Origin of the sequence: Nonomuraea sp. NPDC050202 (assembly GCF_040656115.1) — a bacterium.
Taxonomy (GTDB): Bacteria; Actinomycetota; Actinomycetes; order Streptosporangiales; family Streptosporangiaceae; genus Nonomuraea.
In genome coordinates this window covers 1-56,696 of sequence record NZ_JBFALF010000049.1, presented here as the reverse complement: position 1 = coordinate 56,696, position 56,696 = coordinate 1, and the positions used below count along the sequence as shown (strand labels likewise).

Below are 56,696 nucleotides of genomic sequence, written 5' to 3'. Positions count from 1 at the left end.
TCGACGGTGTCGAACGGCAGGCCGGTCACGTCCACGACGGTGTCGGGGCGTTCGATGCCCTCGCGCATGAGGTCGACCAGGTTGGTGCCGCCGCCGAGGAACCTGGCGCCCGGCTCGGCGGCCACGCGCACGGCCTCCGCGACGTCGGCGGGCTTGACGTACGCGAACGGTCTCATCCCGAGACCTCCTTGATCGCGTCCACGATGCCGTTGTAGGCGCCGCAACGGCACAGGTTGCCGCTCATGCGCTCCCTGATCTCGGCCTCGTCCAGCCCTCGGGACCCGGTCACGGCGCTGGGCATGCCGGCCTCGTACTCGGCCAGCATGCCGATGGCCGAGCAGATCTGGCCCGGGGTGCAGTAGCCGCACTGGAACCCGTCGTGGCGCACGAAGGCCTCCTGCAGCGGATGCGCCACGCCCTCGATCGTGGTGATCTCCCTGCCGTCGTACTGGATGGCCAGGGCCAGGCAGGCGTTGATCCGCATGCCGTCGGCGAGCACTGTGCACGCGCCGCAGGCGCCCTGGTCGCAGCCCTTCTTGGGGCCGGTCACCCCGAGCCGCTCGCGCAGCGCGTCGAGCAGGCTCACCCACGGCTCGACGTCGAGGGACTCGACGGAGCCGTTCACCTTCATCCGTATCTCGGTCACTCGCATCCTCCCGGCTTTGCATCGGACGCTAACAGAACGGCGTTCCCTTAACAAGTGAACGGTGTTCTTTTAAATCGGCGCCAGTATGCTGATGGCGACATGACGCGGTCGGCATTCCTCCGGGCCAGGCGGCCCGAGCACAAGCAGCAGCGGCGCGAGGCCATCCTCGCCGCCGCCCGCGAGCTCGCCCGCACCTCCGGGGTACGCAACGTGAGCCTGGGCGCGGTGGCCGAGGCCGTCGGGCTGGCGAAGTCGAACATCGTGCGGTACTTCGGCACCCGCGAGGAGATCTACCTGGAGCTGCTCATCGAGGAGTGGCGGCAGTGGGCCGAGGCCGCCTCCCTCCGGCTGGGCGCGGCCGGCTCCACGACCGAGGCGGTGACCGTGCTGGCCGAGACGATCACCGACCGGCCGCTCTTCTGCGACCTGCTCAGCCACGCCTCCACCAGCCTGGAGCACAACGTGTCGGTCTCCGCGGCCCGCGCGTTCAAGCACGCGGTGCACGACCTGCTCGCCGAGATGGGCGCCGAGGTGGCCCGCGCGTCGGACCTGACCGAGCGCGAGGGCGGGGAGCTGGCGGCGGCCGCCAGCGGGCTGGCCGGCATGCTCTATCCGGCCTCGAACCCGCCGCCCGCGCTCGCCCAGGTCTACGCCGAGGATCCGGAGCTGGCCGCCTCCTGCCCGGTGCTGCTGCCCACGCTCGTCCGGGCGCTCTCGGCCCTGGCCGCCGGCCTGCCCACGCTCAGGGAAGAGTGAAAGTTTCACCCCTCTCCAGGCATTCCTGACCGCCAGGCGTCGGCTTTCTGTACATCGGGGCGGATTCCGCAGACCATGTGCCCGTACCTAACCGGTTAACAACCATCAGAAGGGCACCCCCCATGATCAAACGACTCGGGCTCGCGGCGGCGGCGCTCCTGTCGCTGCTCGTCTCGATGCTGATCGTCCCGGCTCCCGCGCACGCCGCGGTCGGGCTCCGGGTCAGCGGCACCAGGATCCTGGAGGCCAACGGGAACGCGTTCGTGATGCGCGGCGTCAGCCACGCGCACACCTGGTACACCAACCAGACGGGTTCCTTCGCCGACATCAAGGCGCTGCGCGCCAACACCGTGCGCGTGGTGCTGAGCGGCGGCCGGTGGACCCCGAACAGCGCCTCCGACGTGGCCAACGTCGTCTCCCTGTGCCGGCAGAACCGGTTAATATGCGTGCTCGAGAACCACGACACCACCGGGTACGGCGAGCAGAGCGGCGCGTACACGCTCGACCAGGCGGTCGACTACTGGAGCAGCGTCCGCAGCGCCCTGACCGGCACCGAGGACTTCATCATCGTCAACATCGGCAACGAGCCGTACGGCAACAACAACGTCTCCGCCTGGACCGCCGCGACCGTGAACGCGATCACCCGCATGCGCACGCTCGGCTTCCAGCACATGCTGATGGTGGACGCCCCGAACTGGGGCCAGGACTGGCAGTTCACCATGCGTGACAACGCCAGGACCGTCGCAGCCGCCGACACGCAGCAGAACACGGTCTTCTCCGTCCACATGTACGGCGTCTTCGACACCGCCGCCGAGATCACCGCCTACCTGGACGCCTTCCAGACGGCCGGCCTGCCGCTGGTGATCGGCGAGTTCGGGCACAACCACTCCGACGGCAACCCGGACGAGGACACCATCATGTCGCAGGCCGTGTCGCGCGGCCTCGGATACATCGGCTGGTCGTGGAGCGGCAACGGCGGCGGCGTCGAGTACCTCGACATGGTCACCAACTTCGACCCGGATGCGCTCACCTCCTGGGGGCAGCGCATCTTCAACGGCGCCAACGGCATCGCCGCCACCTCGCGCGAGGCCACCTTCTTCAGCGGCGGCGGCACCGACACCACCGCCCCCACCACGCCGGGCACCCCGTCGGCCTCCGCCGTCACCTCCACCGGCGCGACCCTGACCTGGACCGCCTCCACCGACGCCGGCGGCTCCGGGCTGGCGGGGTACGACGTCTACCGCGAGCAGGGCAGCACCGACCCGCTCCTCGGCTCGTCCACCACCAACTCCATCAACCTGACCGGCCTGACGCCCGCCACCCAGTACCAGGTGTACGTCCGGGCCCGCGACGGGGCGAGCAACCAGTCCACCGCCTCGGCCACCACCACCTTCACCACCACGTCCGGCGGCGGCAACGGCGGCTGCACGGCCACCGGGACCGTGCAGAGCCAGTGGAGCGGCGGGTACGTCGTCCAGCCGGTCACGGTCACCAACAGCGGCACGTCGGGCATCACCGGCTGGACCGTCACCTTCACCCTGCCGGCCGGGCACACGCTGGCCGGGTCGTGGAACGCCACGGTGACGACCAGCGGGCAGACGGTCACGGCCAGGAACGCCGGCTACAACGGCACCGTGGCAGCCGGAGGCAACACCAGCTTCGGCTTCCAGGTCAGCCGTCCGGGCGGCAACACCGCCACGGTCAGCTCGTACACGTGCGCCGCCTCCTGACGAGGCACGCCGAGGGCCGCCTCCACCTGCCGTGGGGGCGGCCCGCGTCTCACTGCTTGCCGTGGGTGGGGACCAGGTCGAGCTCCCGCATGCGGCGGGCGCCCCACTCCCCCAGGGCGCCCAGGGCCGCGTAGAGCGCGACGCCGGCGTCCGTCAGCTCGTACTCCACCCGGGGCGGCGTCTCGTCGAACACGGTCCGCCGGACGATCCCGTCGGCCTCCAGCTCGCGCAGTTGCTGGGCGAGCACCTTCTCGCTGATGCCGGGCAGGCTGCGGCGCAGCTCGCCGAAGCGGTGCAGCCGCTCGTCCAGCGCCCACAGGATCAGCGCCTTCCACTTGCCGTCGACGACGTCCATCGCGGCGTCCAGAGCGCAGATGTAGGGCGGGTTACGCACCGCCACATGATAGGTCAGGGTCAGCCGGCGACGGCTCGGCGCATCCGCCACAGCGAGGAGCGCAGGTGCCCGGCGAGGTCCCCGGGCACGCCCGCCTCCTCGGAGGCGGACAGGATGTTCTCCAGGCCGGTCGCCTGCATGGCGGGGTTGAACTCCTCGGGAACGAACGCGGTCACGTCGGCGCCGCCCACCATGAACGGGAGCATCTGCTCCATCCACGGCTGGAGCACCTCGCGCTTGAACGTCTCCACGTCGCCGCCCTCGCGGTGCACCAGGGTCACGGCATGGTCCGCCCCGGCGCTCATGCCGTACATGCCGCTGAGCGCCGCCATGTCGTACAGCGCCGCGAACCCGGGGTCCTCGCCCACCCAGTGCGGACGGCCGATGGGGCCGAGCACGGGCGCGACCCGGTCGAACAGGTCACGGGCGCCGCTGTAGAGGATGAAGGCGCCTGCCGTCCCCACCGTCGGGGGCACCGCCATGATGCCGCCGGACAGCAGACGCACCCCCTGCCCCTCCAGCCATCCGGCGAGCTCGCGCGCCTGCCGTACGGAGCCGCTGGTGAGGTTGACGAGGGTGCCGCCGGCCAGCTTCGGCACCGCCGGGGCGAGCGTCTCGCGGACGCTGGCGTCGTTCAGCAGGCACGCCACCGTGAGGTCGCCCGCCTCGATCGCCTCTTCCACGCTGGAGGCCTCCCGGGCGCCGCGCGCGACGAGCTCGCCCGCCTTCCCGGGGGTACGGTTCCAGACCGTCACGTCGCGGCCTGCTGCGAGGAGCGCGCTCGCCAGGGCGCGCCCCATGGCTCCCAGGCCGAGGATGCTGATGCGTTCATGCTGCGTATTCATGCGCACCACTGTTCACCGGGCGCGGTTTCGCGACAAGAACGCACTTCGAAGTGCGTGGTTACCCGGAGGTTAGGGATGAGGTGGGGGTGTCAGGACACGCCGGGCGGTGAGGTGGAGTCGCGGATCACGAGCTGGCACGGCAGGGTGTGCACCCCGGGCGTGGCCTTGCCGTCGATGGCCGCGAACAGGTGTTGTGCCGCCGTCCGGCCCAGCACCTCCAGGTTCATGTCCACGGTCGTCAGCGCGGGCCGCGTCTCCGTGGAGAGCACCTCCCAGTTGTCGTAGCCGACCACCGCGATGTCGTCGGGCACCCGCCGCCCGCGCTCGCGCACGGCCTCCACGAACCCGGCCGCGATCTGGTCGCTGCCGCAGAACACCGCGTCGATCTCCGGCTCGGCCATCAGCAACATCTCGGCCGCGTGCCGCCCCCACCGCTGCGACCACACCCCGGACAACGTCTGCCCCGCCTGCTGGACCCCGGCCTCGGCCAGCGCTCGCCGCAGCCCCTCCTCGCGGTCACGGGCCGCCTTGTAGTGGGCGGGTCCGGTGACGTGCGCGATCCGCCGCCGGCCCAGGGCGAGCAGGTGGTTGACGGCCATCGCCGCCGCCCCCACGTCGTCGGGCACGAACGACACGTCCGACGGGTCCTCGGACGGCCCGTACGCGTACACCACGGGCACCGGCAGGTCCTTGCTCACGGACGGGCGCGGGTTCGTGCTCTCCCCCACCACGATCAGCCCGTCCACGCGCCGCGACAGCAGGGCGCGCAGGTGGTGCTGCTCCCTGATCGCGTCCCCGCGCGCGTCGCACAGCAGCACCGCCATCTCCCCTGCGCCGAAGGCGTCCTCGGCCCCCAGCAGCACGGGGATGCCGAAACGGCCGACGCTGTCGGACGTCAGCAGCCCGACAGTCCTGGTCTGGCCCGAGAGCAGCCCTCTGGCCAGGGCGTTCGGCTGGAAGGAGAGCTCCGCCGCGGCGGCGAGCACGCGTTCGCGCGTGGCCGCCCGCACGTCCTGGCGCCCGTTGAGCGCCTTGGAGGCCGTGGCGATCGATACCCCCGCCAGCGAGGCCACGTCGTTGATGGTCGCCCGCTTACCCGCCATACTTCGAAACCCTTTTCGGTGAATTGTGAACCGCTTAGCACCTTAGCACCCATTGACATGGGCTCATGTTTCTTCTACGTTTCCGAAAACCTTTAAGTCCAGGAGCACATCATGAGACGAAGGCTGGCCGGGATCTCCCTCCTCGGTGTGTTAGCGCTCACAGCAGCGGCCTGCGGCAGTAGCGGCGGTGGCGGCGGCGGGACGCAGCCGGCGGACGGTCCCGTGACGATCACCATGTGGACCCGCGCGGCCACCCAGACGCAGAGCGAGCGCCTGGTCGCCGAGTACAACAAGACCCACAAGAACCAGGTCAAGCTCACCGTCATCCCGACGGACAACTACCAGCCCCGCATCGCCGCCGCCGCCGGCGCCAAGCAGCTACCCGACGTGTTCGCGGCAGACGTCATCTTCGTCCCGAACTACACCTCCCAGGGCCTGTTCATGGACATCACGGACAGGATCGCGGCCCTGCCGTACAAGGACAAGCTCGCCCCCTCCCACATGAAGCTCGGCACGCTGGACAACCGGCAGTACACGCTTCCCCACACGCTCGACCTTTCGGTCTGGTTCTGGAACAAGGACCTGTACGAGAAGGCCGGCCTCGACCCCGAGCAGGGCCCCAAGTCGCTCAAGGAGTTCGCCCAGCACGCCACCACCATCCAGGACAAGCTGGGCAAGGACGGCAAGGTGCACGGCACCTTCTTCGGCGGCAACTGCGGCGGCTGCTACGTCTTCACGTTCTGGCCGTCCGTCTGGGCCGCCGGCGCCCAGATCATGAACGCCGAGGGCACCACCTCGCTGAACGACCAGCCGGTCATGACCGAGGTGTTCAAGATCTGGCGCGAGCTGTACGAGAAGAAGGCCACCGGACCGACGGCCAAGGAGGAGCAGGGCCCGACCTGGACCGGCTTCTTCCCCAAGGGCGAGATCGGCGTGATGCCGATGCCGTCCACCACGCTCGGCCTGATGCCGAAGGAGATGAAGATCGGCGTCACCCCGATCGCCGGCCCCGACGGCGGCGAGTCCACGTTCGTGGGCGGCGACTCGGTCGGCATCTCCTCGACGTCCAAGAACGCCGACGCGGCCTGGGAGTTCGTCTCCTGGACGGTCTCCGACCAGGCCCAGGTCGAGGTGATGGCCAAGAACAAGGACGTGGTCGCGCGTACCGACCTGGCCAGCAACAAGTACTCGGCCGAGGACCCGCGCGTGGTGTTGATCAACTCGCTGGTGGCCAAGGGGCAGACGCCGTTCGCGCTGCGCTTCGGCCAGACCTACAACGACCCGCAGGGGCCGTGGCTGCGGCTGGCCAGGGAGGCGGTCTTCGGTGACGCCTCGAAGGTCCCGCAGCTCAACGCCGAGATCACGAAGTCGCTGCAGCAATGACGCTGACGGTCACACGTTCGAGGCGGGCGGCGCACTCGGCGCCGTCCGCCCGGTGGCGGAGCAGGAAGGTCCAGGGCTGGCTGTACGCGGCTCCGACGGCCGTCATCGTGGGCGTGCTGTTCATCGCCCCGCTGGTGCTGGTCGTCTGGATGTCGCTCAACCGCTGGCCCCTGCTCGGCCAGGCCACCTTCAACGCCCCCGCCAACTACCTCAAGATCGCCGACAACCCGCTCTTCGTCGACGCGGTCGTCTTCACGCTGAAGTACACGGCCATCACGACCGTCCTGCTGTCGGGGGTGGCCCTGGGCCTGGCGCTGCTCGTGCAGGAGCGCAGGCCGGGCGTCGCCTTCTTCAGGACCGCGTTCTTCCTGCCCGGCGCGGTCGGCTTCGCGGCGGCGGGCCTGCTGTTCTACGGGATGCTGAACAACGACTTCGGCCCCATCGACCCGATGTTGCGGGCCCTGGGCGTCACCAGCGAGCCGGTCAAGTGGATCGGCACCCCGAACATGGCGCTGTTCTCCACGATCACGCTGGTCATCTGGCGTTTCGCCGGGTTCAACATGCTCATCCTGCTGACCGGCCTGCAGGCCATCCCGACCGAGGTGTACGAGGCCGCCAGGAGCGACGGCGCGAACCGCTGGCAGATCTTCACCAAGATCACGCTTCCGCTGCTGCGCCCGACGCTGGCGCTGATGCTGATCCTCAGCGTCACGGGCTCGCTGCTGGCCTTCGACCAGTTCTTCGTCTTCACCAACGGCGGCCCGGACAACAGCACGGTCTCGATGGTCATGGTCGTCTACCGGGACGCGTTCTTCCGCTTCGACCTCGGCGGCGCCGCGGCCCTGTCGGTCGTGCTGCTCGTGGCCCTGGTCGGGCTCAACACGCTGATGATGCGGAGGCTCCGGTGAGCCGTTACCTCACCCTGTCGGCCCTGGCGGTGCTGTTCCTGTTCCCGCTGGTCTGGAGCGGGTACGCGTCGCTGGAGGAGCCGTCGAACTACCTGGAGATGGCCCGCTTCGGCGAGGGCATCGACACCTACGCCACCAACAGCGTGCTGGTGTCGGTCATGACCGTGGGCGGCACGCTGATCGTCTCGGCGCTCGGCGGCTACGGCTTCGCCCGCTTCGACTTCCCCGGCAAGAACGTGCTGTTCCTGGCCACGCTGGCGATCCTCATGGTGCCGTACGCGACGATCCTGATCCCGCTCTACGTCCTGCTCGGCTACCTCGGCCTGCAGAACTCGCTGGTCGGGCTCTCGCTGGTGTTCGTGATGTTCCAGCTCCCGTTCGCGCTGTTCATGATGCGCAACGCGTTCGAGGCGCTGCCGCGCGAGCTGGAGGAGGCCGCGCTGGTGGACGGCTGTGGCACGTTCCGGGCCTTCTCCAGGATCCTGCTGCACGCCGTGCGGCCCGCGCTGATCACGGTCGGCCTGTTCGCGTTCCTGGCCTCGTGGAACGACTTCTTCGCGCCCCTCATCCTGCTCAACGACGGCTCGTCCTTCACGCTGCCGGTGGCCGTGGTCAGCATGACGCAGCACACGTTCGGCGCGATCGACTACGGCATGCTCCAGGCCGGAGTCATGGTCATGGCCATCCCCTGTCTCATCCTCTTCATCGTTCTGCAGCGCCACTACGTGCGCGGATTCATGTCAGGAGCTCTGCGTGGCTAATCCCGTCCTGCCCTCATCGGGTGTCCTGTCCCCCCTCGGCCTCGACTCCGTACACGTGCTGCCCGGCTTCTGGGGCGACCGGGTCGTGCTCAACAACGAGGTGACGATCGCCCACTGCCAGGAATGGCAGGAGCGCGAAGGCTGGATCGGCAACTTCCGCGGCGAGCGGCCCCGCAGGGGACGGGAGTTCAGCGACTCGGAGATCTACAAGCTGCTGGAGGCCATGGCCTGGGCCGACCATCCCGGGCTGCCCGCGCTGGCCGAGGTCGTGGCGCAGGCCCAGGAGGGCGACGGTTACCTCAACACCCGCTGGTCGGGCAGCCGGTACACCGACTTCGAGTGGGGTCACGAGCTCTACTGCTACGGCCACCTCATCCAGGCCGGGGTCGCGCGCCTGCGCATGCACGGCGAGGACCAGCTCACCCGGGTCGTCACCAGGGCCGCAGACCACGTGTGCCGGCGCTTCATGGACACCGACGAGACCTGCGGCCATCCCGTGATCGAGATGGCGCTGGTCGAGCTGTACCGGGCCACCGGCACCGAGCGGTACCTGGAGATGGCCCGCCGCTTCGTCGAGCGCCGCGGCCTGCCCGCGCTCGCCGACATCCCGTTCGGCCGCGGTTACTACCAGGACGACGTGCCCGTCCGGCAGGCGCAGGTGTTCCGCGGGCACGTCGTACGCGCGCTCTACCTGGCCTCGGGCGTGGTGGACGTGGCGGTCGAGACCGGGGACCAGGAGCTGCTCAAGGCGGTCGAGTCGCAGTGGGAGCGGACGGTCGCCCGGCGTACGCATCTGACCGGCGGCATGGGCTCGAGGCATGCCGACGAGTCGTACGGCGAGGACTACGAGCTGCCGCCCGACCGCGCCTACAACGAGACGTGCGCGAGCATCGCCTCCATCATGCTGGCGCACCGGCTGCTGCTGGCCACCGGCGACGCGCGCTACGCCGACCTGGCCGAGCGGACCATGTACAACATGCTCGCCACGGGCGTGGCGCTGGACGGCAAGTCGTTCTTCTACGTCAACCCGCTGCAGGTGCGGGTGCCGGCGACGCCGCTCGACGGCGTCAACCACGCGGCCGAGGGCGGGCTGCGCTCGCCCTGGTTCGATGTGTCCTGCTGCCCGAACAACATCGCCCGCACGCTGGCCTCGCTGCCCGCCTACGTGGCCGCGGCGAAGGACGGCGGGGTGCTGATCCACCACCTCACCCCGGCGGAGATCCGCTCGGGGCGGCTGGCGCTGCGGGTGGAGACCGGTTACCCGTGGCAGGGCTCGGTCAGCGTGCGGGTGCTGGAGGACGGCGAGGGCCGCATCGGGCTGCGCGTCCCGGCCTGGGCCACCGACGCCACGCTCGCGCACGTCCCCGTCTCCGCCCCGGACGCGCCGCTGCCCGAGGGCCCGGTCATCCGGCCGGTGAGCCCCGGCTACGCCTACGTCGAGGGGCCGTGGCGGGCCGGTGACGAGATCCGGCTGGAGCTGCCGATGCGGCCCAGGTGGACCGTCCCCGACCGGCGGATCGACGCGCTGCGGGGCAGCGCGGCCGTGGAGCGGGGGCCGCTGGTCTACTGCGCGGAGTCGGTGGCCGACGAGCCGCCGCTCGGCGGCGTGACGGCGCGCGTCGATCCGCCGGTGGAGCACGAGACGGACGGCGTGGTGGAGCTGGAGGTGGGCGCGCGGCTGGCGTCGGGCGGCAACGGTTCCTGGCCGTACGCCGCCGCGCGAGCGCCCGAGGAGGGCGCCGACGTGCGGCTGCGGCTGGTGCCGTACCACCGGTGGGGCAACCGGGGCCCCGCGACCATGCGTGTCTGGCTACCGACGATCTAGGAGATGCACGTGCGCAAACCGTTGGTGTGCTTAGCCGTGTTAGCGCTCACAGCCTCGCTGGGCGCAGCGCCTTCGTACGCGGACGAGGCCCTGGGCATGCCGGTCTTCACCGGGGCCGACCCGGTGCCGGCCGAGCCCGTGGGCTACCACCCGCGCAAGATGATGGAGCAGATCTACGACAAGGAGAAGGGCGGCGACTCGTACTGGATCGACCGCATGCTCGCCCGTCCCGGTGACGACCCGGCGGGGCCGTGGCTGATGACGCGCGGGCGGGCGCTGTTCATGAAGGAGCACGACCCGTCGGTGCTCGGTTTCGGCGGGTACGTGGCGTACTGGGAGAGCATCGACAACCGCGACGCCTACGAGATCTCGCTCGGCTCCCCGCTCGCCGAGAACGTCGCCGAGCGCCTGCAGATGCCCAGCCACTGGACCGGCCAGTACAGCGGCGACGGGCTCGCCGTCGGGGTCAAGAAGTTCATCACCCACGAGAACGTGGCCGTGACGACCCTGGAGATCACCAACACCGGCGCTGAGCCGCGTACCGTGCCCGTCACGGTCACCTCGCCCTACGCCAGGAAAGCCGACGGCGACCGGGAGCTGACCGGCGCGGTGTGGGCCAGGAACAAGCTGACCACGATCTTCCCCCGGCTCAGCGGCGACGGCCTGAAGGTGTCGGACGGCACGCTGAAGGGCTCGCTGACCGTGGAGCCCGGCAAGACCGTGCGGACCAAGGTGCAGATGGGCTTCGTCACCGACGAGCTGCCGAGGTCGCGCGCGGAGTACGACGGCTACAAGGGCCGCTCGCCGCAGCAGGCGCTGCGCCGCCAACTCCAGGACTACAACGCCTGGTGGGCCGAGAACCTGCCCTACATCGACGTGCCCGACGAGAACATCAAGAAGTTCGTCTACTACCGCTGGTGGCTGATGCGCTTCAACTTCCTCGACGCCGACATCCCCGGCAACGACTTCCAGTTCCCCACGTCGGTGGAGGGCGCGCTGGGCTACAACAACGCGATCGTGCTGACCGTGCCGATGTTCGTGCAGGACCTGAAGTACTTGCGGGACCCGATCTACTCGTACGGGCCGTGGGTGTCGGCGGGCGAGGTGTCGCGCAGCTCGAAGTACACCGACAACCCCGGCGACCCGGAGAACTGGTCGAACAGCTACACGCAGTACATCTCGGCCGCGGCCCTGGAGAGCTACCAGATCCACGGCGGGCAGCCGTCGATCCTGCGCAACCTGGCCAGGTACGCCGAGAAGGACGTGTACGGCCAGCTCGACGCGTACGACTCCAACGGCAACGGGGTCATCGAGTACGACTGGGAGGCCATGACGGGCAACGACGCCGACGCGGTGTCGTTCCACTACTACGACCGGGCCAACGAGCGGCTCGAAGGCGCCTACGTCTACGCCAACGCGGTGGCGGCGGCGCAGGCGTACGAGCTGGCCGGCGACGCCGCCAAGGCCGCCGAGCTGCGCGGCGTGGCCGACAAGGTGAAGAACGGCGTCCTGACCCTGCTGTGGGACGAGCAGAACAAACTGTTCAAGCACCGCGACCTGCAGACGGGCAACCTGATCCCGTGGAAGGAGTCCAACAACTACATCCCGTACGCGGCCGGCCTCGTCCCCACCGATGACCCGAAGTATCGGGAAGCCTTGAGGTTGTGGGCCGATCCGGCGGAATATCCGATCTTCCCGGCGTACACGGCCAACCAGAAGGACAAGGCGGAGGCCGCCGCCGCGGGCCACCCGGGCACCAACAACTTCTCCCAGATCAACTCCACCCGGAACTTCGCGCTGTTCTCCAAGGCGATGCGCCAGTACGAGACCCCGTACATCACGGCCGAGCAGTACAAGCAGCTCCTGTACTGGAACGCCTGGTCGCAGTACGTCGGCGGCGACACCCGCTACCCCGACGCCAACGAGTACTGGGCCAACTGGAACCCGCAGACCAAGACCATCGGCTACCGCTCCTGGATCCACCACACGATCCTGGGCAGCAGCAACTGGACCGTCATCGAGGACGTCATGGGCCTGCGCCCGCGCTCGGACGGCAAGGTCGAGCTGTGGCCGGTGGACATCGGCTGGGACCACTTCACCGTCAACGGCGTCAACTACCGCGGCGCCGACCTGACCATCGTCTGGGACAAGCCGGGCGACGGCACCAGGCACTACGCCGGGGTGCCCGAGGGGTACTCGATCCTGGTCGACGGCAGGCGCAAGGTCACGCTCTCCGGCCTCGCGCACGCGACCTGGGACCCGAGGACCGGCAAGGTCGAGGGCGGCACGGTGGTGCACGCGGAGAAGGCTTCGCTCAAGTCCCCCACCGACGTCGAGCTGACCGGCGACCGCATCGAGGACCTGTTCCGTAAGGCCGGCGTGGACCTGCGCAGCACCCGCCAGAACCTGGTCAGATCCGCCACCGCCTCCCACGGCGACCCGGCGGGGGCCGTGGACGGCTTCACCGTCAACGCCCCCGTCTGGGACTCCAAGGGCTCGGGCAACCCCCAGGACTGGCTGGAGGTGGACCTCGGCTCGCCCCGGAAGGTCGACCAGCTCAAGCTGTACTTCTACAACGACCGCAAGACCTCCGGCGAGCCCGCCTTCTACTCGGTGCAGTACCTCGACGGCGGCACCTGGAAGGACGTGCCGAGGCAGGACAAGCGGCCGCTCTACCCCCGGGCCAACCTCAACGAGGTGCGCTTCCCGGCCGTCACCGCCCAGAAGCTGCGCGTGCTGGTCACGCACCGGCCCGGGTACGCGACCGGCCTGAAGGAGGTCCAGGCCTACCGGGCGGGCGCGGACGTGGGCCGGGTCACCAACCAGGCGCCGTCCGTGGTGCCCGTCGTCGATCCCGCGTTCACCCGCCCGGGCCAGGCCAGGATCGAGGCCGTGGTCAAGGACGACGCGCTGCCCAAGGGCACGCTGACCATGCAGTGGTCCAAGGTGGACGGGCCCGGTGAGGCGTACTTCACCGACCCGACCGGCCCGGCCACGGTGATCGCGTTCTCGGCGCCGGGGCCGTACACGCTGGAGCTGACCGCCACGGACGGCGCGAAGACCACCACCGCCACCGTGAACGTCACCGCCACCGACCAGGCCACCCAGGTCAACGTCGCCCCCAAGGCCACGCCCACCGCCTCCTACACCTCACCGTGGGAGCGCATCACCGCCGTCAACGACGACATCGACCCGCCACGCTCCAACGACGCGGCCAACCCGCGCTGGGGCACCTGGCCGCAGCAGGGCACGCAGTGGGTCCAGCTCGACTGGCCCGCCCCCGTCCAGGTGAACAAGGCGGAGGTGTACTTCTTCGACGACGGCGGCGGCGTGCGCGTGCCCGCCTCGTGGAAGATCCAGCAGTGGGACGGCGACTCCTTCGAGGACGTCACCGGCGCGCAGTCCTACCCGACGGCCGTGGACGCCTACAACACCGTCTCCTTCGACACCGTCACCACCTCGCGCCTGCGCGTCCAGCTCGAATCGGGCGGCGCGTCGGTCGGCCTGCTGGAGGTCAAGGTGTACGAGGTGCCGCCGGACGGGGTACGCCCCGTCCACGTGCCCACCCTGGTGGACACGCTGCCGGAGCTGCCCGCCACGGTCGAGACCCTGTACGCCGACGGCTCCCGCGGCCGGACCGCCGTCACCTGGCAGCAGGTGACGCCGGAGCAGGTCAGGACGGGCGGCACCAGCTTCACCGTCACCGGCCTGGCCGAAGGCGTGCGCGGGCCCGCCCAGGCCACGGTCTACGTCCGCGCCACCGCGGCGGTGACGATCACCTCGATCGCCGAGGAGAGCGTCACGACCCGGGCCGGGGTCGCCCCGTCGCTGCCGGAGACCGTCGTGGCGACGTACAACGACGGGTCGAAGGACAGCTCGGTGGCCGTCACCTGGGAGTCCGTCGATCCCGAGCGGTACGCCCGGCCCGGCACGTTCACCGTGACCGGGCAGGTGAAGGGCACAACTGTGACGGCGAAGACCACCGTCACGGTCCAGTAGCGCCTATTCTGTCCTGGCCCCGCCCGTTTCGCGGGGCCAGGACAGGAGCGGGACAGAGCACGATGGCCGAACTCGCCGGGAACAAGCCCACCCACCTGACGGGCCGGGTCGTCGTCGCGTCCGCCATGGCGGTGGCCTCACCGCTGCTGTCCCTGGCCGCGTTCCTGGTCTGGGCCGGGCTGCCCGCCGAGTGGGAGCCCGACAGGACGGTGAGCCCGCAGACGGCCGTCACCTTCACCTTCCCGGCGGTCGGCGCCTTCCTCATCTACCACCGGCCCCGGCTGAACATGGCCTGGCTCATGTGCGCCGGCGGCCTGGCGGCGGCCGTCAGCGACCTGTCCAGCGGGCTGATGTTCCGCCTGGCCGCCGACGGGGAGCCGCTCCTGGCGGGGTGGATGCGGGTGCCGGCCCAGCTCGGGTGGGCGGTGTGCGGGCTGGCGCTCACGATGGTGCTGCCGCTGTACTCGCCTGACGGCCGCCTGCCCTCCAGGCGCTGGCGGCCCGCCCTGTGGCTGGGCTGCGTCGCGATCACCGCCGCGACCGTGCGGTACCTGCTCAGGGTGCCGCCGCCGACCAGCGTGTCGGGGTTGCCCGCGGTGATCCCCAATCCGCTGCGGGTGCCGGCGCTGGCCCCGTACATGGACGTGCTCACGATCGTGAGCTGGGCGGGCATCTACACCGCGATGGCGCTCGCCGCCCTGTCGATGGCGGTGCGGATGCGGCGGGCCGATCCGGTCGGGCGGCGGCAGATCGGCTGGCCGCTGCTCGCGTTCGCCGGGTACATCTTCTTCCTGGTCCTGGGCGCGATCTGGCCGGTGTTCATGTGGCCGGCCATCGCCTGGGCGGCGGCCATCCCGTTCGCGGTGGCGTTCTCCGTGATGCGCTACCGGCTCTACGGGATCGACACCGTCATCAGCCGCGCCATCGTGGCGGCCGGCGTGGTCGTCGTGGTCAGCCTCGTCTACTTCGGCGCGGGCACGCTGTCGAGCCTGGTCGTCTCCGGCTACCACCAGGTGGCCGGAGTCGCGGCCGCGCTGTTCGCCGGCGCGTTCTTCCAGCCGCTGCGGCGGGCGTTGCAGCGGGCCGTGGACCGGCTGCTGTACGGCGCGGTCGGCGACCCCGGCGTGCTGGCCGAGCGGCTGACGCAGGCCGTACGCGGCGCCGACCCGGCCAGGGCGCTGACCTCGGTGGTGAGCGTGCTGCGCGACGGGCTGGCGGTCGAGGGCGTGGCCGTGGAGGTGGCCGACGGCGAGCCCCGCTACGTGGAGAGCGGCCGCGTCGGGACCGGACCGCGGGAGGTGCCGCTGGTCTGGCACGGGGCGCGGGTCGGCCGACTGCTCGTCGGCCCGCCCGGGCCGCGCCGCTTCCCCGCCGCGCACAACGAGCGCGTGCTGGCCACGCTCACCCCGTACGCCGCCGACGTGGCGCACGCGGTACGCATGGCGGCGGACCTGCAGCGCTCGCGCGAGCGCATCCTGACGGCCAGGGAGGAGGAGCGCCGCCGCCTGCGCCGCGACCTGCACGACGGCCTCGGCCAGACCCTCTCGGCCATGGCGATGACCATCAACATGGCCCGCCTGAGCCTGAAGAACTCCCCGGAGGCCGCCGACGAGCTGCTGCGCGAGCTGCACGCGGGCATGAGCGCCGTCACCGGGGACATCCGCGAGCTCGTGTACGGCCTGCGCCCGCCCGCGCTCGACGACCTCGGCCTGGCCCGCGCGGTACGCGACCTGGCCGGGCAGTCCTCGCCCGGCACCGAGATCGAGGTGGAGGTCGAGGGGGACCTGGCGGACCTGCCCGCGGCCGTCGAGGTGGCCGTCTACCGCATCGTCCAGGAGGCACTGACCAACATCCGCCGGCACGCCGAGGCGTCGCGGGGCAGGATCGTCCTGCAGCGGGAGGAGCCGATGCTGCGGGTGCTGATCGCCGACGACGGCAAGGGGCTGCCCGCGTCGCACCGCGCGGGCGTGGGGCTGGGCTCGATGCGGGAGCGGGCGGCCGAGCTGGGCGGCATCTGCGTGGTGACCGGGGAGCCCGGGGCGGGCACCCGCGTCGAGGTCATGCTCCCGCTCCTGACGACCGGCATGAGCGTTCCTTCTTGACGGTCGGCATGAGCGTCCCTTCCTGATGGCCGGCATGAGCGTCCCTTCCTGATGGCCGGCATGAGCGTCCCCCTCCTGAGAGCCGGTTCCGCTGCCCGGTCCTGACCGGGACGCTGCGGCCTTTACCTGGCCGGAGCGGTCGTTTGACGGCCGCACCACCAGCTCTGGAGGCGGCTGCTGGCAGCCTGAGAAGAACGCATTCGTTCGGAGGTGAGCGGGTATGACGCGATTCAGCGTTCCGGCCTGCGTCCTGGTGCTGGCGTCCGCCACCGCCGTGGCGCCGGCCTCCGCGGAGCGGCGGGCCCCGTGCCCTGCGTCCGGCACCACCAAGCCCACCGTCGTGCTGGTCCACGGCGCCTGGGCCGACACCTCGAGCTGGAGCGGCGAGATCCGGGCGCTGCAGCAGTCGGGTCACCTCGTGCGTGCGGTGGGCAACCCGCTGCGCGGCCTGACCGGCGACGCGGGGACCGTGCGCGACTTCCTGCGCACGCTCTCCGGCCCCGTCGTCCTCGTCGGCCACTCCTACGGCGGCTCGGTGATCACCAATGCCGCCGCGGGCGACCCGGACGTCAAGGCCCTCGTGTACGTCAACGCGGCGGCGCCCGCCGTCGGCGAGACGACCGCGCAGCTCAGCGGCTCCGGCTCGGCCCTCGGCGGCGACCCGGCCACCCTGTACGACCGGGCCGCCTACCCCGGTGCTGCAGGCGATGCGGCCGACCTCTACCTGAAACGGGACGTCTTCGTCCGCTCCTTCGCCTCCGACCTGCCCAGGGACACCGCCCACCAGCTCTGGGCGACCCAGCGGGCGGCCTCCACGGCCGCGTTCACGACCCCGTCGAAGGCCGCGGCGTGGCAGGCGATCCCCTCCTGGTACTTCATCGCCACCGGCGACAAGATCATCGTTCCTGCCTCGCAGCGGGCCATGGCCGAGCGGGCCCGCTCCAAGGTCACCGAGTTCGCCGGCGGCTCGCACCTGACCCTCGTCTCGCATCCCGAGGCGGTCACCCGGGTGATCGAGGACGCGATCTGCTCCGTCCGCTGAGGGCCCCGGCGCAGGCGGGGCTGGAGTGGTGGTTTCCTATACACATGCCTGATCTCGTGGTCGACGGCGCCGGCAAGCTGTGCGTGCAGCTGCTCATCGAGTTGCGCGCCCACGTACGCGCCGCCGGGCCGGGCGCCGTGATCCATCTGATCGCCACCGACCCCGCCGCCCCCGTGGACCTGCCGGCGTGGTGCCATCTGACCGGGCACACGTACCTGGGGCCGGTGGAGGGGGCGGAGCGGCCGACGTACGCGCTGCGCGTGGCCGAGTCCGCCAAGGAGACGCAGGACGCGAAACCCTGGCACGCGACTTAAGCGGTTAACGCCCCGGGCGGGCGGGCACCATGTCAGGAGGGCGGGGTGACCTACAGTATGGAGGGTTATCCGGTTCAGAGAGGGAGTCCGTGAAGCGACCGACGATCGCCGACATCGCCAGCCGGGCGGGAGTGTCCAAGGTGGCGGTCTCCTACGCGCTCAACGGGCAGCCGGGCGTGTCGGAGGCGACGCGGGCCAGGATCGTCGCCATCGCCGACGAGATCGGCTGGCGGCCCAACAGCGCGGCCCGCGCCCTCAACGGCGCCCGCGCCAACTGCGTGGGCCTCGCGCTCTGCCGGCCCGCGCGCATCCTGGGCGTCGAGCCGTTCTTCATGGAGCTGATCAGCGGCATCGAGGGCGTGCTCGCCGACCGCTCGTACGCGCTGCTGCTCCAGGTCGTCACCAGCCACCAGCAGGAGAGCGAGGTCTACCGCCACTGGTGGGGCGAGAGCCGCATCGACGGGGTGTTCCTGGTGGACCTGCACTACGACGACTCCCGCGTGGCCGAGCTGGAACGGCTCGGCATGCCGGCCGTGGTGATCGGCCATCCCTCCCAGTCGGGCTCGCTGTCGGCCATCTGGTCGGAGGAGGGCGAGGCCGTGCGCGAGACCGTCGGGTACCTGGTGGCGCTGGGGCACCGCCGCATCGCGCGGGTGGCCGGGCTGCCGGAGCTGGTCCACACGACGGTCCGCGACCAGGCGTTCAGGCAGGCGTGCGAGGGCGTGGCCGAGCACGTCATCGTGCACACCGACTACACCGGCGAGGAGGGCGCCAGGGCCACCAGGCGGCTGCTGAGCTCGCCCGACCGGCCCACCGCCATCGTCTACGACAACGACATCATGGCCGTGGCCGGCCTGTCGGTGGCGCAGGAGATGCGGGTGGAGGTGCCCCGCGACCTGTCCATCGTGGCCTGGGACGACTCGCCGCTGGCCCAGGTGGTGCGGCCGCCGCTGACGGCGCTCACCCGCGACATCCCGGCCTACGGCGCCCACGCCGCGCAGCGGCTGCTCGCGCTGATCGCGGGCGAGGACGTGCCGCCGTACGAGGATCAGGCCGCCATCCTCACGCCGCGCGGCAGCACCGGGCCCGCCCCCTCCGGCACGCAGTAGCCGCAGCTCCCGGCCTCCAGGCCCGCCCGGCTCCGCGGCCGCCCGGCTCCAGGCCCGTCGTGCTCCACGCCGTCCGGCTCCAGGCCCGTCCGGCACGTGTCACGGGCGGGGACCGCGGCTGGCAGACCGCCCGTCCAGGCCCGTGACACGTGCCGTCCCCTCCTCGCGGCACCCATCCCTTTACGGGGAGCCGCCCCTGCGTCCCCCGCGCCGGGGCGACTCCATGGTTACTGAGGCGGGGACGTACGCCCTGAGTACCTCCATACCTAAACGAGATACGAAATTCAGCGAATCGTAACCATGACAGTTGACGACTTTTTTTGTCGGCTTCTCCTCTCTTCACCAGACGACTCCCCTACCGGACCCGAGACCCGGCAACGACGCGTCGCCGACACGGTGGCCAAGCTCGCCGACGGCGTGGGGTGACGGGTGCGTAACGCGGGACGTGGCGGGTAGGGCGGGCGATATGACTGAGGGTTTCGACACCGACATGCTCTGGAACGAGTTCCATCGGGCGGTCAACATGAACTCCGAGGAACTGCGCTCGTACCTGCTCGCCGAGGCCTCCGACGAGGAGGGCTTCCCGCCCGACCCCGACCTGGGGATCGACGAGCTGGGGCGGGGTGTGCTGCATGTCCTGAGCAAGCGGAAGGGCGACCTCACCAAGAGCGATCTCGACGTGATGCGCCAGGTCGTGGAGCTTGTCGAGACCATGGGCGACCGTACGGACGACGACTCGCGGCGCGAGCTCATGTCCGTGGGTCACGACCCACTGAGAGGATGACCCCATGGTCCAGCCGCATCCGTGGATCGAGGGCTACGTACGCGCGTGGAACTCCAACGATCCCGACGACATCGCCGCCCTGTTCACCGACGACGCGGTCTACTACACCGAGCCGTACAGCTCGCCGTGGCAGGGTAAGGACGACATCGTCCGCGAGTGGCTGGGGCGACAGGACAAGCCAGGTGAGGCCACATTCGAGTGGCATCCGGTGAGCGTGACGGAGGACGTGAGCGTCATCCAAGGAGTCACGACATACCCGGACAAAACGTACAGCAACCTCTGGGTGATACGGTTCGCTCCCGACGGGCGATGCCGGGAATTCACCGAATGGTGGATGCGGCACGATGTCAAGTGATGCAATGGGCCGAACCGTCTTCACCCGAGGAGATCCGTTGAGAGACAACCTCGACCTCGCCGCGAGCGCCCAGCAACTGGCCGACGCCGCCCCGACGGGATCGATCGACCGTGCCGCCGCCTCGTCCGTGGCCATCACCCTGGCCACCACCCGCGACATCGACGACGCCAGGCAGACCCTGGACGGCGTCTCGCCGGACGAGGTCAGGCAGGCGGCACTGGCCCTGTTCGACCGTCTCTCGACACAGTAGCCACAGCAGTCAGGCGCTCTCCCGCCGACCACCGTCAGGCGGGAGACCAGCCCGCAGGCGTCAGGCGGAAGACCAGCCGGCAGGCATCAGGCGCGACTCCACGGCACGGCGGGCACGGGTGGCGGCCCGCTCGTCGCCGTGCAGCTGGATCGCGTGGTTCAACGCCATGACCACGCCCAGCAACTCGAACACGACCTGTTCCGGATCGGTGCCCGGGGGCAGCTCCCCCGCGTCCACGGCCCGGCCCGCCTCCTTGCCCAGCCGCCCTCGCCAGGCCTCGAACCGGCTCTCCACCGCGTCCCGCACCGCCCCGGGCCGGCCGTCGAACTCGTGCGCCGCCGCCACGAAGAAGCACCCGCCGGGAAAGACCTGACGCTCCAGGTACGAGATCCACGCCTCGCAGAGCACCCGCAACCGCGCCAGTCCCGGCGCGGCGGGCAGGGCGGGCTCCCACACCTCGGCCCGGAAGATCTCCCCGGCCCGGTCCAGGACGGCGAGCTGCAGCACCTCCTTGGTGCCGAAGTGCCCGAGCACGCCCGACTTGCTCATGCCCAGCTCAGTGGCGAGCCGGCCGATGGTCAGCCCTTCGAGCCCTTCCATGGAGGCGATGGCCACCGAGCGGTCGAGGATGGCCGCCCGCGTGCCCAGCGCCTCGGCGACCGACCTGCGCGGGCTCATGCGAGGCCTCCGTCCGTTGGTGGAGTGTTCATGCGGGCCACTTTAGCGTCCGAACGTTCGCTTGCTATAGTCCGCCGCATGAGTGGATCACGACTTGTCGCCACAGGCCACTACCAACCCGCCAAGATCCTGACAAATGACGATCTGGCGGAGCTGGTGGACACCAGCGACGAGTGGATCAGCAAGCGGGTCGGCATCCGCACCAGGCACGTGGCCGAGGACGGCGAGAGCGTCGCCGACCTGGCCACGCACGCCGCCGCCAAGGCGCTGGCCGGCAGCGGCCTGGACGCCTCCGACATCGACCTCGTGCTGGTCGCCACCTGCACCCAGACCGAGCGCGCCCCCAACGTCGCCTCCCGCGTGGCGGCCCGGCTCGGCGTGCCGGGCGGCGCCCTGATGGACCTGGGCGCCTCCTGCTCCGGCTTCACCCACGCCCTGGCCCAGGCCGACCACGCCATCCGCGCGGGCGCCGCCACCCACGCCCTGGTCGTGGGCGCCGACAAGATGACCGCGGTGACCGACTGGACCGACAGGACCACCTGCGTGCTGACGGGCGACGGCGCTGGCGCCGCCGTGGTGAGCGCGTCCGAGGAGGCGCGGATCGGCCCCGTCGTCTGGGGCTCGGCCCCGGAGCTGGGCCGGGCCGTCCGCATCGAGGGCACCCCGACCCGCTTCTCCCAGGACGGCCAGACCGTCTACCGCTGGGCCACCACCCGGCTCCCCGCCATCGCCCGGCAGGCGTGCGAGCGCAGCGGCGTGCGGCCGCAGGACCTGGCGGCGGTGGTCCTGCACCAGGCGAACCTGCGCATCATCGAGCCCATCGCCGACAAGCTCGGCGCGGTCAACGCGATCGTCGCCAGGGACGTGGTGGAGTCGGGGAACACCTCGGCGGCCAGCGTGCCGCTGGCGCTGTCCAAGCTGCTGGAGCGCGGGGAGGTGCCGCAGGGGGCGCCGATGCTGCTGTTCGGCTTCGGCGGCAACCTCTCCTACGCGGGCATGGTCGTCCGCTGCCCCTGACTTTGCGCTCCGGCTGGTTGCGCTCTGGCCGACGGCATGGGGCTCGACCATCCGCTGTGGTGGCTCGGCGACGGGCGCGTGACGGCGGGGCACTTCGGGATTCTGGGGCCGCTGCGGGTGCCGGGGGTGGAAGTCCGCCGGCCAGCGGTCGAGGTCGGGGGTCGTCCAGCCCGGCGGCGTTCTGGGGCGGCTCGCCGTACAGGCCGGGCTCCTGGAAGGCGGGCACCGGGCGCGGGCCCGGGTCGAAGCCGGACAGCGCCGTGTGCAGCCTGGCCAGCAGGCGGGCGCCCGCCGCGCGCTGCGCGGGCACGTCGGAGTCGGGCCAGGAGCCCTTGACGTACGGCCAGCAGGAGGTGGGACGGCCCGCCACCACGAGGACGGTCGTTTCCTCCGGGGTGGTTAGCGGGGCGACGGCCTCGGGTAGAGTGACGGCGGCGTGCCGGGCGATCGTATGGCACCATCCCTGCTCGCCGACGGCACGCCCCTCTGGACCGATCCTGATCACGTGACCGTCGAGGCGGTAGGCGGGGATTCCTCTCCGCCGTGCAGGCGCTCGGCCGTTCCCCCGACACCCCAGGTCGCGGCAACGGCCTCGCGGATCCCGGAGGTGAGGGGCGTGTTGACGTAGATCACATCGCCAGGCTACGTGCTTCCGGTTTGACGGCGGATGCGCGATGGTTAGGGCAACTTGCACCGTGAGGTAAGGAGAGCAGTGGCCAGTCCTGGCAGCATCGACACTCGAGGCAGTGACTTCGCCCGACTAGCCCATCGCATCGCGGACGCCGGTCTCCTCGACCGGCGTCCCGTTTATTACGCCATCCGGACGAGCATCGCGGCCGTCGTGTACGCCGGCGGCTGGGCCCTGTTCATCTGGGTGGGCGACTCCTGGTTGCAACTTCTCGTCGCAGCCGCGCTGGCCGTGGTCTTCGCCCAGTTCGGCTTCCTCGCCCATGACCTCGGGCACCGGCAGGTCTTCAGGACGCGGCGGCCGAGCGACGTCGTGGGCCTGATCCTCGGCAACTTCGCCATCGGTCTCGGCTGGGGCTGGTGGACCACCAAGCACAACAAGCACCACGCCAACCCCAACCACGAGGACCACGACCCCGACGTCTCACCGGCCGTGATCGTCTGGTCGGAGGACCAGGCCGCCCGGAGCACCGGCCTGCCCCGCTTCATCGCGAAATATCAGGCCTTCTGGTTCTTTCCGCTGCTCACGCTGGAGGCCTGGCACCTTCACATCGCCAGTTTCAAGGCGCTGTTCCAGCCCACGACGAGGCGGCGCGGCCTGGAGCTGACGCTGCTCATCGCCCACTTCGTGCTCTACTTCGGCGTGGTCTTCACCGTGCTGCCCTTCGGCAAGGCGTTGCTGTTCCTCGCCGTGCACCAGGGGCTGTTCGGGGTCTATCTCGGCTCCACGTTCGCGCCGAACCACAAGGGAATGCCCGTGCTCACCAAGGAGGACAAGCTGGACTTCCTCCGCAAGCAGGTGCTGACCTCCCGCAACGTGCGCGGCAACCTGTTCACCGACGTGGCGCTCGGCCAGCTCAACTACCAGATCGAGCACCACCTGTTCCCCAACATGCCGGCCCCGAACCTGCGCAAGGCCCAGCCCATCGTCGAGCGCTACTGCAGGGAGATCGGCGTCGACTATCTCCAGACCGGCCTCATCGAGTCGTACGGGCAGGCGCTGAGACACCTGCACGAGGTCGGCGCGCCCCTTCGCTGACCTGCTCATGGGCGCCCCTCACCGGGCGCCCTCCTCCTCCAGCCGCTGGATCAGCCGGTCGCGGCGGCGTTCGAGCTGGGCGATCAGCTCGACCTGCTCGTCCGCCTGGCTGATCATCGCCGAGACCTCGATCTGGTCGGTCGCGCCCATGTCGCGGATCTGGTCGCGCACGTCCTGGTTCTCGGCTCGCAACCGGGTCAGGTCCTCTTCGACCCGCCGTAGTTCGTCCTTTGTACTCATTCAACGGCTCTACCCAGAAGTGCCGCCGCGATTACCGGGCCCTGTCAACCGGCCGCGTGCGCAAACGTACAGAATAAGGGGCATGCGCAGGCTTTCGCCCGGCACGATCGTGTCACTCGTGACCATCATCGCCGTGCTGGCCGGGTCCTTGTTCGCCGTCGGCGGCTCCGGCCGGCTGAACGCGCTGGACGTCGTGCTGCCGGTGGTCGCCTGCGGCGCGTTGCTGGCGCGGGAGCGCTACCCGGTCGCGGCGCTGATCGTGGTGGCGGTCTCGGTGGCCGCCTACTACCCGTACGCGGGGGCCGACGGGCCGCTCATCGTGATGTTGTTCGTCACCCTCTACACGGCGGCCGACCGCGGCCATCTCACCGCCGCCATCGCCACGGGCGCGGCGGCGCTGCTGGCCATGGGGTTCGGCGAGACCGGCGGCATCCGGCACGTGGACAACGCCACGTTCGTCTCGATCACCGGGTGGGTGGTCGCCTCCATCGCGTTCGGCGGGGTCACCCGCAACCGCCGCGCGTACCTGTCCGAGGCCCGCCAGCACGCGCTCGATGCCCTGCTGACCAAGGAGGAGGAGGCCAGGCGGCGGGCCAGCGAGGAGCGGCTGCGCATCGCCAGGGAGCTGCACGACGTGCTCGGGCACAACATCTCCATGATCAACGTGCAGGCGTCCGCGGCGCTGCACGGGATCAGGAAGCGGCCGGAGCACGCCGAGGCGGCGCTGCGCACGATCAAGGAGACCAGCAAGGAGACGCTGCGCGAGCTGCGGACCACCCTCGGCGTGCTGCGCCAGGTGGACGAGGACGCGCCGGTCGCCCCCGCCGACAGCCTGGCGCGGGTGGACACGCTGGTCGCGGCGTCGGGGCTGAAGGTGCGTACGGAGCTGTCGGGGCCGCTCGACGCCCTGCCGACCGAGGTGGACCTGGCCGCCACCCGCATCGTCAGGGAGGCGCTGACGAACGTCGCCCGCCACTCGGGCACGGAGCACGCCACCCTCGCGATCACCAACGAGGCTGGACATGTCATCATCACCGTGGAGGACGACGGGCCCGGCGCCACGTACGACGGGGGCAGCGGCTTCGGGATCCAGGGCATGCGCGAGCGCGCGACCGCGCTCGGCGGCACGCTGGAGGCCGGCCCCCGCCCCGAGGGTGGCTTCCGCGTCACCGCCCGCCTGCCACTGACCCAGCCGACGAACGGGGCTCGATGATCCGCGTACTGCTCGCCGACGACCAGACCCTGGTACGGGCCGGGTTCCGGTCCATACTCAGCGACGAGGACGACATCGAGGTGGTGGCCGAGGCCGCCAACGGCGCGGAGGCGATCGCGGGGGCGCGCGAGCACCGGCCGGACGTGGTGCTCATGGACATCCGCATGCCCGAGCTCGACGGCCTGGAGGCCACCCGCCGCATCGCGGGCGACCCGGCGCTGGACGGCGTCAAGGTGATCATCCTGACCACGTTCGACCTCGACGACTACGTCTACGGCGCGCTGCGGGCGGGCGCGGGGGGCTTCCTGGTCAAGGACACCGAGCCGGCCGAGCTGATCCACGCCGTCAGGGTCGTGGCCAGGGGCGACGCGCTGATCGCGCCCTCGATCACGCGGCGGCTGATCGCCGAGTTCGCCGGCCGGGTCAAGCGGCCGGAGCCGGGCCCCGAGCTGAACGCGCTCACCGAGCGGGAGCGCGAGGTCATGACGCTGGTGGCCGCCGGCCTGTCCAACGACGAGATCGCGGCCCGCCTCGTGCTCAGCCCCGCCACGGCGAAGACGCACGTCAGCCGGATCATGACCAAGCTGCGCGTGCGTGACAGGGCGCAGCTCGTGGTCATCGCGTACGAGGCCGGCATGATCACGCCGGGCTGGCTTACTCCCTGAGTCGTACGCCGGCCGGCCTCGTGCGACCCGGGATGTAAGTCGAGTGCCCGCCCCGGCATGACGCGGCGGGCACGACCGTACCGGGAGGGTCTGCGGTATGGACATCGTGGACCTCGCCCGCCTGCAGTTCGCGCTCACGGCGGGCGCGCACTTCCTGTTCGTGGCGTTGACGCTCGGGCTGGCGACGCTGGTCGCCGTCGTCCAGACCCGCGCCACCTTCGGCGGCGACCCCGTGCACCTGCGGATGACGCGGTTCTGGGGCCAGCTCTACATCATCAACTACGCGATGGGCATCGTCACCGGGCTGGTGATGGAGTTCCAGCTCGGGCTGTCGTGGAGCGGGCTGACCGAGTACGCGGGCGACGTGTTCGGGTCGGCGCTGGCCATCGAGACGCTGGTGGCGTTCTTCGTCGAGTCCACGTTCCTGGGGTTGTGGATCTTCGGCTGGAACAAGCTGAACCGGTGGGCGCACCTGGCGCTGATCTGGGTGGTGACGCTGACCGCGTACGCGTCGGCGTTCTGGATCATGGTCGCCAACGGCTTCCTGCAGAACCCGGTCGGGCACGTGCTGGAGGGCGGCCGGCTGCGGCTGACGGACTTCGGCGCCATGGTGGCCAACCCGGCGGCGCAGGTGGCGTTCTGGCACGTGCTGGTCGGGGCGATGGTCGTCGGCGGGTTCTTCATGGCCGGGGTGAGCGCGTACCACCTGCGCAGGCGCACCGCCGAGCAGGACCTGTTCCGCAAGTCGCTGCGCATCGGGGTGGGCCTGGCGCTGCCCGCCACCTTCGTCAACGCGGCGATCGGCGGGATGTCGTTCGAGACCATGCAGCCCACGAAGGTCGCCGCGTGGGTGGGCACCCCGGAACGGCTGGCGGCCGCGCAGGCGGAGATGGTGGCCAGGCTCGGGCCCGGGGACTACCTGCCGGACGTGGGCCTGGTGAAGGCGGCCGGGCTGGCGATGATCCTGCTGTGGCTGGTGATGATGCTGGTGGCGCTGCCGAGCTTCCTGCTCATGCTCTTCCGGCCGGCGGTGCGGGGGTTCCGGCCGTGGCACTGGCTGCTGACGCTGATGATCCCCGTGCCGTTCGTGGCCATGTTGTGCGGCTGGGTCTTCCGCGAGCTGGGCCGCCAGCCGTGGGTGGTGTACGGGCTGCTGACGACGTCCGACGCCATGTCGCCGGTGACCGGGGGACAGATGGTCTTCTCGCTGACGGCGTTCGTCACGGTGTTCGCGATCCTGATCGTGGTCAACTACTGGCTGCTGGCCAGGCAGGCGCGGCGCGGGCCCGGCGCGGTGGCGCTGGGCGACCGGCCGGTCGACGCCCCCGTTCCTGCTCCTTCGTTCTAGGGGACGCTTGTCATGGAGATCTTCATTCTGGGCTTCTTCGCGATCGGTTACCTCGTGCTGGCCGGCGCGGACATCGGGGTCGGCATGGCGCTGCCGTACCTGGGCCGGTCGGCGGGCGAGCGGCGCGAGGTGATCGCCGCGATCGCGCCGTTCTTCCTGGGCAACGAGGTGTGGCTGGTGGCCACGGCGGGCGTGCTGGCCGGGCTGTTCCCCCGGCTGGAGGGCGAGCTGCTGCACGGCAACCACACGGTGGTGGTGACGCTGCTGCTGGCCTGGGTCGTGCGGGACATGGGGCTGTGGCTGCGCGGGCGCCTGCCCGCGGCGCGCTGGCAGGTGTTCTGGGACGGCGCGATCGTGGCCGGGAGCTGGGGGCTGGCGCTGAGCTGGGGCGCGCTGCTGGCCCACGTGCTGCTCGGCATCGAGGGGCCGATGGCGTTGCTGCCCGCGCTGGTGCTGGCCGCGCTGTTCGGCACGCACGGGCTGACGTTCGCGGCGCTGCGGCTGCGCGGGACGCTGCGGGAGCGGGCCGCGGTGCTCGCGGGCGGGGCCGGGGAGGGGCGCACCTACGCGCTGACCTCGGTGGTGCTGGTGGTCGTGGGGGTGCTCGCCGGGCTCCGGCTGCCGCTGGAGCCCGGCACGTCGGGGCCGCTGCTGGTGCCGGTCGTCCTGACGCTGATCCCGTTCCTGGTGGCGGCCCAGGCGTGGGTGTGGTGGACGTTCAGGCACCGGGTGAGCGGGCCCTCCTACCTGTGAAACAGGGCTATGTGCGGGTGATGAACTCCCTGATCAGCGCCGTGACCTCCGCGGGGCGCTCGTGCAGGACGACGTGGCCGCTGTCGAGCTCGGCGTACTCGCTGCCGGGGACGGCCGCGTGCATCGCGCGGGCGTGCTCGACCGGGACCAGGTAGTCGCGGGTGTTGCCGATGACCAAGGTGGGCGCGGTGATCTTCGGCAGCAGGTCCCTGATGTCCACGCGCAGGTCCAGCTCGATCTGGCGCAGGGTGCCGTGCGGGGGCTCGCCCGCCATCAGCGTCCTGGCGCCCACCGAGCTCACGAACCCGGGGCTGAACCCCACGAGCGGCCCGTACGCGGCGAAGCTCTCGGGGTCGGTGGCGGCCAGCCGCGCCCACGTACGCAGGCCCATCTCCAGCCGCGAGTCCGCCAGGTGCGTCCAGCCGGCGATCAGCACCAGCCGCCTGACCAGCTCGGGCCGGTCGGCGGCGACCTTGGCGGCCACGGCGGCGCCCAGCGAGAACCCGACCAGGTCGGACGGCTCCTCGAACGCGGCGGCCACCTGGCCGGCGAGCAGGTCGAGCGTGAGGTCGCCACCGGGGTCGAAGGTGTGGCCGCTGCCGGCGTAGTCGGGGGTGATGACCGTGCGGAGATCGGCGAGGCCGGGGACCAGGTGGGCGTAGTTGGTGACGGCGTCACCGCCGGTGCCGTGCACCATCACGAGACCGGGGCCGCTGCCCGCCTTCGCGTAGTGGACGGTGCCGCCGTCGTGGATGACCATGGGCATGTCTGTCTGGCTCCTCAGAGGTTTCCGCCGCCGGTGGCGTCGATCGTGGTGCCGGTGACGAAGCCGGCCTGGGGGGATGCGGCGAAGGCGACCACGTCGGCGATCTCGTCCGCGTGGCCGACGCGGTTGACCGCGTGCCTGCTCGCCGCATATGCCCGCGCCTCGGGGTCACCGCGCAGCCAGCCGGCGTTGGTGTCGGTGTCGATGATGCCGGGCGCGACGTTGTTGACCGTGATCCCGCGCGGGCCCAGCTCCTTGGCCAGGGCCAGGGTGAACGTCTGCACCGCGCCCTTGCTCATCGCGTACGCGATGCCCTCGGGGAAGGCGATGCGAGTCACGCCCGAGGTGACGTTGACGATCCTGCCGCCGTCGGGGATGAGCGGCAGCACCTGCTGGGTGAGGAAGAACAGGCCCTCGACATTGACCGCGAACACGCGGGAGTAGCCTGCCCGCGTCACCTCCCCGATCGGCTGGGACAGGCCGATCCCGGCGTTGTTGACCAGCACGTCGAGCACGTCCGTCTCGGCCCTGACCCGCTGCGCGAGCGCGGTGACCTCCTCCGGCACGCCGAGGTCGGCCCGAACCGCGACCGCGTTCGCGCCGATCGAGTCCACGACCTCCTGGGCGGCCGCGCCGTCCCTGGCGTAGTTCACGATCACGCGGAACCCGTCCTTGGCCAGGCGCAGCGCGATGGCGCGGCCGATCCCCCTGCTCGCGCCCGTGACGAGGGCAGTCCTCATCGCCTCCACCTTTCTTTAGTGATCGATACAAAACCATAGCATAGCGACCGCTATAGAATGAGGGCATGGCAAGGCGGCGGGAGTTCGACAGGGAGACGGCGCTGGAGAGCGCGCTGCTCGCGTTCTGGCGGCACGGCTACGAGGCGACCTCGATCGCGGAGCTGACCGCCGCCATGGGGATCAGGCCACCCAGCCTGTACGCGGCCTTCGGCGACAAGCGGCGGCTGTTCGAGGAGGCCGTGCGGCGCTACCAGGAGACGTACGGAGCGTTCACCACCCGCGCGCTGGCCGAGGAGCCGACCGGGCGGGGAGCGATCGAGCGGGTGCTGCGGGAGGCGGCGGCCGAGTACGCGAGCACGGAGCATCCGGGCGGCTGCATGGTCATCACGGCCGCCGTGAACTGCGGGCCGGAGTCGGCCGAGGTCGAGGAGCTGCTGCGGCGGTTCAGGACGGAGGCCAAGGCGGCGTTCAAGGCGCGGATCGACGACGACGTGGCGGCCGGCCGGCTGCCCGCCGGGACGGACACGGCGGGGCTGGCCACCTTCTACGCCGCGACGATCCAGGGCATGTCCACGCAGTCACGCGACGGCGCCTCCTACGAGGACCTGCTCGCCATAGCCGCCCTCGCCATGTCCGCCTGGCCGGCCACCGGGGAGGCCGTCACAACGACTTGACCGAGGCGTCCTCCGGCGGGATCTCCGGTGACGAGGCGCGCAGCCAGCGGCAGCCGTGCGGGTCCATCGGCAGCCGGACCACTCCCTGCTCCGACACCTCCAGCGTCCCGTCCACCAGCAGGTCCGTGAGCAGGCAGCGCTCCAGCCCGTCCAGCCGCAGCTCCACGTCCTGCGCCGTGTCGCAGAGGTTGTGCGCGACCACCACCGTGGCCCCGTCGGCGTCGCAGCGGTGCGCGAGGACCGCCGGATGCCCGGTCTCCAGCACGGTGTACTCGCCCCACGCCAGCTCGGGGCACTCCCGGTAGCGCTCGATCAGGAGCTGGAACCAGCGCAGCAGCGAACTCGTGTCGCGTTTCTGGTCGGCCACGTTCACCCGGTCGGGGGCGAAGGAGCCCGCGGGGATCTCGCGGACCGGCTCGGCCTGGCTGAAGCCGCCGTCCTGCGACCACTGCATCGGGATGCGGACCGCCATGCGGCCCTCCTCCTCCAGGTTCTCCCCCATCCCGATCTCCTCGCCGTAGAAGATCACGGGCGTGCCGGGCAGCGAGAACAGCAGGCTGTAGGCCATCTTGACGCGCCGCAGGTCGCCGCCGAACATCGACGGCAGGCGGCGGCGCAGCCCCCGCCCGAAGATCTGCATCTCCTTCTGCGGCCCGAACGCGCGGAAGACCTCCTCCCGCTCCTCCTCCGTCAGCTTGTCGAGGGTCAGCTCGTCGTGGTTGCGCAGGAACATCGCCCACTGGCAGTCCTTGGGCGGTTTGGGGCGCTCGCGCAGGGCGTTGGCCAGGGCCGTTGCGTCGTTGCGCGCCAGCGACAGCCAGGCGTTCTGCATGCCGATGAAGTCGAAGCACATGGTGATCTGGTCGCCCAGCCCATCACCGAAATATCCAATTAAGTCCTTGTACGGCACGTTCACCTCGCCGAGCAGGATCGACCCGCCCTTGCGCCGCGTCATGAACGCCCGCAGATCCGCCAGGAACTCGTGCGGGTTCGCCAGCCGCGGATTGACGTTCTCGATGAGGAACGGCACCGCGTCCACCCTGAACCCCGACAGCCCGAGCTCCATCCAGAACCCGAGTATGCGCGTGATCTCGTCCCTGACCTCGGGGTTGCCCACGTTCAGGTCCGGCTGGTGCCGGTAGAAGCTGTGCAGGTAGTACTGGCCCGAGCCCTCGTCGTACTCCCAGACGCTGGTCTCCTTGTCGGGGAAGACGATCTGCTCGGGGTTGTCCGGCTCCGGCTTGTCGGACCAGACGTACCAGTCGCGGCGGGCGGAGTCCCGGCTCGACCGGGCCTCCGCGAACCACGGGTGCTGGTCAGAGGTGTGGTTGACGACGAGGTCGGCGATGACCCGCAGGCCGCGGTCGTGGGCGGTCCGCATGAACTCCACGAAGTCGCCCAGCGTCCCCAGCCGGGGGTCGATGCTGTAGAAGTCGGTGATGTCGTAGCCGTCGTCCTTGTTGGGAGTGGGGAAGAACGGCATGAGCCACAGGCAGGTCACGCCGAGCCCCGCCAGATAGTCGATCTGCTGCGTCAGGCCGCGGAAGTCGCCCACGCCGTCGCCGTTGCCGTCCTTGAACGTCTCGACGTCCAGGCAGTAGACGACGGCGTTCTTCCACCAGACGTCGGAGGTGTACGTCAGTCGCATCCGTCCCCGCTACCCCGGGCGGCGGACCTCATGACAACGCTCAGGACAGCGCTTACGACAGGGTGCGGATCGCGGCTTCGAGCAGGTCCCAGAACGCCTCGACGTCCACGCCGGTGGCCACGTCGGCGTTCGGCTCGCGGCCGAGCTTGCCGAGCAGGTCCACGCTGGTCGCGCCGGACGTCTCGGTGCCGCGCAGCTCGATGTCGAGCCTGGTGCGCACGGTCGTGACCAGCCCTGGCCTGGCCACCAGCGCCACCGCCACGGGATCGTGCAGCGGCCCTTCCGGCATGCCCTGGTCGGTCTCGTACGTGGAGTTGAAGTAGTTCAGCAGCTCCACGCCGAAGGCGGCCGTCCTGTTGCCGACGGCGCCGATCCTGGCCATCACCCCGGGCGTGACGAGGACCTGGTGGGTGACGTTCAGCCCGATCATGGTCAACGGCGCCCCTGAGCCGAGCACGATCGACGCGGCCTCGGGGTCGGTCCAGGAGTTGAACTCCGCGTACGGGGTAATGTTCCCCCGGCCCGTGGACCCGCCCATCCACACGACGTCCTTGATCCGGGCGAGCCGGTCCGGGTACGTTCGCACGAACATCGCGATGTTCGTCAGCGGCCCGGTGGCGATGATCGTCACCGGCTCGCCGGCGGCGTCGAGCGTGTCCCTGATCAGCTCGACGGCGGTGCGCGGATCGGCCTCCACGGCGGGCGGCGGCAGCTCGGGGCCGCCGAGCGCGTTGTCGCCGTGGATCCCCACGGCGGGCGACAGCAGCCGCACCATGGGGCTGTCGGCGCCGGGCGAGATCGGCACCCCGGCGATGCCGGCCAGGCCGGTCACCACCCTGGCGTTGTAGGTGGTGTGGGCCAGCTTGCCGTTGCCGCCGACGGTGGTGATGGCGCGCAGGTCGATCTCCGGGTCGCCGGCCGCCAGCCAGATGGCGAAGGCGTCGTCGTGGCCCGGGTCGCAGTCGAGGATCACCGGTGTCGGCATCGGCCCATGCTACAGAGTCGATCCGGGCGGGTGCCGTTCGTGTAGAGGCAGAGAGCCCAGCTCGGAGAAGGGAGAACCCAGCATGTCGTTCACCGACGAGGAGATCGCCTACCTGCGCTCGCAGCCGCTCGCCCGCCTGGCCACGCTGTCCGGCGACGGGCAGCCGGACGTGGTGCCGGTGGCGTTCGAGTTCGACGGCACGCACTTCTGGATCGGCGGGGCCGGCGAGCAGGTGCTGCGCACCAGGAAGTTCCGCAACATCGGCCCGGGCGGGGCCAAGGTGGCGCTGGTCGTGGACGACATGGTGTCGTTCGAGCCGTTCGTGGCGCGGGGCGTGCGCGTGTACGGCGTGGCCGAAGGGCCGGTGGAGCGGGCCGGCATGGTCGGGCCCGGGATCTACACCCGCATCACGCCGACCGTCTCGTGGAGCTGGAACCTGGCCGGCGAGCCGGTCGGCGACACCTGGTACGAGTCCCGCCGCGCCGAGCACCGGCCCGAGCACGACTGACGCCCCACCAGACCCCGCCACGCCGAACGCTAGCGGCTGGACATGACCGCCTGCCTGGCCCGCAGCGCGATCTCCAGCTCGAACCGGATGTCGGGGTCGGCGAGCTGGTCGCCGTACAGCTCTTCGAGCTGCCGCAGCCGGTAACGCACCGTCTGCGGGTGCACGTGCAGCTTGGCGGCCACCTCTCCGGCGCCGCGGCCGTGCCGCAGCCACGCCAGCAGGGTCTCCGCCAGCCGGTCCTGCTGGTTGGGCCGCAGGTGGGCCAGGGGCGCGAGCCGCACCTCGGCCAGCGCGCTGACCAGCTCCTCGTCCTTGAACACGACCAGGGTGGCCAGGTGGTCCTCGCAGCGCAGCAGCCCGCGGGGCAGCACGCCGCGCCGGGACAGGTCGAGCGCCTCCCCGGCCCACCGCAGCGACGTCGCGGCCGCGGCGAGCGGCACGGCGGGCCCGATGGCGGCGCGTTGGCCGCGCAGGGCGTGCTTCAGCATCTGCGCCTGGCCGGGCCCCGCCGGGTCGGGCACGAGCAGGCACGGCAGCGCCCGCCCTGGCCCGGTGAGCACGTCGGGCGGCAGCGGGGGCACCCGGCAGGCGCCGTGCTGGTCGTCGAGCGCCACGCAGGCGACCGTCCTGGGCAGCCGCCAGGCGGCGGCCTTGGCCAGGTCGGCGATGGCGTCCGGGCTGGCGGGGGGCCGGCTGAGCAGCAGGTCGAGCAGGCGTCCGCGGCGGCGCTCCATCTCGCCGGCGGCATGCGCCCTGGCCTCGTCGAAGCCCTCGGCGGCGGCGTCGGCGAGCTGGTCGAGGTAGACGAAGATGGCCTCGCCCAGGTCGTACAGGGATTGCGGGGACAGGCCGAGCGGGCCGGCCAGCTCGGTCAGCCGCCGCCAGCCGACCCGGGCGCCGAGCCGCATCGCGGCCTGCAGCGGCTCCAGGTTGCGGCCCTCCGCCGCCTCCCCCTTGCCGATCATGCGGAACGGCTCCGGGTCCCACGGGGCGTCGGGGTTCTCGATGCGGTCGAGGAAGCCGTCGATGGCCTGCTCGACCGCCATGCGCACGACCTTGATGTAGATCTCGTCCGATGGCCGGGCGTACTCGGGGATGCGGGCCTGGATCTCCTCGATCACCTCTTCGGAGACCGGGCCGATGCCCGACCTGAGCGTTTTCACGATGTCCGCGGGTGTACGGCTTTCGCTGATGTCACTCTTGATCGCCATCGTCCCTCCTGCCGCCATTGTGACCCAGGCAACAGGAGAATGGGTAGCAAACGCTTGTTTTTTGTCACTTCTGGAGGAATGCGCTGAACTCCTCCAGGTCGATCAGGCCGTCGCCGTCCTTGTCCAGCTTGAGCACCCCCTCCTGGGCGGCCTCCAGCGTCACGGGCTGGCCGAGCACCTCCATCAGCCGGACGAGCTCGACGGCGGAGATGCGGCCGTCCTTGTCGGCGTCGATCAGGTCGAAGGTGGTCGCGTAGTCGCTCATGGGGGGAACCTCTCTGCGAGTCCGATCTCGGGTCAGACCTTAGTGGTCGCCTGTCGCAGCGCGTCGATGAATGCGAGGACTTGTGGGCTCGCGTCCCTTTCACGCCAGGCAATGGCCAGTTCCCCGGGAGGCAGCCCGATAACCGGCCGGTACGTCATGCCGGGCCGCTTGTAGAGCGCGGCGTTCCCCTCGGCCACCAGCACCACCCCGAGCCCGCTGATCACGGCCTCGAACACCTCCTCCGGAGTGTTGGCCGTCACCCCGACCACCGGCTCGTCATCGCGCGCGTCGAGGCCGAGCCAGAAGTCCCGCAGCGGCCCCGCCGCCCGCGGCAGCGCGATGAACGGCTCCCGCCGCAGCGCCTCGAACGGGATCTCCGCCAGCTCCGCCAGCGGATGATCGGCGGGCATGGCGACCCCGCGCCGCTCGGTGGCCAGCACGTACGTCCGCAGCCCCGCCGGGACGGGCAGCCAGATGAACGCCACGTCGGACGACCCGTCGGCCAGCCCGCCGCTGGGATCGTCCCAGCCCACCAGCCGCAGCGACACCTCCCACCCCGGCATCACCGCGCGGAAGCGGCGCAGCGCCTCCTGCTGCAACCCCCTGCCCACGGCCGTCTGCAGGCCGATCACCAGCGTGCCCGTGGGCGCCGCCGCCCGCGCCTGCTCCACCCCGGCGTTCCAGCGTTCGAGCAGCTCGCGGGCGACCGGCAGCAGCGCCGCCCCCTGCCGGGTGAGCACCACGCCGCTGGGCACCCGCTCGAACACCCGGAACCCGAGCAGCCGCTCCAGCACCCGGAGCTGCTTGGACAGCGCGGGCTGGGAGACGAACAGCCGCTCCGCGGCCCGCGTCACGTTCAGCTCCTCCGCGACGGCCACGAAATACCGCAACTCCCGCACATGCACGTCCATAGCCAATGGTTATAGCAAAGGGTCTTGGACCCCGGGCGGACCCGCGCGGCACGATCTGACGCATGAAGACACGGACTCTCGGCAGCTTGCAGGTTCCCGCGATCGGCTTCGGCGCCATGGTGCTCTCGCCCGGCGTGTACGGCGAGGTGGACGACGCCCGCGCCGAGGCGGCACTCAAGGCGGCGCTGGACGCGGGCGGCACCCACGTGGACAGCAGCGACGCGTACGGCCCTGACGGCCACAACGAGCGCCTGGTGGGCCGCGCGATCAAGGGCCGCAGGGACGAGGTGGTGGTCGCGACCAAGTTCGGCCTGGCGATCCCCGAGGGCGAGCCGAGCCGGTCGTACCCGGTCGGATACGCCTTCGGCGAGCTGCGGGTCAACGCCGAGCCGCGGCTGGTGCGCCGGTACGCCGAGCGCAGCCTGCGCAACCTGGACACCGACGTGATCGACCTCTACTACGCCCACTACCCCGACCCCGGCGTGCCGATCGAGGAGACCACCGGTGCGCTGGCCGAGCTGGTGCGCGACGGGCTGATCAGGCACATCGGCCTGTCCAACGTGACGGCCGCACAGCTCAGGGCGGCGCACGCGGTGCACCCGGTGACGGCCGTGCAGAACGAGTGGTCGATGTGGCGGCCCGTGGACGCCGACCTGCTCGCGGCGGCGCGCGAGCTGGGCGTCGGGATCGTGGCGTGGAGCCCGCTGGGCAACGGCTTCCTGACCGGCACGGTGCAGGCGCTCGGCGAGGGCGACTTCCGCCACCACGCGCCCCGCTTCTCGGCCGAGAACCTCGCGGGCAACAACGACCGCTACGCCCCCATCAGGACGCTCGCCGCGAACCTCGGCATCACCCCGGCCCAGCTCGCCCTGGCCTGGCTGCTGCACCAGGACGAGCACGTGGTGGCGATCCCCGGCAGCCGCACCCCGGCCCACATCGAGGAGAACCTGGCCGCCGCCGACCTCACGCTGCACCCCGACACGCTGGCCAGGCTCGACGAGGCGCTCGGCAAGTTCGAGGTGAGCGGCGGGACACTGCTGTAGCCGGCGGCCCGCCGCTCTAGAGGCCCGCCGCTCTAGAGGCCCGCCGCTCTAAAGGCCCGCCGCGAGCCTGCCTCTGACGGGGGTGGCCAGCCAGACCGTGGCGATCGCCGCGTACAGGGTGAGCAGGGCCACGCCCGGGTCGGCGACGAGCACCGAGACGGCCACGGCCGCGGCGAGCAGGCCGGCCCAGCCGTACAGGATCGCCCGCCGGCGGGGCGAGCCGGTGTGCGCGGCCTCCTGGACGGGGGTGACCAGGGCCATGGTGGCCGCCCCCGCGGTGCCCAGCGCGTCCTGGCCGAGCACGATCCCCACGCCGAGCAGCGCGGCACCGGCCACCACCAGGCCCAGGCAGAGCGCGGCCACCCGCGCCTCCACGCCCTCGAACAGCAGCCGGGTGGCCCTGCCGCGGGTCAGCCACATCGTGGTCCACGCCTCGGCCACCCAGCTCACCCAGTGCAGCAGCGCGAGGACGACGAAGACCGCGATGACGGGCGGGACCGCGGGCAGCAGGAAGATCAGCCGCCAGCCCTGCGGGAACCTGCCGCGCAGCCGCGACAGCCGCCGGTAGACGGGGTTGCGCTGCTTGAGCGCCCGTACCAGCAGGTCCCTGGCCGCGCCGAAGCCGGGGTCGAGGCGGAGCACCTCGCGGAACCTCTCCGCCGCCCGCCCCGGCTCCCCGAACCGCAGCGCCGCGCGCCCGTCGACGAAGTGCGCGGTGGGGCTCTCCGGGTCGATCCGCAGGGCGTGCGCGGCGGCGGCGCGGGCCTGATCAGCGTCGCCGAGGTTGGTGTAGGCCAGGGACGCCAGGCTGACCAGGTCGGCGTCCTGCGGCTCGATGCTCAGCCCGCGCAGGGCCGCCTCGGCCGTCCGCTGCCATTCGCCCTTGAGCAGGTGCGCGCGGGCCAGCACCTCCCAGGCCGGGGCGTACTCGGGGGAGATGTCCAGGGCCGCGCGGATGGCGGCGATGGCGTCGTCGGGGCGGCGGGCCCGGTTGTAGACCTGGGCGGCGGCGTAGTGGGGGAACCAGTGGTCGGGGGCGAGCCGTACCGACTCCTGGGCCTCCTGGACGGCCTCCGCCACCTTCCGCTGCTCGATCAGGGCGAGCGACAGGAGGGCGTGCCCGGCGACGTGCTGCGGCTCCTGGGCCAGCAGGCCGCGCAGCTCCCGCTCGGCGTCGGCGGGCCGGCGCAACCGCAACAGCGCACGCGCCCGCTCGACCGGGTCCGCCACGCTCACCACAGCACACCCGTCCGCTCGACCGGGACGGCCACCCTCACAGGGCGTCCCCTACCACTTCGCCTTCACCCAGGGCATCAGCTCGTCCCAGGCGCCGGAGTCATTGGCGTGCATGACGTAGTTGCGCGCGGTGCCCATCCACTCGCGGACCGCCGTGGGCCGCACGCTCTTGGCGGCGGCCAGCAGGTCCTGCGTGGTCATCGGGATGGGGCGGCCGGCGCTGAGCGACTGCTGGAGCTTGGCCTCCACCGCCCGGTCCACCACCCCCTTCAGATCCGCGCCCACGAAGTGCTCGGTGACCTGCGCCACCGCGTCGTAGTCCATCTCGGCCAGCGGCTTGTCACGGCAGAGGATCCGCAGGATGGCCGCGCGCGCCTGCTGGTCGGGCGGTGGCACGAACACCGGCTGATCGAGCCGTCCCGGGCGGCGGAAGGCCACGTCCACGTACCAGGGGGCGTTCGTGGCGGCCAGCACCAGCACGCCCTCGTTGGCGTTCTGGTCCACCCCGTCCAGCTCGGACAGGAACTGGTTGACGAGCTGGCGGCCGTGCGCGCTGCGCATGTCGGAGCGGCGGCCTGCCAGCGCGTCCACCTCGTCGAAGAACAGCACGCACGGGCGGTTGCGGCGGGCCAGGTCGAACGTGGCGCGCAGGTTGCGCTCGCTGTTGCCGATGTACATGTCGAGGATGTCGGCCAGGCCCACGTTGACGAACGCCGCGCCGAGCTCGCCGGCCGCGGCCCTGGCCAGGTGGGTCTTGCCCGCGCCCGGCGGCCCGTACAGCAGCACGCCGCCGCCGGCGCGCTTGCCGAACGCGGCGAACATCTCCGGCTGCTGCATCGGCAGCAGCAGCTTGATCCGCAGCGCCTCCTTGACCGTCTCCATGCCCGCCACGTCGGCGAACGAGACCCCGGACCGCTCCACCTCCGCCGTGCTGGTGTCGCCGGGGAGCGGCACGGACGGGAGGAACGGCGACGCGGCGCCGGGCGGCCCGGCCGTGCCGGCGGGGGGCGGCACAACCGTGGCGGCGGGTGGTCCGGCATGCGGCGACACCCCGGCGGGTGGTCCGGCGTGCGACGGCGCTCCAGGGGCGGGCGGGTTGGGCGGCCCGCCGGCCGTCCCGTGGGGCGGTGGGGTGGCGGGGCGCGAGGAGCCGGTGATCCGCGCCTCCAGCTCCTGGTCCGCCACCGACGCGTCGCGGGAGGTCGCCTCGAAGTAGCGGTAGGCGGCCTTCGCCGTGTCCCCCTCGCCCAGCAGCGCCCGAGCCGCCAGCACTCCCGCGGCGGGCGGGTAACCCGGCACGGCCAGCAGCGGCTCCAGCACCGCCATCGCCTCCCCGAAGGCGCTCTGGCGGATGAACGCGCCCGCCAGCCCGGTGATCAGCTCCGGATCCTGCGGCGAGAGCGCGAGCGCCGCGCGGAACTCGGCCTCGGCGTCCGCCAGGTACCCCTTGGCGAGGAGCTGGCCGGCGAGGTGCCGGCGCAGGGGGAGGTTGTCCGGAGATAGACGCGCCGCCTCGCGGAGCGCCTGAAGGCCGGCATCGTCGGACACGTGCCGTTCCCTTCTGTCGCAGGTTTCGGTCATCTCGGACTACGCAAGATACCGAAATCTCACCTACCTGGGGTTATTCAGGCCCGGATAGGTGTGGTCTGCGCGGAAGCGATCCGCCAGGCGCCGTCCTCCTTCACCGCCACGTACGTCAGCCATCCGGACGTCGACGGCAGGGCCGCGCGGGGGTCCTGCGTGACCTCCGGATCACGGCCGTCGAACACCCGCTTCATCGAGGCCACGATCGCCACGTCGGGCCGGACGAACCGGATGTCCGCCACCTCCGTCCTGGTGATCACGTCGGCCAGCGGCGACTCCAGTGCCGCCTGCATCGCCTTCGCCAGCGCGTCCCTGCCCGCGACCCGCCGCCCGGCGATGTTCACGACGGCCGTGTCGGCGGTGTGCAGGGCGACGAACGGGTCCAGGTCGTTCTGGTGCGTCTCGGCGTCCGCGACCAGGCGCCTGATGGCGGCGACGTCCTCGTTGTTCTCCATGATGACCTCATCTCTCTCAATCGGAGCGATTCGCTCCGATAAGAGGATGTTATAGACGGAGCGCTCCGCTCCGCAAGAGGGTCAGCGCGGACGGAACAGGCGCAGCCGATCCTCGCCGACCCGTTCCCGCAGCTCGGGGTCCTCGACGCCGAGCCCCTCCGCCGGCGCCAGGGCCAGCACGCCCACCTTCCCCACGTGCTGGTTGAGCTGCACGGCACGGGCCGCGTCCGCCGCGCGGGCCAGCGGGTACACGCAGGAGAGCGTCGGGTGGATCAGGCCCAGCGAGATGAGCCGGTTCACCTCGTGGCACTCCTGGTAGTTCGCGCCGTGGGAGCCGATGATCCGCTTGAGCTTCATCCACAGGTGGCGGTTGTCGTACTCGTGGGCGTACCCGCTGGACGAGCCGCACGTCACCACCGAGCCGCCCCGCCTGGCCACGTACACCGAGGCGCCGAACGTCTCCCTGCCCGTGTGCTCGAACACGATGGCCGGGTCCTCCCCCACCAGCCGCCTGACCTCCGCGCCCAGCCGCCGCCAGGCCTTCTCGTCGCTCAGGTCGTCGAACTGCGCGCGGTCGACGACGTGCGGGCAGCCCATCCTGCGCAGCAGCTCCGCCTTCTCCGGCGAGCTGACCACGCCGACGGGGATGCCGCCGCCGCCCAGCACGAGCTGCACGCCGTACCCGCCGAGGCCGCCCGTCGCGCCCCACAGCAGCACCACGTCACCCTGCTTCATCCGCGCGCCGCGCTCGCCGACCAGCATCCGGTACGCGGTGGAGGCGCACAACATGTTGCAGGCCGCCTCCTCCCACGTCAGGTGCCGGGGCTTGGGCAGCAGCTGGGTGGCCTTGACCACGGCGAAGTCCGCCAGGCCGCCGAAGTTCGTCTCGAAGCCCCAGGCCCGCAGGTCGGCGGCGAGCATGCCGTCGTGCTGCACGACCGGGTCCTCGCCGTCCACGTACGCGGGGCTGGTCACCACCCGGTCGCCGATCCGCCACCGGCGCACCGCCCTGCCGGTCCTGACGACCACCCCCGCCGCGTCCGAGCCGAGGACGTGCGTGGGCAGATCGTGCCTCGGGTCCGTACGCCCGAACCGCTCCAGGAACGCGAACGTCGGGATCGGCTCGAACATCGCCGACCAGACCGTGTTGAAGTTGATCGCGCTGGCCAGCACCGCGATCAGCACCTCGTCCTCGGCCAGCTCCGGCATCGGCACCTCGCCGACGTGCAACGTCCTGCGCACGTCCTTGTCGGGCTCGTCCTGGTCGAACGTGCCCACCTCGTCCTTGCGCAGGTGGGCGGCCCGGTAGGTGGCGGGCACGTCCAGCCGCGCCAGCTCGGCAGGCTCCGCGCCTGCCACCACTGCCTGTGCCAGCGTCATAGCAGTCCTCCCAGGTGCTCGGCGATGACCTCGACGTGCGGGGGATCGAGCAGGTCGAGGTGGTGCGCCCCGGGGATCTCGACGATCTCCAGGTCGGTGCAGTACGGCCCGAAGCCCCTGGCCGGGTCGCCCTCGTGGGCGTAGCGGGGGTCCCGTACGGTCCAGGGGGTGGGCTCGGTGGAGCGGTAGAGCACGACCCGGCCGCGGTACGGGGCCTCGGGGCGGTAACGTTCGATGGCCCTGGTGTCCGCGTGCGAGGTGAGCTGGTGGCGGAGCACCGCGCCGGGCAACGCCTCCATGGCTCCCGACTCGGCCATCGTGGCCCTCACCAGGGCCGTGCGGGCGTCCTCCGCCAGGTCGAGCAGCTCGGCCGGGTCCAGGTCGACCTCCACGCCGTACGTCCTGCTCAGGTGGGCCGCGAAGTCCGCGTAACGGCGGGCCTCGATCTCCCGGCGGGCCGCCTCGGGCACCTGCTCCGGCAGACCCGAGTCGATCATGGCCACCAGCTCGACGTCCGTCTCGCCGAGCCGGCGGGCGATCTCGAACGCCAGGATCCCGCCGAAAGACCACCCACCCAGCCGGTACGGCCCCGGCCCCGCCTCCCTGATCGCCACGGCGTAGCGTTCTGCGCGCTCGGGGATGCCCAGCGGGTTGTCCAGGGGGTCCAGGGTGTCGTCCAGGCGTTCGAGGCCGCGGACGGGGGTGGTGGGGAGGCGGTCGGCGAGGAGCGCGTACACGCCGGTGGTGCCGCCCGCGGGGTGCGCGAGGAAGAGCGGCCTCCCGGCGGTGACGGCGTTCAGCCGCCGCACGACCCCCCGCCTGGCCTCCGCCTCGTCAAGCCCGCGCACCACCTCGGCCAGTTCCGCCACGCTCACCGCACCCGGCCCGCCAGCGGTGCCAGGAGGCGGGGAGACCGGCCCGCCAGCGGTGCCAGGAGGCGGGGAGACCGGCCCGCCAGCGGTGCCAGGAGGCAGGGAGACGGGCCTGCCGAGCTCGCGGCTCAGGAGAGCGAGCGCCTCGGACAGAACGTCCGGCGGGACGGGGTCCGTTACGGAGGGCTCGCGGCCGAGAAGCCCGGCGAGCACCCGTGCCACCTGCCGCTCCGCCGCGTCCCTGGCCGCGACGGCGGGGGCGGCCATCGCCAGGCCCAGCTCGGAGGCGACCATGCCCGCGAGGGTGCCCACCGTGCTTCCCGTGAGCATGGGCGCGGTGGGCACCGTGACGCCGAAGTCGTGCTCGATCGTGCCCCGCAGCCGGGTCGCGGCCAGCGAGTCCAGCCCGAGGTCTGTCAGCACCGCACCCGAGCCCAGCCCGTCCGCGACCACCCCCAGCACGGCGGCCACCCGCTCCCGGACCCGCACGAACACGTCTTCAGGCGTGAGCGTGGCCAGATCCAGGGGGGTGGCGGGCCCGGCCTGCGCGTGCGCAAGGCCGGAGGAGCCGTGCGCGGGGGCGGACGAACCATCCGCGCGACCGGAGGAGCCGTGAGGGCGGGCGGACGAACCATCCGCATGGCCGGAGGAGCCGTGTGGGCGGGCAGACGCTTCGCTTGCTATGTCGGAGAAGTACGGAATGCGGGCGATGGCCGGAAATATCGTGAGTGCTTGCCTGACATCCACCTTCACGACTCCGGCCGACACCCCGCCCCGGATCAGCGTCTCCAGCGCCTCAAGCCCCTCCTCGGCTGTCAGCGGTTCCACGGCAGGCAGCCCGGCGTCGGCGGAAGTCCCCGCCCACGGCCCCCAGGCGATGGCGACCCCGGGCAGCCCGTCCGCCCGGCGCAGCTCGCACAGCCCGTCCAGCCAGGCGTTCGCCGCCGCGTAGGCTGCCTGCCCCGGAGAGCCGAGCATCCCGGCCGCCGACGAGAACGCCACCCACCAGTCCAGGTCCAGGGACTTGGTGGCGTCGTGCAGCCGCAACCCGCCGTCCACCTTGGCCGCCCACACCCGTTCGAGGCTTCCGGGGTCCAGATCGGCGATCAGGCTGTCGTCCAGCACACCGGCCGCGTGGATCACGCCGCGCAGCCGCATCCCGCCGGCCGTCGCCGCCGCCACCAGCCGCTCCGCCGTGCCGGGCCGCGCGAGATCCCCGGCCACCACCTGCGCGACCCCGTCGGCGGCAGCCTCGGACCGGCCGTTCAGCACGATGCGGGTCGCGCCGCGCCCGGCCAGCCAGCGCGCGACGAGCCGGCCGAGCCTGCCGGTCCCGCCGGTGACGATGTACGCGCCCGCCCCGACGACGGCGTCCGCGTCACCGGCGGACCGGGCCCGGGCGCGGGCGGACAGGACCGAGGTGTGAGCGGGCGGTGACGGGGCGCGGCGCAGGCGGGCCGCATATCGGACCCCGCCGCGCCAGGCCACCTCGTCATCCGCCACCTCACCGCCCGCGCCGCGCGCCGCGTTCTCGCCGCAGGTCAGCTCCGTCGCCAGGTCGGCGAGGTCGTCGAAGTCCACGAGGGTGGCGGGCAGCTCGGGCCGTTCCAGGGCGAGGACGCGGACCAGCCCGCGTAACGCCGCAGGCCCCGGGTCGGGTCGCTCGCCTTCCAGGACGGCCTGCGCCCGCTCGGTCCCGATCGAGACCCGGCAGCCCCGCGCGACCAGGGCGGCGACCACCAGGATCACCCGCCGAGCCGCCGCCGGATCGAGCTCCCGGGAAGGCAGCACGAGCACGGACGACGCGGGGCCGAGCCCGCCGGGAAGCAGCGCGGGGCCGAGCCCGCCGGGGAGCAGCGCGGCGCCGGCCTCCCCGCGTGGCACCGTGAGGAGCGTGCAGGTGGGGCCGAGCAGGGAAGACAGGCGGGCCGCCCGCGCGTCCCCCTCATCGGCCATGATGAGCCATGCGCGGGGCGAGCCCGCCTCCCGTGGTGGCGCGGGAGCCCACTCTCTTGTGACCAGTTTGCCGTCCGGCGAGTCCGGCGAGTCCGGCGGGGCCAGCGGGGGCAGGCCGCCGGCCCAGTGGCGGACGTGGTGCCACGGCGAGTGCGGCACGTCCACGACGCGCCCCCAGGTACGCGGGGCGACGGCGGTGGCGGCGGTCGCGAGCTGGGTGTAGAGGTCGCCGGTCGTCAGCACGGCGGCGGGCGGCAGGGTGTCGCGCAGCGCGCCGGTCAGCACGGGATGCGGGCTCACCTCGGTGAAGAGGGTGCAGCCGTCCTCGACGGCAGCGCGTACGGCCTGCATGAGCCGCACGGGACGCCGCACCCCGGCCGCCCAGTAGGCCCCCTCGAACACCGGCGCCTCCCGGGGATCCTCGAAGACCACCGAGTAGTACGGCACCGCGGGCTTCCCCCCGGCGATCCCGGCCAGCTCCTCCCTGAGCACCGGCAGCAGCGGCTTGACCTGTGGCGAATGCCCGGCCCCCTCGGCCGTGAGCGTCCTGGCGAACAGCCCTCGCCCCGCCACCGACTCTGCGAAGGCCGCCACCCGCTCCGGCTCCCCCGTGACCACGCACTGCCCCGGCGCCGAGTAGACGGCCACGTGCAGGTCGGCGGGCACCTCGCGGGCGTCCACCCCCACCACGGCCATCGCCCCGCCGCCGCCCAGCCCGCCGAGGAGCCTGGCCCGCGTGCAGATGACCTTGACGGCGTCCCGCAGCGGGAGCCCGCCCGCCACGACGGCCGCCGCCACCTCCCCCATCGAGTGCCCGATCACGGCGGCCGGTTCGAACCCGTAGGCGCGCCAGGTCTCCGCCAGCGCGAGCTGGGCCGTGAAGAGGATCGGCTGGATCTCGGCGACGCCGGTGGGGAGCGGGTCGTGCACGTCGATGCCGGCCTCGGCGGCGAGCAGCGGGGCGACGGCGTCGACCGTCCGCCGGTACGCGGGCTCGGCGTCGTAGAGGCCCAGGTCGGGAGGCTGGGGCCGGTAGCCGCCGAAGACCCACACGGGCCCGGTACCCGCCGCCTGGACGGGCCGCGGGTCGCGGAGCCGTTCGGCCAGCTCCGCGGCGTCACCGGCCACCACGGCGGCGGCCACCCTGCCCCGTCCGGCGCGCCGGGCGAGGGTGTGGGCGACGTCCCGCAGTCCGGCGTCGGGTCGCCAGGCGGCCATCGCGCGGGCGTGCTCGCGGACCCTGGCCTCGGTGGTGTCGGTGAGCAGGAAGACGTGCTTGGCGGTGCTCCCGCGCGGCGAGCCGGCCGTGCGGGCGCCGCCCCCGTCCAGCGTGGTCCGCGGCGGGCCATCCGTCTGTACGCCGTAGGCGTCCAGGGCGACGTGCGCGTTCGTGCCGCCGAACCCGAACGCCGACACCCCCGCCCGCGCGTCCGCCCGTGGCCAGGGGGTCGGCGAGGTGACGACCTTCAGCGTGTCCCAGGGGATGTGCGGGTTCGGGCGGCGGAAGTGCAGGCTGGGCGGGATGACGCCGTGGTGCAGGGCGAGCACGGTCTTGATGAGCCCGGCGACGCCGGCGGCGGCCTCCAGGTGGCCGAGGTTCGTCTTGGCGGAGCCGAGCAGCACCGGCGTGCGGATGGCGGCGGCGATGGCGCGGGCCTCGATCGGGTCCCCGAGGAACGTGCCCGTCCCGTGGGCCTCGATGTAGTCGGGCCCGCGATCCCCGTACACCTGCCGCAGCAGCGCCTCCTGCGCCTCCGGGTTGGGGGCGACGAGGCCGTTGGAGCGGCCGTCCTGGTTGACGGCGGTGGCGCCGACCAGGGCGAGCACGCGGTCCCCGTCCCGGATGGCGTCCGCCAGCCGCTTGAGCACCACCACCCCGCACCCTTCGGCCCGCACCATCCCGTCGGCCGAGGCGTCGAACGCCTTGCACCGCCCGTCGGGCGCGGTGCCGCCGCCCCGGTCGAAGGCCAGGGTGATCACCGGGGACAGCAGCAGGTTCACGCCGGCGGCCAGCGCCAGGTCGCACTCGCCCGCGCGCAGGCTGGAGACCGCCAGGTGGGTGGCGACGAGGGAGGAGGAGCAGGCGGTGTCCACCGCCATGGAGGGGCCACGCAGGTCGAGCAGGTAGGACAGGCGGTTGGCGCCCATGCCGAGCGCGGCGCCGGTGGCCGTCCAGGCGTCCACGGAGGCCAGGTCGGCGGTGGTCAGGTACGCGTACTCGTTGCCGGAGATCCCGGTCCACACACCGGTGCGCGTGCCGGCGAGCGACCTGGGGGCGATGCCGCCGTGTTCGAGCGCCTCCCAGGCGGTCTCCAGGAGCAGCCGCTGCTGCGGGTCCATGGCCGCCGCCTCGCCGGGCGCGATGCCGAAGAACTCCGCGTCGAACCCGGCCACGTCGTCGAGGAACCCGCCGTGCCGGCCGGCCCCCGCGGCCGCCGCCTCGAACGCCTCCCACCGCTCCGCGGCCCCCGTCCCGGACGCCTCCCGCCGCCCCGCGATCGCCGTCCCGAACGCCTCCCACCGCCCGGCGGGCACCTCGCCGACCGCGTCGCGCCCCTCGATGAGCAGCTCCCAGTACGCCCGTGGCCCGTGCGCGCCGGGGAAGCGGCAGCCGACGCCGACCACGGCGACGGGCTCGCCGGCAGGGGGCGCGGCGCGCACGGGGGTGCCGGGGGCGGCCAGCGCGCGGGCCAGGCGGTTGACGGTGGGGTGCTCCCACAGGAGCGTCGGGCTCAGCTCCCGGCCCAGCAGCTCGCCCAGCTCGGCCGCCACGGCCACCGACTCGCGCGAGGAGAGCCCGTACTCGCCCAGGGGCCGGTCGGGGTCCACGTGCTCGCCGAGCCGCTCGACGAGGAAGCGGCGGATCTCACCTTCGCCGGGTACGTCCATCAGCGCTCCCATGCATGTGGGGTGATCGGCCAAGATACCCACGGGCCCGGGGCGAGGGTCAGGCCCGGACGGAACATTCCTCGGCCGCGTTTTGTCACGGCGGTGATGATTTATCCGGCGTGACGTAACGAGAGGCGGAATTTCGTACGGACGCTCATAGCCGTGCCGCCGCCCCACCGCCTACCCTCGCCTGCACTGCCGGCGAAGGAGCCCGACCATGTCATCAAGCATGCGCCGCCTGCTGGCCGTGGCGGCGGTGCCGCTGCTCGTCCTGTCCGCCCCGGGCGTCTCCACCGCCCGCGCCGACCCCGACTGGTCGCTCGTCCCCGAGGGCTCGGCCTCGGAGCAGCCCAGCGCGAAGCCGACGCGGCCCCCCGCCCAGGACAGCGGTCACCTGCCGTGGCAGAAGGCGCTGCCCGGGCAGGCCCGCGTGGTGCGCGAGCGCCGCCTCGACGCCCGCACCCTGGACATCCTGATCTCCTCGCCGTCGGTCGGCCGCATGCTGCCGGTCCGGCTGCTCCTCCCCCAGGGCTGGTCGAAGAGCGCCGGACGCACGTGGCCGGTGCTGTACCTGCTGCACGGCGGCGCGGACGACTACACCTCGTGGACCCGCATGACCGACGTCTCCACCTACACCGCCGACCTGGACGCCATCGTCGTCATGCCGGAGGCGGGCCGCGCCGGCAACTACACGGACTGGTACAACGGCGGCAGGGGCGGGCCGCCCGCGTGGGCCACGTTCCACACCTACGAGGTGCGCCGGCTGCTGGAGATCGGCTACCGCGCCGGCAGCCGCCGCGCGATCGCGGGCCTGTCGATGGGCGCGTACGGCGCCGTCAAGTACGCCGCCCGCCATCCCGGCATGTTCCGCTTCGCCGGGGCGTACAGCGGCATCCTGGCCACCCGCCTGCCCGGCATCCCGGCGGTCATCATGAACGCCCAGGCCAGCGAGAAGCAGGACCCGCTGGCGCTGTGGGGCGACCCGAAACGCGACAAGCGGGTGTGGGCCGCCAACGACCCCCTGGCCCTCGCCGCGAACCTCAAGGGCGTCAGCCTCTACCTCTCCAGCGGCACCAACAGCTTCAACGGCCCGCTCGACCCGCCGGGCTCGCCGTGGCATCCGGCGCACCTGGGCGAGCCGATCTCGGCGTACACGGGCAAGGCGCTGAGCAAGCGGCTCAAGCGGCTGCGCATCCCGCACACGCTCCACCTGTACGGGAACGGCACGCACACCTGGCCGTACTGGATCAGGGAGTTCAAGAGCTCGTACCCGATGATCCGCAAGGCGCTCGGGGCCTGATCCGGGGAGAAGGCTCTCAGGGGACGGCCGCCCGCACGTCCCAACCGGAGCCGCGCCGGTGCAGGCGCGGCACCAGGTCGGCCATGCCGGGCCGCCCCCGCTCGCGCCACTCCAGCGCCCACCCGTCGAGCCGCTCGGCCGCGGCGGAGGCGCCCGCCACGAACAGGTCGCCCGAGAGGCCCGCCAGCGCCACGCCCCCCGGGTCCGAGCAGCCGACGCCCCAGCCCTGGTCGCCGAGGGCGGCTGTGGTCAGCCCTTCCGGCCGGGCCGCCATGAGGTAGGCGTGCAGGTCGACGGCGCCCAGCCATCCGGTGCCCCCGCGCCCATCGGTGATCATCAGTTCGAGCAGCCGCATGCCGACGGCCGGCTCGTGGGCGCGCAGCCACTCGGCCGCCACCCACCACATCCGGCCCGCCGCGTCGCGGGTGAGCGCGTCCACGCCGTAGGAGGGCACCGGCCACTGGTCGTGCGGCTCGGGCCTGGCCTCGGCGAAGCCGCCCGGCATCAGCAGGTCGGCGGCGAGCCGGTCGGGGCCGGCGCCGCGGCGGAGCCGTACCACGGCCATGGCGCGGGCCAGCGGGGCGAGGTGCACCGGGGTGACGATCACCGCGCCCGGCGCGGCCTGCCGCACCCACACGTCCGGGACGCGTACGGGCGTGACCCACGCGATCACCCGGTCGTAACGCGATTCCGGCGCCCAGCGCGTGCCATCGCCCGTCACCAGCCGCACGTTGCGGCACCCGTCGTCCGCCAGCAGGCGCGCGGCCCGCCCGGTCAGCCGCGCGTCGATGTCGACGGAGGTGACGTGCCCGCCCGGCCCGACCAGCCGCGACAGCACGGCCGCGGAGAACCCGGACCCGGTGCCGATCTCCAGCACCCGGTGCCCCGGCTCCACCTCCAGCCGCTCCAGCATGCCGCCGACGACGGCCGGGGCGGAGGTCTGCGGCAGCCGGGCACCGCCGGGCAGGACGGTGTAGGCGGGCCCGTCCACGCAGGCCAGGGCGCGTCGCACGGCCTCACCGGCGATCGCGTCCCAAGCCTGCGTCATACGAGAGATCGCCCCCCTACGGCACGTCGAAGGTCTTGCGGTTGCCGGCCCCGATGACCTCGATCCCCTTGGTGCCGAGGATGCCGTCGAGCGGCAGCGACACCGTGTAGGGGGCCGTGGCGGGCAGCCCGATGCCGGGCAGCGACCCGATGACCTCGATGCCCCAGTACTCCGGCTGCTGGATGTAGACCAGCGGGGAGAGCGAGACCGTCATGTTGAGGTACGGCTTCGTACCGCTGACGATGAGGATGAACGACCTGGGCACGATGCCGGGGACGACCCGCGCCTCCTCGAAGTCGATGAGCCGTACGGACGACGGAGCGGGCAGTTCGGCGAAGTTCTCGACCATGGTGAAGCCCCCTTCATGACGAGTGAAACCCCCACGCGGGCCACCACCGCCGATGCGGCCGGCGACCCGCCCCATGGCTCAAACTCTCATGCCCCGCCCGAGCCGCGACAGGTCCACTGGACACTCCACGAGACCCTAACGGCCAGGACATGCCCAGCCGATCTACAGCTTCCTGAGCACCACCAGCTCGCTGCGGTGGTCGGCCCCGATCGGCTCCCAGGCGGCGGGCCTGATGCCGGCGCCCATGAGCGTGCCGCCGTGCCAGCGGGAGCCGTCGGCCTCCAGCTCGTACAGCGCCTCCGGGTCGAGCCCGGTCAGCCGGAGCGTGCGCGGCCCGCGCTTGGCGTTGCCGAGCGGGTTGTAGACCAGCACCACGACCTGGTCGTCCAGCACGTACTGCACGGCGGAGCGCTCCTGCCCCGGCGTGCCGGCCAGCCGGTACTGCGCCCCGTGCTGCACGGTCCTGCGTACCCGCTTGTACTGGGCGATCAGCTCGGCGGCCGTCTCCAGCTCGCCGGAGGTCCACTCCGACAGGTTCCCGCCGACGCCCAGCACGCCCGCCATCGCCACGTGGAAGCGGTAACGCAGCGGCATCGCGCGCTTGGTGGTCGGGTTGGGCGAGTCGGTGACCCAGGCGGACATGGCGCTGGCCGGGTAGAGCTGGGAGAAGCCGTGCTGCACGGTCTGCCGGTCGCGGGCGTCGGTGTTGTCCGAGGGCCAGACCTCGTCGGTGTAGCGCAGGATCCCGTAGTCGATGCGCCCGCCGCCGCCGGCGCACGACTCGATCCGCAGCCCGGGGTGCCGCTCGCGCAGCATCCGCATCACCTCGTAGACGCCGCGGGTGTGCTCGATCCAGACCCGGTCCTGGTCGCCGGCCCGCTCGGGCCAGCCGGCCTGGGTGAACGGGCGGTTCATGTCCCACTTGAGGTAGTCGAGGCCGAGCTCGGTGACGAGCTCGTCGAGCCAGCCGAGCGCCCACTCGCGTACGTCGTCGCGGGCGAAGTTGAGCACGAGCTGGCCGCGCTTCTCGTCGCGGCGGCGGTGCTCCAGGTGCAGCGCCCAGTCGGGGTGCGCCCGGTAGAGCTCGCTCTCCTTGCTCAGCCCTTCGGGCTCCACCCACAGCCCGACGCGCAGGCCCAGGTCGCGGATGCCGTCGAGCATGCCGCGCAGCCCGTCGGGGAACCGCTCGCGATGCGGGAACCAGTCGCCCAGCGAAGTGGTGTCGTCGTCGCGGCGGCCGAACCAGCCGTCGTCGATCACGAACAGCTCGACGCCCAGCGAGGCGGCGGTCTTGGCCAGTTCGAGCTGCTGCGCCTCGGTGACGGCGAACGTCGTGGCCTCCCACGAGTTGTACAGCACGGGCCGCTCCTCGAAGGGGGTCGGCAGCACGTGCCCGCGGGCGTACGCGTGCCAGGCCCGGCTGGCCCCGCCGAACCCGCCGGTGCTGTAGAGCCCCAGCACGGACGGCGTGACGAGCTCCTCGCCCGGCCCGAGCGTCCAGCGCAGGCCGTCGTGGCCGAAGCCGCCGGAGACGCAGACGCCGCCCTCCGGCCGCTGCGTGGTGGTCAGGCGCCAGCTCCCGCTCCAGGCCAGGGCGACGCCCCAGACCTCGCCGTGCTCCTCGGTGGCCTCCCCGGCGTCGATCATCACCCACGGGTTCGCCACGTGGCTGGTGATGCCCTGGCGGCTGGTGAAGACCAGCTCGCCGACCGGCAGCGGGCCGCGCTGGAGCTGCGACTCCTCCGCCCAGGCGCCGAAGACGCCGCTGTAGCGGTAGGCCGGGGCGTCGGGGACGAACCAGTTGCCGGAGTCCAGGCGGGTGACGGTGACCTCGGCGCCGGCCCTGACGGTGGTCCAGCGCTCGATGACGTCGGTGTCGTCGCGTACCCGGAGCGACAGCACGACCTCGAACGGGTGGTGGGCGTCGGCCAGCAGCACGTCGAGCCGCTCGGCGCCGCCGCCCTCGTCGTGCCGCCGCGCCCCGGCGAAGCGCAGCTCCAGGGAGCGCGTGTGGCCGAACGCGACCTGCAGCGAGGGCGAGCCCCACCGCTTGCCGCCGTCCACCGGCAGCAGTTCCTCGATCTCCGCGGGCGTGGAGAAGCTGGAGACGTGCCGCCTGGGCAGGCCGGTGACCTGCCGCGCGGCCTCGGCGGAGAGGCGTGGGCCCCAGTACGTCTGCCGCGGCGCGGCCTCACCGGTGTCCGGGTCGATCTCCACGCCTACGACGTACGTGGAGGTGGGCGTGGTGAGCGCCCAATGGTGGTCGTCGAGCGGGATTACAGGCATCGGCGTCCCCCGAGCTGCTGGTTCGATCAGGCGGCTGGAGACTAACCCGCTTTAATGCACTTGGTCAATGAAAGACAGACACAGGACGAGAGAAGCTGTGATCCACACCACGGCTTTACTTGACAAGGAGAACAAATAACCCCAACCATGGCCCCGTGTTCTCACACACCGCCACGGACCATGTGCGGCTCACCGACGCCATGCGCTCCGTGTTCGTCGAGCTGCTCGTGCACGGCCCCCTGTCCAGGGCGGAGGTGGCACGGCGGCTGACCCTGTCGCCGTCCGCGCTGACCAAGCTGACCAGGCCGCTCATCGAGGCGGGTTACCTGCTGGAGGCGACCGGCGAGGAGGGCCCGGCGACCGTCGGGCGGCCCTCGCAGCCGCTGCAGGTGGACGCCTCGCGCATGTCGTTCGTCGGGGTCAAGCTCACCGAGGACGAGCTGTTCGCCGTACGCACCGACCTGGCGGCCACCGTGCACGGGGAGACGTCCAGGCCGCTCGCGGACCACGACATCGACCACGTGCTCGGCCGGATCGTCGAGGCGGTCGAGGAGCTGACCGTGCCGGAGCGGCCCCTGTCGGCCGTCGGCATCAGCCTGGCCGGCACCGCCACGCCGAGCGACCCCGTCGTGCACACCTCCCCGTTCCTCGGCTGGAGCCAGCTACCGCTGGCCGAGCTGGTCGAGCGGGCCGTGAACGTGCCGACCGTGCTGGACAACGACGTGCGCGCGCTGACGGCCGTGCAGCAGTGGTTCGGCGAGGGCGTGGGGCACTCGTCGTTCGCGCTGGTCACGGTCGGGGCGGGCATCGGCTGCGGGCTCGTCATCGGCGACCGGCTGGTGACCGGGCAGTCGGGCGCCAGCGGGCTGGTGGGCCACCTGCAGATCGACGACCGCGGCCCCCTGTGCGAGCGGGGTCACCGCGGCTGCGCCCGCGCGTACGCCTCCTCCCCGTCCATCCGCCGCTCGATCGCCACCACGATCGCCCGGCCCGAGCTCACCTTCGACGACTGCCTGGCGCTGGCGGCCGACGGACACCCCGTCGCCCGCCGCGTGCTCGACGAGGCCGGCGCCGCGCTCGGCCAGGTCGTCGCCACCGTCGCCAACATCACCGGGCCCGAGCTCGTCGTCCTGTCCGGCGAGTCGGTCCACATGTACGACGTGTGCGCACAGGCGTTCCACACCGCCCTCGCCGCGCACACGCACTGGACGGCCGGCCCCGTACGGGTCGCCGTCAAGCCCTTCGCCTTCAACGAGTGGGCCAGGGGAGCGGCCGTCACCGCTCTCCAGCATCTGCTGTTGCACCGCTGAACAACCGCCGGCGGGCACTAGGAGGTCAGTTGACCAGTGATACCGTCCGCGCCGCCCCCCGCACCCCATCCGGAACAGTGCCCGGGACAGTGCCCAGGACTCCCCCACCGCCCTTTCGACGCCGACTCGGTGATCTGCCCGTCGCCGTCCTGTTCGTCCTCCCCGCCGCGATCGGCTTCGCGCTCTTCTACCTCTGGCCCGCGATCCGCGGCGCGTATCTCAGCCTGACCAGGTACAACGTCCTCACGCCGCCCCGCTTCATCGGGCTGGAGAACTACGAGAAGCTGTTCGGCGACCGCCTGTTCTGGAACGCGCTGAAGGTCACCGCCGAGTACGTGGTGCTCAACATCGTCTCGCAGACGGTGATCTCCATGCTGCTGGCCGTCCTGCTGTACCGGCTGACGAAGTCCATGCTGGTGCGCGGGATCGTGCTGCTGCCCTACCTCGTCGCCAACGTGATCGTGGCCCTGCTGTGGTTCTGGATGCTGGACTTCCAGCTCGGCGTGGTCAACAACCTCATCGAGTGGCTGGGCTTCGACCGGGTCGCGTTCTTCGGCTCCGACCTGGCCATCCCCACCATCGCGGGGATCAACACCTGGCGGCACATGGGTTACACCGCGCTGCTCATCTTCGCCGGGCTGCAGATGATCCCGCCCAGCGTGTACGAGGCCGCCGCCATCGACGGGGCCTCGGAGTGGCGCACGTTCTGGCGGGTCACGCTGCCGCTGCTGCGGCCGGTGATGGCGCTGGTCATGGTGCTCAGCGTGATCGGCTCCTTCCAGGTCTTCGACACGATCGCCGTCACCACGGCGGGCGGGCCGATCAACGCCACCAGGGTCATCTACTTCTACATCTACGACCTGGCGTTCAACCGGTTCAACTTCGGCTACGCCGCCGCGCTGTCGTCCGTGCTGTTCGTGCTGCTCGCCGGGGTCGCGTACCTGCAGCTGCGCCTCTCCCGCGCCGGCGAGTCCGATCTGAGGGGGGCGTGATGGCCCGGATCCGATGGGGCAGGGTGGCGGGCTGGGCCGTGCTCGTCCTGGTCATGCTGGTGACGCTGTTCCCGTTCTACTGGATGTTGCGCACGTCCTTCTCCAACACCCGCGCGCTGGCCGCGGGGGCAGCCGACCTGCTGCCCGTGGACTTCACGCTCGGCGCCTACCGCCGGGTGCTCGGCCTGTCGAGCACCGCGGAGGCGGTGGCGGAGGGCGGGTCGAGCGGCACCGTCAACTTCTGGCTCTACCTGCGCAACTCGATCATCGTCTCCACGATCACCACGGCCGGGCAGGTCTTCTTCGGCGCGCTGGCCGCCTACGCCTTCGCGCGGCTGCGCTGGCCCGGCAGGAACGCCGTCTTCACGCTCTTCGTCACCGCGCTCATGGTGCCGCCGATCTTCACCACGCTGCCCAACTTCGTGCTGATCAAGGAGCTGGGGCTGCTCAACACCTTCCTCGGGATCGTGCTGCCGCACCTGCTCATGACGCCGTTCGCGGTGTTCTTCCTGCGGCAGTTCTTCCTCGGCATCAACGCCAGCGTGGAGGAGGCCGCCCGCATCGACGGCGCCGGGCACGTGCGCACGTTCTTCCGCATCGTGCTGCCCATGAGCCGGGGGCCCATCGCCACGCTGGCCATCCTCACCTACATCACGAGCTGGAACGACTACTTCTGGCCGCTGCTGGTCGGCAAGGCGGAGAACGTGCGGGTGCTCACGGTGGCGCTGGGCATCTTCCGCTCCCAGACGCCGCAGGGCAGCCCCGACTGGGCCGGCCTCATGGCCGCCACCCTCTTCGCCGCGCTGCCGATCATGGTGCTGTTCGCCCTGCTCGGCCGCCGCGTCATCGACTCCATCGGCTACACCGGCGTCAAGTGAGCGCCGTCCCCCCACCACGGAAGGTTGTTGTGATGAAGCGTTGTCTTGCCGTCACGGGCGCGGCGGTGCTGCTGCTGGCCGGATGCGGCGCCCAGGAGGAGCCGCAGGCCGCCGCCGGGCCCGTCACGATCGACTACTGGCTCTGGGACACCGCCCAGCAGCCCCAGTACCAGGCCTGCGCCGACGCCTTCCACAAGGCGAACCCGAACTACACCGTCAAGATCACCCAGTACGGCTGGGACGACTACTGGAACACGCTGACCACCGCCTTCGTCTCCGGCACCGCCCCCGACGTGTTCGTCGGCCACCTGTCGCGCTACCCCGAGTTCGCCGCCCAGGGCCAGATCCTGCCCCTCGACGAGAACGTCACCAAGGACAAGGTGGACCTGTCGATCTACCAGGACGGCCTGGCCGACCTGTGGGTGGCCAAGGACGGCAAGCGGTACGGGCTGCCGAAGGACTTCGACACCGTGGCGGTGATCTACAACACCGACAAGCTGAAGGAAGCCGGCATCAAGCCCGAGGAGATGGCCGAGCTCAAGTGGAACCCGCAGGACGGCGGCACGTACGAGAAGGTCATCGCCCGCCTCACCGTGGACAAGAACGGCAAGCGCGGCGACGAGCCCGGCTTCGACAAGAAGAACGTGGCCACCTACGGCCTCGGCCTGAACGGCAGCGGCGCGGGCTTCGGGCAGACCGAGTGGAGCCAGTACACGATGAGCAACGGGTGGCAGTACGGCGACCGGAACCCGTGGCCCAGCAAGTTCAACTACGCCGATCCCAAGTTCAAGGAGACCATCAAGTGGTTCTCCTCGCTCATCGACAAGGGGTACATGCCGACGATGGACATCGTCAGCTCCGGTGTCGGGCAGATCGACGCGTACGGGGCGGGCAAGTACGCGATGGTCACCGAGGGAAGCTGGAACACCAAGACGTACTGGAACCTGAAGGGCGTCAAGTCGGCCCTCGCCCCCACCCCGATCGGGCCGACCGGTAAGCGGGCCAGCCTCTTCAACGGCCTGGCCGACAACATCTCGGCCTCCACCGACAGCCCCGACGCGGCGTGGGCGTGGGTGAAGTTCCTCGGCTCGCCGGCGTGCCAGGAGGAGATCGTGGCCAAGGAGGCGATCGTCTTCCCGGCGATCAAGACGGCCACGGTGAAGGCGGAGCAGGCGTTCAAGGACGCGGGGATCGACGTCAAGCCGTTCACCATGCACGTCGAGGAGGGCACCACGCACCTGGCCCCGATCGCCGAGCACTGGGCCGACATCACCGCGACGATGACGGAGACGATGGACGCGATCTTCTCCTTCAAGGCCGACGTCAACTCGCTCGACCAGGCCAACGCCACCGTCAACGGCTACTTCGGCTGAAAACCGCGAGGGCCGGGCGCCGCCGTTCAGGCGGCATGGCCAGCGGCATCGTGTTGCAAGCGGTGCTGGGCACGGCCTTCGCGTTCGGAGC

At 71.7% G+C, this 56,696-nt stretch carries 51 protein-coding genes (1 of these 51 running past the window's edge); 28 read left to right on the top strand and 23 right to left on the bottom strand.

Annotated elements, in window-relative coordinates:
- Together AB0I79_RS56475 and AB0I79_RS56470 are read right to left on the bottom strand one after the other, a co-directional pair.
- On the bottom strand, window positions 1-176 hold the 5' end (the start) of the coding sequence (locus AB0I79_RS56475) for a xanthine dehydrogenase family protein subunit M (RefSeq protein ID WP_357893121.1). It extends 817 nt beyond the left edge of the window; the window shows 176 of its 993 coding nt (coding positions 1-176); it begins with the start codon at window positions 174-176; its stop codon lies off the left edge, out of view.
- The gene (locus tag AB0I79_RS56470) at window positions 173-652 is read right to left on the bottom strand and encodes a 2Fe-2S iron-sulfur cluster-binding protein (protein WP_357893119.1); all 480 of its coding nucleotides are present in this window, start codon (window positions 650-652) and stop codon (window positions 173-175) included. Before AB0I79_RS56470 ends, AB0I79_RS56475 begins: the two co-directional genes overlap by 4 nt.
- 93 nt (window positions 653-745) lie before the next feature.
- Between AB0I79_RS56470 and AB0I79_RS56465 the strand changes: the two genes are divergently transcribed.
- On the top strand, window positions 746-1,402 hold the full coding sequence (locus AB0I79_RS56465) for a TetR family transcriptional regulator (protein WP_357893117.1): 657 nt from the start codon (window positions 746-748) through the stop codon (window positions 1,400-1,402).
- A gap of 122 nt (window positions 1,403-1,524) precedes the next feature.
- On the top strand, window positions 1,525-3,132 hold the full coding sequence (locus AB0I79_RS56460) for a cellulase family glycosylhydrolase (protein WP_357893115.1): 1,608 nt from the start codon (window positions 1,525-1,527) through the stop codon (window positions 3,130-3,132).
- A gap of 49 nt (window positions 3,133-3,181) precedes the next feature.
- Here the strand turns inward: AB0I79_RS56460 and AB0I79_RS56455 are convergent, their stop codons facing one another.
- From AB0I79_RS56455 to AB0I79_RS56445, 3 genes are all read right to left on the bottom strand, one after another.
- Window positions 3,182-3,487 (bottom strand): helix-turn-helix domain-containing protein, encoded by a 306-nt coding sequence (locus AB0I79_RS56455; RefSeq protein WP_357893157.1) that lies wholly within the window; start codon window positions 3,485-3,487, stop codon window positions 3,182-3,184.
- A 59-nt stretch (window positions 3,488-3,546) separates the two neighbouring features.
- Complete coding sequence (locus AB0I79_RS56450) at window positions 3,547-4,371, bottom strand: NAD(P)-binding domain-containing protein (protein ID WP_357893113.1); 825 nt, start codon at window positions 4,369-4,371, stop codon at window positions 3,547-3,549.
- Between the two features lie 89 nt (window positions 4,372-4,460).
- Window positions 4,461-5,474, bottom strand: a complete 1,014-nt coding sequence (locus AB0I79_RS56445) for a LacI family DNA-binding transcriptional regulator (protein ID WP_253756107.1) — start codon at window positions 5,472-5,474, stop codon at window positions 4,461-4,463.
- Between the two features lie 111 nt (window positions 5,475-5,585).
- Between AB0I79_RS56445 and AB0I79_RS56440 the strand changes: the two genes are divergently transcribed.
- The 12 genes from AB0I79_RS56440 to AB0I79_RS56385 all read left to right on the top strand — a co-directional run bounded on the left by AB0I79_RS56440 (window position 5,586) and on the right by AB0I79_RS56385 (window position 20,306).
- Complete coding sequence (locus tag AB0I79_RS56440; protein ID WP_357893110.1) at window positions 5,586-6,857, top strand: sugar ABC transporter substrate-binding protein; 1,272 nt, start codon at window positions 5,586-5,588, stop codon at window positions 6,855-6,857.
- Window positions 6,854-7,765, top strand: a complete 912-nt coding sequence (locus AB0I79_RS56435) for a sugar ABC transporter permease (protein ID WP_357893108.1) — start codon at window positions 6,854-6,856, stop codon at window positions 7,763-7,765. The genes AB0I79_RS56440 and AB0I79_RS56435 overlap by 4 nt, the downstream gene beginning before the upstream one ends.
- Window positions 7,762-8,526: a carbohydrate ABC transporter permease gene (locus AB0I79_RS56430; protein WP_357893106.1), complete on the top strand. Its 765-nt coding sequence runs from the start codon at window positions 7,762-7,764 to the stop codon at window positions 8,524-8,526. Before AB0I79_RS56435 ends, AB0I79_RS56430 begins: the two co-directional genes overlap by 4 nt.
- The gene (locus AB0I79_RS56425; protein ID WP_357893105.1) at window positions 8,519-10,351 is read left to right on the top strand and encodes a beta-L-arabinofuranosidase domain-containing protein; all 1,833 of its coding nucleotides are present in this window, start codon (window positions 8,519-8,521) and stop codon (window positions 10,349-10,351) included. The genes AB0I79_RS56430 and AB0I79_RS56425 overlap by 8 nt, the downstream gene beginning before the upstream one ends.
- A 36-nt stretch (window positions 10,352-10,387) precedes the next feature.
- Window positions 10,388-14,350, top strand: a complete 3,963-nt coding sequence (locus AB0I79_RS56420; protein ID WP_357893103.1) for an Ig-like domain-containing protein — start codon at window positions 10,388-10,390, stop codon at window positions 14,348-14,350.
- A 62-nt stretch (window positions 14,351-14,412) separates the two neighbouring features.
- Entirely contained in the window at window positions 14,413-16,452 is a 2,040-nt protein-coding gene (locus tag AB0I79_RS56415) for a sensor histidine kinase (protein WP_357893101.1), read from the top strand.
- Window positions 16,453-16,672: 220 nt separating this feature from the next.
- Entirely contained in the window at window positions 16,673-17,494 is an 822-nt protein-coding gene (locus tag AB0I79_RS56410; RefSeq protein WP_357893100.1) for an alpha/beta hydrolase, read from the top strand.
- 44 nt (window positions 17,495-17,538) lie between these two features.
- A complete protein-coding gene (locus AB0I79_RS56405; RefSeq protein ID WP_357893099.1) occupies window positions 17,539-17,808 on the top strand; it encodes a sulfurtransferase TusA family protein in 270 nt (89 codons plus the stop codon).
- Window positions 17,809-17,897: 89 nt separating this feature from the next.
- A complete protein-coding gene (locus tag AB0I79_RS56400) occupies window positions 17,898-18,917 on the top strand; it encodes a LacI family DNA-binding transcriptional regulator (RefSeq protein WP_357893097.1) in 1,020 nt (339 codons plus the stop codon).
- A gap of 466 nt (window positions 18,918-19,383) precedes the next feature.
- Complete coding sequence (locus AB0I79_RS56395; RefSeq protein WP_357893095.1) at window positions 19,384-19,701, top strand: DUF3140 domain-containing protein; 318 nt, start codon at window positions 19,384-19,386, stop codon at window positions 19,699-19,701.
- Window positions 19,702-19,705: 4 nt separating this feature from the next.
- Window positions 19,706-20,056 carry a nuclear transport factor 2 family protein gene (locus tag AB0I79_RS56390; protein ID WP_357893093.1) on the top strand — a complete coding sequence of 117 codons (351 nt, stop codon included), beginning with the start codon at window positions 19,706-19,708 and terminating at the stop codon, window positions 20,054-20,056.
- Window positions 20,057-20,093: 37 nt separating this feature from the next.
- Complete coding sequence (locus tag AB0I79_RS56385; protein WP_357893091.1) at window positions 20,094-20,306, top strand: hypothetical protein; 213 nt, start codon at window positions 20,094-20,096, stop codon at window positions 20,304-20,306.
- Window positions 20,307-20,366: 60 nt separating this feature from the next.
- Here AB0I79_RS56385 and AB0I79_RS56380 read toward each other — a convergent pair whose 3' ends face one another.
- A complete protein-coding gene (locus AB0I79_RS56380) occupies window positions 20,367-20,984 on the bottom strand; it encodes a TetR/AcrR family transcriptional regulator (RefSeq protein WP_357893089.1) in 618 nt (205 codons plus the stop codon).
- A 78-nt stretch (window positions 20,985-21,062) separates the two neighbouring features.
- On the opposite strand from AB0I79_RS56380, the gene AB0I79_RS56375 reads away from it, so the two are divergent.
- Window positions 21,063-22,001, top strand: a complete 939-nt coding sequence (locus AB0I79_RS56375) for a beta-ketoacyl-ACP synthase III (protein ID WP_357893088.1) — start codon at window positions 21,063-21,065, stop codon at window positions 21,999-22,001.
- Window positions 22,002-22,502: 501 nt separating this feature from the next.
- Here AB0I79_RS56375 and AB0I79_RS56370 read toward each other — a convergent pair.
- Window positions 22,503-22,634 (bottom strand): hypothetical protein, encoded by a 132-nt coding sequence (locus tag AB0I79_RS56370; protein WP_357893086.1) that lies wholly within the window; start codon window positions 22,632-22,634, stop codon window positions 22,503-22,505.
- A gap of 79 nt (window positions 22,635-22,713) precedes the next feature.
- Here AB0I79_RS56370 and AB0I79_RS56365 point away from each other — a divergent pair, with 79 nt between their 5' ends.
- Complete coding sequence (locus tag AB0I79_RS56365) at window positions 22,714-23,727, top strand: acyl-CoA desaturase (RefSeq protein WP_357893084.1); 1,014 nt, start codon at window positions 22,714-22,716, stop codon at window positions 23,725-23,727.
- 18 nt (window positions 23,728-23,745) lie between these two features.
- Here the strand turns inward: AB0I79_RS56365 and AB0I79_RS56360 are convergent, their stop codons facing one another.
- Window positions 23,746-23,967, bottom strand: a complete 222-nt coding sequence (locus AB0I79_RS56360; protein ID WP_357893082.1) for a hypothetical protein — start codon at window positions 23,965-23,967, stop codon at window positions 23,746-23,748.
- Between the two features lie 82 nt (window positions 23,968-24,049).
- Between AB0I79_RS56360 and AB0I79_RS56355 the strand changes: the two genes are divergently transcribed.
- From AB0I79_RS56355 to AB0I79_RS56340, 4 genes are all read left to right on the top strand, one after another.
- A complete protein-coding gene (locus tag AB0I79_RS56355; RefSeq protein ID WP_357893080.1) occupies window positions 24,050-25,180 on the top strand; it encodes a sensor histidine kinase in 1,131 nt (376 codons plus the stop codon).
- The gene (locus AB0I79_RS56350; RefSeq protein ID WP_357893079.1) at window positions 25,177-25,845 is read left to right on the top strand and encodes a response regulator transcription factor; all 669 of its coding nucleotides are present in this window, start codon (window positions 25,177-25,179) and stop codon (window positions 25,843-25,845) included. The genes AB0I79_RS56355 and AB0I79_RS56350 overlap by 4 nt, the downstream gene beginning before the upstream one ends.
- 97 nt (window positions 25,846-25,942) lie before the next feature.
- The gene (locus tag AB0I79_RS56345) at window positions 25,943-27,193 is read left to right on the top strand and encodes a cytochrome ubiquinol oxidase subunit I (RefSeq protein WP_357893077.1); all 1,251 of its coding nucleotides are present in this window, start codon (window positions 25,943-25,945) and stop codon (window positions 27,191-27,193) included.
- A gap of 12 nt (window positions 27,194-27,205) precedes the next feature.
- Window positions 27,206-27,946 carry a cytochrome d ubiquinol oxidase subunit II gene (locus AB0I79_RS56340; protein WP_357893075.1) on the top strand — a complete coding sequence of 247 codons (741 nt, stop codon included), beginning with the start codon at window positions 27,206-27,208 and terminating at the stop codon, window positions 27,944-27,946.
- 7 nt (window positions 27,947-27,953) lie between these two features.
- On the opposite strand, the gene AB0I79_RS56335 is transcribed toward AB0I79_RS56340, so the two are convergent.
- Both AB0I79_RS56335 and AB0I79_RS56330 read right to left on the bottom strand, forming a co-directional pair.
- Window positions 27,954-28,712, bottom strand: a complete 759-nt coding sequence (locus AB0I79_RS56335) for an alpha/beta hydrolase (RefSeq protein ID WP_357893073.1) — start codon at window positions 28,710-28,712, stop codon at window positions 27,954-27,956.
- A gap of 14 nt (window positions 28,713-28,726) precedes the next feature.
- Window positions 28,727-29,452: an SDR family oxidoreductase gene (locus AB0I79_RS56330; protein ID WP_357893071.1), complete on the bottom strand. Its 726-nt coding sequence runs from the start codon at window positions 29,450-29,452 to the stop codon at window positions 28,727-28,729.
- A gap of 65 nt (window positions 29,453-29,517) precedes the next feature.
- On the opposite strand from AB0I79_RS56330, the gene AB0I79_RS56325 reads away from it, so the two are divergent.
- Window positions 29,518-30,126 (top strand): TetR/AcrR family transcriptional regulator, encoded by a 609-nt coding sequence (locus AB0I79_RS56325; protein WP_357893069.1) that lies wholly within the window; start codon window positions 29,518-29,520, stop codon window positions 30,124-30,126.
- Here the strand turns inward: AB0I79_RS56325 and AB0I79_RS56320 are convergent.
- Window positions 30,113-31,774: an alpha-amylase family protein gene (locus tag AB0I79_RS56320; RefSeq protein ID WP_357893067.1), complete on the bottom strand. Its 1,662-nt coding sequence runs from the start codon at window positions 31,772-31,774 to the stop codon at window positions 30,113-30,115. The genes AB0I79_RS56325 and AB0I79_RS56320 overlap by 14 nt on opposite strands.
- Before the next feature lie 52 nt (window positions 31,775-31,826).
- A complete protein-coding gene (locus AB0I79_RS56315) occupies window positions 31,827-32,759 on the bottom strand; it encodes a nucleoside hydrolase (RefSeq protein ID WP_357893065.1) in 933 nt (310 codons plus the stop codon).
- Window positions 32,760-32,841: 82 nt separating this feature from the next.
- On the opposite strand from AB0I79_RS56315, the gene AB0I79_RS56310 reads away from it, so the two are divergent.
- On the top strand, window positions 32,842-33,267 hold the full coding sequence (locus tag AB0I79_RS56310) for a PPOX class F420-dependent oxidoreductase (protein WP_357893063.1): 426 nt from the start codon (window positions 32,842-32,844) through the stop codon (window positions 33,265-33,267).
- Between the two features lie 29 nt (window positions 33,268-33,296).
- Here the strand turns inward: AB0I79_RS56310 and AB0I79_RS56305 are convergent, their stop codons facing one another.
- The 3 genes from AB0I79_RS56305 to AB0I79_RS56295 all read right to left on the bottom strand — a co-directional run bounded on the left by AB0I79_RS56305 (window position 33,297) and on the right by AB0I79_RS56295 (window position 35,654).
- Window positions 33,297-34,478 (bottom strand): helix-turn-helix domain-containing protein, encoded by a 1,182-nt coding sequence (locus AB0I79_RS56305; protein ID WP_357893061.1) that lies wholly within the window; start codon window positions 34,476-34,478, stop codon window positions 33,297-33,299.
- Window positions 34,479-34,542: 64 nt separating this feature from the next.
- Entirely contained in the window at window positions 34,543-34,743 is a 201-nt protein-coding gene (locus AB0I79_RS56300; protein WP_357893059.1) for an EF-hand domain-containing protein, read from the bottom strand.
- Between the two features lie 32 nt (window positions 34,744-34,775).
- The gene (locus AB0I79_RS56295) at window positions 34,776-35,654 is read right to left on the bottom strand and encodes a LysR family transcriptional regulator (protein WP_357893057.1); all 879 of its coding nucleotides are present in this window, start codon (window positions 35,652-35,654) and stop codon (window positions 34,776-34,778) included.
- A 62-nt stretch (window positions 35,655-35,716) separates the two neighbouring features.
- On the opposite strand from AB0I79_RS56295, the gene AB0I79_RS56290 reads away from it, so the two are divergent.
- Window positions 35,717-36,697 carry an aldo/keto reductase gene (locus AB0I79_RS56290; protein WP_357893055.1) on the top strand — a complete coding sequence of 327 codons (981 nt, stop codon included), beginning with the start codon at window positions 35,717-35,719 and terminating at the stop codon, window positions 36,695-36,697.
- 48 nt (window positions 36,698-36,745) lie between these two features.
- On the opposite strand, the gene AB0I79_RS56285 is transcribed toward AB0I79_RS56290, so the two are convergent.
- From AB0I79_RS56285 to AB0I79_RS56265, 5 genes are all read right to left on the bottom strand, one after another.
- Window positions 36,746-37,933 (bottom strand): tetratricopeptide repeat protein, encoded by a 1,188-nt coding sequence (locus AB0I79_RS56285; RefSeq protein ID WP_357893053.1) that lies wholly within the window; start codon window positions 37,931-37,933, stop codon window positions 36,746-36,748.
- Between the two features lie 51 nt (window positions 37,934-37,984).
- The gene (locus AB0I79_RS56280) at window positions 37,985-39,481 is read right to left on the bottom strand and encodes an AAA family ATPase (RefSeq protein ID WP_357893051.1); all 1,497 of its coding nucleotides are present in this window, start codon (window positions 39,479-39,481) and stop codon (window positions 37,985-37,987) included.
- A gap of 77 nt (window positions 39,482-39,558) precedes the next feature.
- Window positions 39,559-39,972: an SgcJ/EcaC family oxidoreductase gene (locus tag AB0I79_RS56275; RefSeq protein ID WP_357893049.1), complete on the bottom strand. Its 414-nt coding sequence runs from the start codon at window positions 39,970-39,972 to the stop codon at window positions 39,559-39,561.
- Window positions 39,973-40,053: 81 nt separating this feature from the next.
- On the bottom strand, window positions 40,054-41,352 hold the full coding sequence (ccrA, locus tag AB0I79_RS56270) for a crotonyl-CoA carboxylase/reductase (RefSeq protein ID WP_357893047.1): 1,299 nt from the start codon (window positions 41,350-41,352) through the stop codon (window positions 40,054-40,056).
- Complete coding sequence (locus tag AB0I79_RS56265; protein WP_357893045.1) at window positions 41,349-47,069, bottom strand: SDR family NAD(P)-dependent oxidoreductase; 5,721 nt, start codon at window positions 47,067-47,069, stop codon at window positions 41,349-41,351. Before AB0I79_RS56265 ends, ccrA begins: the two co-directional genes overlap by 4 nt.
- Before the next feature lie 217 nt (window positions 47,070-47,286).
- Here AB0I79_RS56265 and AB0I79_RS56260 point away from each other — a divergent pair, with 217 nt between their 5' ends.
- Entirely contained in the window at window positions 47,287-48,369 is a 1,083-nt protein-coding gene (locus AB0I79_RS56260; protein ID WP_357893043.1) for an alpha/beta hydrolase family protein, read from the top strand.
- Window positions 48,370-48,385: 16 nt separating this feature from the next.
- On the opposite strand, the gene AB0I79_RS56255 is transcribed toward AB0I79_RS56260, so the two are convergent.
- From AB0I79_RS56255 to AB0I79_RS56245, 3 genes are all read right to left on the bottom strand, one after another.
- Window positions 48,386-49,417 carry a methyltransferase domain-containing protein gene (locus AB0I79_RS56255; protein ID WP_357893041.1) on the bottom strand — a complete coding sequence of 344 codons (1,032 nt, stop codon included), beginning with the start codon at window positions 49,415-49,417 and terminating at the stop codon, window positions 48,386-48,388.
- A gap of 16 nt (window positions 49,418-49,433) precedes the next feature.
- Window positions 49,434-49,766 (bottom strand): hypothetical protein, encoded by a 333-nt coding sequence (locus tag AB0I79_RS56250; protein ID WP_253756020.1) that lies wholly within the window; start codon window positions 49,764-49,766, stop codon window positions 49,434-49,436.
- A 162-nt stretch (window positions 49,767-49,928) separates the two neighbouring features.
- Window positions 49,929-52,052: an alpha-galactosidase gene (locus tag AB0I79_RS56245; RefSeq protein WP_357893038.1), complete on the bottom strand. Its 2,124-nt coding sequence runs from the start codon at window positions 52,050-52,052 to the stop codon at window positions 49,929-49,931.
- Between the two features lie 155 nt (window positions 52,053-52,207).
- Between AB0I79_RS56245 and AB0I79_RS56240 the strand changes: the two genes are divergently transcribed.
- The 4 genes from AB0I79_RS56240 to AB0I79_RS56225 are packed head-to-tail and all read left to right on the top strand — an operon-like array spanning window position 52,208 to window position 56,605.
- A complete protein-coding gene (locus tag AB0I79_RS56240; RefSeq protein WP_357893036.1) occupies window positions 52,208-53,362 on the top strand; it encodes an ROK family transcriptional regulator in 1,155 nt (384 codons plus the stop codon).
- Between the two features lie 29 nt (window positions 53,363-53,391).
- Entirely contained in the window at window positions 53,392-54,354 is a 963-nt protein-coding gene (locus AB0I79_RS56235; protein ID WP_357893032.1) for a sugar ABC transporter permease, read from the top strand.
- Complete coding sequence (locus tag AB0I79_RS56230; protein WP_357893030.1) at window positions 54,354-55,232, top strand: carbohydrate ABC transporter permease; 879 nt, start codon at window positions 54,354-54,356, stop codon at window positions 55,230-55,232. The genes AB0I79_RS56235 and AB0I79_RS56230 overlap by 1 nt, the downstream gene beginning before the upstream one ends.
- A gap of 32 nt (window positions 55,233-55,264) precedes the next feature.
- Complete coding sequence (locus AB0I79_RS56225) at window positions 55,265-56,605, top strand: sugar ABC transporter substrate-binding protein (RefSeq protein WP_357893028.1); 1,341 nt, start codon at window positions 55,265-55,267, stop codon at window positions 56,603-56,605.
- Window positions 56,606-56,696: the final 91 nt, after the last annotated feature.

Coding starts and splice junctions, on each gene's coding strand:
- AB0I79_RS56470 (WP_357893119.1), bottom strand. CDS start 652: ATGCGAGTGACCGAGATACGGATGAAGGTGAACGGCTCCGTCGAGTCC.
- AB0I79_RS56465 (WP_357893117.1), top strand. CDS start 746: ATGACGCGGTCGGCATTCCTCCGGGCCAGGCGGCCCGAGCACAAGCAG.
- AB0I79_RS56460 (WP_357893115.1), top strand. CDS start 1,525: ATGATCAAACGACTCGGGCTCGCGGCGGCGGCGCTCCTGTCGCTGCTC.
- AB0I79_RS56455 (WP_357893157.1), bottom strand. CDS start 3,487: ATGGACGTCGTCGACGGCAAGTGGAAGGCGCTGATCCTGTGGGCGCTG.
- AB0I79_RS56450 (WP_357893113.1), bottom strand. CDS start 4,371: ATGAATACGCAGCATGAACGCATCAGCATCCTCGGCCTGGGAGCCATG.
- AB0I79_RS56445 (WP_253756107.1), bottom strand. CDS start 5,474: ATGGCGGGTAAGCGGGCGACCATCAACGACGTGGCCTCGCTGGCGGGG.
- AB0I79_RS56440 (WP_357893110.1), top strand. CDS start 5,586: ATGAGACGAAGGCTGGCCGGGATCTCCCTCCTCGGTGTGTTAGCGCTC.
- AB0I79_RS56435 (WP_357893108.1), top strand. CDS start 6,854: ATGACGCTGACGGTCACACGTTCGAGGCGGGCGGCGCACTCGGCGCCG.
- AB0I79_RS56415 (WP_357893101.1), top strand. CDS start 14,413: ATGGCCGAACTCGCCGGGAACAAGCCCACCCACCTGACGGGCCGGGTC.
- AB0I79_RS56410 (WP_357893100.1), top strand. CDS start 16,673: ATGACGCGATTCAGCGTTCCGGCCTGCGTCCTGGTGCTGGCGTCCGCC.
- AB0I79_RS56405 (WP_357893099.1), top strand. CDS start 17,539: ATGCCTGATCTCGTGGTCGACGGCGCCGGCAAGCTGTGCGTGCAGCTG.
- AB0I79_RS56395 (WP_357893095.1), top strand. CDS start 19,384: ATGACTGAGGGTTTCGACACCGACATGCTCTGGAACGAGTTCCATCGG.
- AB0I79_RS56390 (WP_357893093.1), top strand. CDS start 19,706: ATGGTCCAGCCGCATCCGTGGATCGAGGGCTACGTACGCGCGTGGAAC.
- AB0I79_RS56380 (WP_357893089.1), bottom strand. CDS start 20,984: ATGAGCCCGCGCAGGTCGGTCGCCGAGGCGCTGGGCACGCGGGCGGCC.
- AB0I79_RS56375 (WP_357893088.1), top strand. CDS start 21,063: ATGAGTGGATCACGACTTGTCGCCACAGGCCACTACCAACCCGCCAAG.
- AB0I79_RS56360 (WP_357893082.1), bottom strand. CDS start 23,967: ATGAGTACAAAGGACGAACTACGGCGGGTCGAAGAGGACCTGACCCGG.
- AB0I79_RS56355 (WP_357893080.1), top strand. CDS start 24,050: ATGCGCAGGCTTTCGCCCGGCACGATCGTGTCACTCGTGACCATCATC.
- AB0I79_RS56350 (WP_357893079.1), top strand. CDS start 25,177: ATGATCCGCGTACTGCTCGCCGACGACCAGACCCTGGTACGGGCCGGG.
- AB0I79_RS56345 (WP_357893077.1), top strand. CDS start 25,943: ATGGACATCGTGGACCTCGCCCGCCTGCAGTTCGCGCTCACGGCGGGC.
- AB0I79_RS56340 (WP_357893075.1), top strand. CDS start 27,206: ATGGAGATCTTCATTCTGGGCTTCTTCGCGATCGGTTACCTCGTGCTG.
- AB0I79_RS56335 (WP_357893073.1), bottom strand. CDS start 28,712: ATGCCCATGGTCATCCACGACGGCGGCACCGTCCACTACGCGAAGGCG.
- AB0I79_RS56330 (WP_357893071.1), bottom strand. CDS start 29,452: ATGAGGACTGCCCTCGTCACGGGCGCGAGCAGGGGGATCGGCCGCGCC.
- AB0I79_RS56325 (WP_357893069.1), top strand. CDS start 29,518: ATGGCAAGGCGGCGGGAGTTCGACAGGGAGACGGCGCTGGAGAGCGCG.
- AB0I79_RS56320 (WP_357893067.1), bottom strand. CDS start 31,774: ATGCGACTGACGTACACCTCCGACGTCTGGTGGAAGAACGCCGTCGTC.
- AB0I79_RS56315 (WP_357893065.1), bottom strand. CDS start 32,759: ATGCCGACACCGGTGATCCTCGACTGCGACCCGGGCCACGACGACGCC.
- AB0I79_RS56310 (WP_357893063.1), top strand. CDS start 32,842: ATGTCGTTCACCGACGAGGAGATCGCCTACCTGCGCTCGCAGCCGCTC.
- AB0I79_RS56305 (WP_357893061.1), bottom strand. CDS start 34,478: ATGGCGATCAAGAGTGACATCAGCGAAAGCCGTACACCCGCGGACATC.
- AB0I79_RS56300 (WP_357893059.1), bottom strand. CDS start 34,743: ATGAGCGACTACGCGACCACCTTCGACCTGATCGACGCCGACAAGGAC.
- AB0I79_RS56295 (WP_357893057.1), bottom strand. CDS start 35,654: ATGGACGTGCATGTGCGGGAGTTGCGGTATTTCGTGGCCGTCGCGGAG.
- AB0I79_RS56290 (WP_357893055.1), top strand. CDS start 35,717: ATGAAGACACGGACTCTCGGCAGCTTGCAGGTTCCCGCGATCGGCTTC.
- AB0I79_RS56275 (WP_357893049.1), bottom strand. CDS start 39,972: ATGGAGAACAACGAGGACGTCGCCGCCATCAGGCGCCTGGTCGCGGAC.
- ccrA (WP_357893047.1), bottom strand. CDS start 41,352: ATGACGCTGGCACAGGCAGTGGTGGCAGGCGCGGAGCCTGCCGAGCTG.
- AB0I79_RS56265 (WP_357893045.1), bottom strand. CDS start 47,069: ATGGACGTACCCGGCGAAGGTGAGATCCGCCGCTTCCTCGTCGAGCGG.
- AB0I79_RS56260 (WP_357893043.1), top strand. CDS start 47,287: ATGTCATCAAGCATGCGCCGCCTGCTGGCCGTGGCGGCGGTGCCGCTG.
- AB0I79_RS56255 (WP_357893041.1), bottom strand. CDS start 49,417: ATGACGCAGGCTTGGGACGCGATCGCCGGTGAGGCCGTGCGACGCGCC.
- AB0I79_RS56250 (WP_253756020.1), bottom strand. CDS start 49,766: ATGGTCGAGAACTTCGCCGAACTGCCCGCTCCGTCGTCCGTACGGCTC.
- AB0I79_RS56245 (WP_357893038.1), bottom strand. CDS start 52,052: ATGCCTGTAATCCCGCTCGACGACCACCATTGGGCGCTCACCACGCCC.
- AB0I79_RS56230 (WP_357893030.1), top strand. CDS start 54,354: ATGGCCCGGATCCGATGGGGCAGGGTGGCGGGCTGGGCCGTGCTCGTC.
- AB0I79_RS56225 (WP_357893028.1), top strand. CDS start 55,265: ATGAAGCGTTGTCTTGCCGTCACGGGCGCGGCGGTGCTGCTGCTGGCC.